Source organism: Streptomyces sp. NPDC001450, from assembly GCF_053597295.1.
In genome coordinates this window covers 1-57024 of sequence record NZ_JBSFHY010000012.1, presented here as the reverse complement: position 1 = coordinate 57024, position 57024 = coordinate 1, and the positions used below count along the sequence as shown (strand labels likewise).

At 69.4% G+C, this 57024-nt stretch carries 49 protein-coding genes and 9 pseudogenes (1 of these 58 only partly in view); 33 read left to right on the top strand and 25 right to left on the bottom strand.

Annotated features, from left to right (window positions below; translation table 11 throughout):
* Positions 1-20 carry the final stretch of an OB-fold nucleic acid binding domain-containing protein gene (locus tag ACWC5O_RS15555; protein ID WP_450587032.1) on the top strand. It extends 379 nt beyond the left edge of the window, so 20 of the gene's 399 nt are visible here — the last part of the coding sequence; the start codon falls outside the window, past its left edge; it ends in the stop codon at positions 18-20.
* Between the two features lie 3 nt (positions 21-23).
* The gene (locus tag ACWC5O_RS15550; RefSeq protein ID WP_450587034.1) at positions 24-791 is read left to right on the top strand and encodes a DUF3159 domain-containing protein; all 768 of its coding nucleotides are present in this window, start codon (positions 24-26) and stop codon (positions 789-791) included.
* 80 nt (positions 792-871) lie between these two features.
* On the opposite strand, the gene ACWC5O_RS15545 is transcribed toward ACWC5O_RS15550, so the two are convergent.
* Complete coding sequence (locus ACWC5O_RS15545; protein ID WP_389169742.1) at positions 872-1540, bottom strand: potassium channel family protein; 669 nt, start codon at positions 1538-1540, stop codon at positions 872-874.
* Positions 1540-2211, bottom strand: coding sequence for a potassium channel family protein (locus tag ACWC5O_RS15540; RefSeq protein WP_145882901.1), 672 nt, complete (start codon positions 2209-2211; stop codon positions 1540-1542). The genes ACWC5O_RS15545 and ACWC5O_RS15540 overlap by 1 nt, the downstream gene beginning before the upstream one ends.
* Before the next feature lie 436 nt (positions 2212-2647).
* Between ACWC5O_RS15540 and ACWC5O_RS15535 the strand changes: the two genes are divergently transcribed.
* Positions 2648-4696, top strand: a complete 2049-nt coding sequence (locus tag ACWC5O_RS15535) for an APC family permease (protein ID WP_450587036.1) — start codon at positions 2648-2650, stop codon at positions 4694-4696.
* Between the two features lie 133 nt (positions 4697-4829).
* Positions 4830-6158, top strand: coding sequence for a class I SAM-dependent RNA methyltransferase (locus ACWC5O_RS15530; RefSeq protein ID WP_450587038.1), 1329 nt, complete (start codon positions 4830-4832; stop codon positions 6156-6158).
* Positions 6159-7303: 1145 nt separating this feature from the next.
* On the opposite strand, the gene ACWC5O_RS15525 is transcribed toward ACWC5O_RS15530, so the two are convergent.
* The 3 genes from ACWC5O_RS15525 to ACWC5O_RS15515 form a co-directional block, all read right to left on the bottom strand.
* Entirely contained in the window at positions 7304-8173 is an 870-nt protein-coding gene (locus tag ACWC5O_RS15525; protein ID WP_450587039.1) for a DUF4436 domain-containing protein, read from the bottom strand.
* Between the two features lie 20 nt (positions 8174-8193).
* Positions 8194-9354 carry an agmatine deiminase family protein gene (locus ACWC5O_RS15520; protein ID WP_450587041.1) on the bottom strand — a complete coding sequence of 387 codons (1161 nt, stop codon included), beginning with the start codon at positions 9352-9354 and terminating at the stop codon, positions 8194-8196.
* A 250-nt stretch (positions 9355-9604) separates the two neighbouring features.
* Positions 9605-10186 carry a TetR/AcrR family transcriptional regulator gene (locus tag ACWC5O_RS15515; RefSeq protein ID WP_450587043.1) on the bottom strand — a complete coding sequence of 194 codons (582 nt, stop codon included), beginning with the start codon at positions 10184-10186 and terminating at the stop codon, positions 9605-9607.
* A gap of 293 nt (positions 10187-10479) precedes the next feature.
* Between ACWC5O_RS15515 and ACWC5O_RS15510 the strand changes: the two are divergent.
* The 8 genes and pseudogenes from ACWC5O_RS15510 to ACWC5O_RS15475 all read left to right on the top strand — a co-directional run bounded on the left by ACWC5O_RS15510 (position 10480) and on the right by ACWC5O_RS15475 (position 16063).
* A pseudogene (locus tag ACWC5O_RS15510) lies at positions 10480-11517 on the top strand (serine/threonine-protein kinase).
* Between the two features lie 2 nt (positions 11518-11519).
* Positions 11520-11858 carry a hypothetical protein gene (locus tag ACWC5O_RS15505; protein WP_450587045.1) on the top strand — a complete coding sequence of 113 codons (339 nt, stop codon included), beginning with the start codon at positions 11520-11522 and terminating at the stop codon, positions 11856-11858.
* Positions 11859-11948: 90 nt separating this feature from the next.
* Positions 11949-12254, top strand: a pseudogene (locus ACWC5O_RS15500) (agmatine deiminase family protein); the annotation flags it as partial.
* Positions 12143-13112 (top strand): annotated as a pseudogene (locus ACWC5O_RS15495) (agmatine deiminase family protein). The pseudogenes ACWC5O_RS15500 and ACWC5O_RS15495, both read left to right, overlap by 112 nt.
* An 89-nt stretch (positions 13113-13201) precedes the next feature.
* Positions 13202-13540 (top strand): hypothetical protein, encoded by a 339-nt coding sequence (locus tag ACWC5O_RS15490; RefSeq protein WP_450587047.1) that lies wholly within the window; start codon positions 13202-13204, stop codon positions 13538-13540.
* Between the two features lie 622 nt (positions 13541-14162).
* Positions 14163-14879: pseudogene (locus ACWC5O_RS15485) on the top strand (DUF6192 family protein); the annotation flags it as partial.
* A 54-nt stretch (positions 14880-14933) separates the two neighbouring features.
* Positions 14934-15176 (top strand): annotated as a pseudogene (locus ACWC5O_RS15480) (RacP protein); the annotation flags it as partial.
* 74 nt (positions 15177-15250) lie between these two features.
* Complete coding sequence (locus ACWC5O_RS15475) at positions 15251-16063, top strand: IS5 family transposase (protein ID WP_450587049.1); 813 nt, start codon at positions 15251-15253, stop codon at positions 16061-16063.
* A gap of 54 nt (positions 16064-16117) precedes the next feature.
* On the opposite strand, the pseudogene ACWC5O_RS15470 reads toward ACWC5O_RS15475, so the two are convergent.
* From ACWC5O_RS15470 to ACWC5O_RS15450, 5 genes and pseudogenes are all read right to left on the bottom strand, one after another.
* Positions 16118-16273, bottom strand: a pseudogene (locus tag ACWC5O_RS15470) (HAD-IA family hydrolase); the annotation flags it as partial.
* A gap of 38 nt (positions 16274-16311) precedes the next feature.
* Positions 16312-17337: a CAP domain-containing protein gene (locus tag ACWC5O_RS15465; RefSeq protein WP_450781002.1), complete on the bottom strand. Its 1026-nt coding sequence runs from the start codon at positions 17335-17337 to the stop codon at positions 16312-16314.
* Positions 17338-17404: 67 nt separating this feature from the next.
* Positions 17405-17806, bottom strand: a complete 402-nt coding sequence (locus ACWC5O_RS15460; RefSeq protein WP_450587053.1) for a hypothetical protein — start codon at positions 17804-17806, stop codon at positions 17405-17407.
* Positions 17803-18096 carry a 7TM domain-containing protein gene (locus ACWC5O_RS15455; RefSeq protein ID WP_450587054.1) on the bottom strand — a complete coding sequence of 98 codons (294 nt, stop codon included), beginning with the start codon at positions 18094-18096 and terminating at the stop codon, positions 17803-17805. Before ACWC5O_RS15455 ends, ACWC5O_RS15460 begins: the two co-directional genes overlap by 4 nt.
* Positions 17997-18476: an aspartyl protease family protein gene (locus tag ACWC5O_RS15450; protein ID WP_450587122.1), complete on the bottom strand. Its 480-nt coding sequence runs from the start codon at positions 18474-18476 to the stop codon at positions 17997-17999. The genes ACWC5O_RS15455 and ACWC5O_RS15450 overlap by 100 nt, the downstream gene beginning before the upstream one ends.
* A 402-nt stretch (positions 18477-18878) precedes the next feature.
* Here ACWC5O_RS15450 and ACWC5O_RS15445 point away from each other — a divergent pair, with 402 nt between their 5' ends.
* The 12 genes from ACWC5O_RS15445 (at position 18879) to ACWC5O_RS15390 (ending at position 32742) form a co-directional block, all read left to right on the top strand.
* Positions 18879-19457: a TetR/AcrR family transcriptional regulator gene (locus ACWC5O_RS15445; protein WP_450587056.1), complete on the top strand. Its 579-nt coding sequence runs from the start codon at positions 18879-18881 to the stop codon at positions 19455-19457.
* Positions 19458-19724: 267 nt separating this feature from the next.
* A complete protein-coding gene (gene ureA / locus ACWC5O_RS15440; protein WP_450587058.1) occupies positions 19725-20420 on the top strand; it encodes an urease subunit gamma in 696 nt (231 codons plus the stop codon).
* Positions 20417-22168, top strand: coding sequence for an urease subunit alpha (locus tag ACWC5O_RS15435; protein ID WP_450587059.1), 1752 nt, complete (start codon positions 20417-20419; stop codon positions 22166-22168). The genes ureA and ACWC5O_RS15435 overlap by 4 nt, the downstream gene beginning before the upstream one ends.
* 161 nt (positions 22169-22329) lie before the next feature.
* The gene (locus ACWC5O_RS15430) at positions 22330-23343 is read left to right on the top strand and encodes an agmatine deiminase family protein (protein WP_450781000.1); all 1014 of its coding nucleotides are present in this window, start codon (positions 22330-22332) and stop codon (positions 23341-23343) included.
* 78 nt (positions 23344-23421) lie between these two features.
* Complete coding sequence (locus ACWC5O_RS15425) at positions 23422-25083, top strand: ABC transporter substrate-binding protein (protein WP_450587060.1); 1662 nt, start codon at positions 23422-23424, stop codon at positions 25081-25083.
* Entirely contained in the window at positions 25080-26039 is a 960-nt protein-coding gene (locus ACWC5O_RS15420; protein ID WP_450587062.1) for an ABC transporter permease, read from the top strand. The genes ACWC5O_RS15425 and ACWC5O_RS15420 overlap by 4 nt, the downstream gene beginning before the upstream one ends.
* Positions 26036-26890 (top strand): ABC transporter permease, encoded by an 855-nt coding sequence (locus tag ACWC5O_RS15415; RefSeq protein ID WP_450587064.1) that lies wholly within the window; start codon positions 26036-26038, stop codon positions 26888-26890. The genes ACWC5O_RS15420 and ACWC5O_RS15415 overlap by 4 nt, the downstream gene beginning before the upstream one ends.
* Complete coding sequence (locus ACWC5O_RS15410; protein WP_450587066.1) at positions 26887-27876, top strand: ABC transporter ATP-binding protein; 990 nt, start codon at positions 26887-26889, stop codon at positions 27874-27876. The genes ACWC5O_RS15415 and ACWC5O_RS15410 overlap by 4 nt, the downstream gene beginning before the upstream one ends.
* Positions 27869-28666 (top strand): ABC transporter ATP-binding protein, encoded by a 798-nt coding sequence (locus ACWC5O_RS15405; RefSeq protein WP_450587068.1) that lies wholly within the window; start codon positions 27869-27871, stop codon positions 28664-28666. The genes ACWC5O_RS15410 and ACWC5O_RS15405 overlap by 8 nt, the downstream gene beginning before the upstream one ends.
* Positions 28667-28778: 112 nt before the next feature.
* A complete protein-coding gene (locus ACWC5O_RS15400) occupies positions 28779-29924 on the top strand; it encodes an agmatine deiminase family protein (protein ID WP_450587069.1) in 1146 nt (381 codons plus the stop codon).
* A gap of 149 nt (positions 29925-30073) precedes the next feature.
* Positions 30074-31525: a purine-cytosine permease family protein gene (locus ACWC5O_RS15395; RefSeq protein ID WP_450587071.1), complete on the top strand. Its 1452-nt coding sequence runs from the start codon at positions 30074-30076 to the stop codon at positions 31523-31525.
* A 47-nt stretch (positions 31526-31572) separates the two neighbouring features.
* Positions 31573-32742 carry an agmatine deiminase family protein gene (locus ACWC5O_RS15390; RefSeq protein WP_450587073.1) on the top strand — a complete coding sequence of 390 codons (1170 nt, stop codon included), beginning with the start codon at positions 31573-31575 and terminating at the stop codon, positions 32740-32742.
* Positions 32743-33018: 276 nt separating this feature from the next.
* Here the strand turns inward: ACWC5O_RS15390 and ACWC5O_RS15385 are convergent.
* Positions 33019-33234, bottom strand: a pseudogene (locus tag ACWC5O_RS15385) (DNA-binding protein); the annotation flags it as partial.
* Between the two features lie 59 nt (positions 33235-33293).
* The gene (locus tag ACWC5O_RS15380) at positions 33294-33776 is read right to left on the bottom strand and encodes a DUF7848 domain-containing protein (protein WP_450780998.1); all 483 of its coding nucleotides are present in this window, start codon (positions 33774-33776) and stop codon (positions 33294-33296) included.
* On the opposite strand from ACWC5O_RS15380, the pseudogene ACWC5O_RS15375 reads away from it, so the two are divergent.
* A pseudogene (locus tag ACWC5O_RS15375) lies at positions 33775-34709 on the top strand (TIGR02679 family protein). The gene ACWC5O_RS15380 and the pseudogene ACWC5O_RS15375 overlap by 2 nt on opposite strands.
* On the opposite strand, the gene ACWC5O_RS15370 reads toward ACWC5O_RS15375, so the two are convergent.
* The 6 genes from ACWC5O_RS15370 to ACWC5O_RS15345 form a co-directional block, all read right to left on the bottom strand.
* Complete coding sequence (locus ACWC5O_RS15370) at positions 34648-36009, bottom strand: carotenoid oxygenase family protein (RefSeq protein WP_450587075.1); 1362 nt, start codon at positions 36007-36009, stop codon at positions 34648-34650. The pseudogene ACWC5O_RS15375 and the gene ACWC5O_RS15370 sit on opposite strands and share 62 nt — an antisense overlap.
* Before the next feature lie 49 nt (positions 36010-36058).
* A complete protein-coding gene (locus ACWC5O_RS15365; RefSeq protein ID WP_450587077.1) occupies positions 36059-36250 on the bottom strand; it encodes a hypothetical protein in 192 nt (63 codons plus the stop codon).
* A gap of 57 nt (positions 36251-36307) precedes the next feature.
* Positions 36308-37768 carry an MFS transporter gene (locus tag ACWC5O_RS15360; protein ID WP_450587079.1) on the bottom strand — a complete coding sequence of 487 codons (1461 nt, stop codon included), beginning with the start codon at positions 37766-37768 and terminating at the stop codon, positions 36308-36310.
* 97 nt (positions 37769-37865) lie between these two features.
* Complete coding sequence (locus ACWC5O_RS15355) at positions 37866-38432, bottom strand: TetR/AcrR family transcriptional regulator (protein WP_450587081.1); 567 nt, start codon at positions 38430-38432, stop codon at positions 37866-37868.
* A 326-nt stretch (positions 38433-38758) separates the two neighbouring features.
* Positions 38759-39601, bottom strand: coding sequence for a hypothetical protein (locus tag ACWC5O_RS15350; protein ID WP_450587082.1), 843 nt, complete (start codon positions 39599-39601; stop codon positions 38759-38761).
* A 313-nt stretch (positions 39602-39914) separates the two neighbouring features.
* Positions 39915-41642, bottom strand: coding sequence for an MFS transporter (locus tag ACWC5O_RS15345; protein ID WP_450587084.1), 1728 nt, complete (start codon positions 41640-41642; stop codon positions 39915-39917).
* A gap of 463 nt (positions 41643-42105) precedes the next feature.
* Here ACWC5O_RS15345 and ACWC5O_RS15340 point away from each other — a divergent pair.
* Positions 42106-42351: pseudogene (locus ACWC5O_RS15340) on the top strand (LacI family transcriptional regulator); the annotation flags it as partial.
* A gap of 77 nt (positions 42352-42428) precedes the next feature.
* On the opposite strand, the gene cdgB reads toward ACWC5O_RS15340, so the two are convergent.
* The 3 genes from cdgB to ACWC5O_RS15325 form a co-directional block, all read right to left on the bottom strand.
* Positions 42429-44003: a diguanylate cyclase CdgB gene (cdgB, locus tag ACWC5O_RS15335; RefSeq protein ID WP_450587125.1), complete on the bottom strand. Its 1575-nt coding sequence runs from the start codon at positions 44001-44003 to the stop codon at positions 42429-42431.
* A 302-nt stretch (positions 44004-44305) separates the two neighbouring features.
* Positions 44306-44848 (bottom strand): RNA polymerase sigma factor, encoded by a 543-nt coding sequence (locus tag ACWC5O_RS15330; RefSeq protein ID WP_450587085.1) that lies wholly within the window; start codon positions 44846-44848, stop codon positions 44306-44308.
* Positions 44849-44919: 71 nt separating this feature from the next.
* Entirely contained in the window at positions 44920-45171 is a 252-nt protein-coding gene (locus ACWC5O_RS15325) for a hypothetical protein (protein ID WP_450587087.1), read from the bottom strand.
* 627 nt (positions 45172-45798) lie between these two features.
* Between ACWC5O_RS15325 and ACWC5O_RS15320 the strand changes: the two genes are divergently transcribed.
* Together ACWC5O_RS15320 and ACWC5O_RS15315 are read left to right on the top strand one after the other, a co-directional pair.
* The gene (locus tag ACWC5O_RS15320) at positions 45799-46320 is read left to right on the top strand and encodes a hypothetical protein (protein WP_450780996.1); all 522 of its coding nucleotides are present in this window, start codon (positions 45799-45801) and stop codon (positions 46318-46320) included.
* 93 nt (positions 46321-46413) lie between these two features.
* The gene (locus tag ACWC5O_RS15315) at positions 46414-46809 is read left to right on the top strand and encodes a hypothetical protein (protein ID WP_450587091.1); all 396 of its coding nucleotides are present in this window, start codon (positions 46414-46416) and stop codon (positions 46807-46809) included.
* 235 nt (positions 46810-47044) lie between these two features.
* Here the strand turns inward: ACWC5O_RS15315 and ACWC5O_RS15310 are convergent, their stop codons facing one another.
* Together ACWC5O_RS15310 and ACWC5O_RS15305 are read right to left on the bottom strand one after the other, a co-directional pair.
* Positions 47045-47452, bottom strand: a complete 408-nt coding sequence (locus ACWC5O_RS15310) for a (R)-mandelonitrile lyase (protein ID WP_450587093.1) — start codon at positions 47450-47452, stop codon at positions 47045-47047.
* Between the two features lie 195 nt (positions 47453-47647).
* Complete coding sequence (locus ACWC5O_RS15305; RefSeq protein ID WP_450587095.1) at positions 47648-49402, bottom strand: non-ribosomal peptide synthetase; 1755 nt, start codon at positions 49400-49402, stop codon at positions 47648-47650.
* Between the two features lie 189 nt (positions 49403-49591).
* Here ACWC5O_RS15305 and ACWC5O_RS15300 point away from each other — a divergent pair, with 189 nt between their 5' ends.
* Positions 49592-50335, top strand: coding sequence for a tryptophan 2,3-dioxygenase (locus tag ACWC5O_RS15300; protein WP_450587127.1), 744 nt, complete (start codon positions 49592-49594; stop codon positions 50333-50335).
* A gap of 79 nt (positions 50336-50414) precedes the next feature.
* Here ACWC5O_RS15300 and ACWC5O_RS15295 read toward each other — a convergent pair whose 3' ends face one another.
* Entirely contained in the window at positions 50415-51998 is a 1584-nt protein-coding gene (locus ACWC5O_RS15295) for a (2,3-dihydroxybenzoyl)adenylate synthase (RefSeq protein WP_450587097.1), read from the bottom strand.
* A gap of 13 nt (positions 51999-52011) precedes the next feature.
* Positions 52012-53217 carry a cytochrome P450 gene (locus tag ACWC5O_RS15290; RefSeq protein ID WP_450587099.1) on the bottom strand — a complete coding sequence of 402 codons (1206 nt, stop codon included), beginning with the start codon at positions 53215-53217 and terminating at the stop codon, positions 52012-52014.
* A gap of 186 nt (positions 53218-53403) precedes the next feature.
* Between ACWC5O_RS15290 and ACWC5O_RS15285 the strand changes: the two genes are divergently transcribed.
* From ACWC5O_RS15285 to ACWC5O_RS15270, 4 genes are read left to right on the top strand one after another with little or no spacing between them, the layout of a single operon-like run.
* Positions 53404-54114, top strand: a complete 711-nt coding sequence (locus ACWC5O_RS15285; RefSeq protein ID WP_450587101.1) for a thioesterase II family protein — start codon at positions 53404-53406, stop codon at positions 54112-54114.
* The gene (locus tag ACWC5O_RS15280; protein WP_450587102.1) at positions 54111-55199 is read left to right on the top strand and encodes an isocitrate/isopropylmalate dehydrogenase family protein; all 1089 of its coding nucleotides are present in this window, start codon (positions 54111-54113) and stop codon (positions 55197-55199) included. The genes ACWC5O_RS15285 and ACWC5O_RS15280 overlap by 4 nt, the downstream gene beginning before the upstream one ends.
* On the top strand, positions 55186-56565 hold the full coding sequence (locus tag ACWC5O_RS15275; RefSeq protein WP_450587104.1) for an FAD-dependent oxidoreductase: 1380 nt from the start codon (positions 55186-55188) through the stop codon (positions 56563-56565). The genes ACWC5O_RS15280 and ACWC5O_RS15275 overlap by 14 nt, the downstream gene beginning before the upstream one ends.
* On the top strand, positions 56556-56888 hold the full coding sequence (locus ACWC5O_RS15270) for an antibiotic biosynthesis monooxygenase family protein (protein ID WP_450587105.1): 333 nt from the start codon (positions 56556-56558) through the stop codon (positions 56886-56888). Before ACWC5O_RS15275 ends, ACWC5O_RS15270 begins: the two co-directional genes overlap by 10 nt.
* The last annotated feature ends 136 nt before the right edge of the window (positions 56889-57024 follow it).

Below are 57024 nucleotides of genomic sequence, written 5' to 3'. Positions count from 1 at the left end.
GACCCCTCGGACGGGAGTAGCCGGTGACGTCCCTCGACAAGCCGACCCAAGACACCGAACAGACTCAGTCGGACGACGCCCGCGCGGTCACCGAGGCCGCGCTGTTCGAGGCGTTCGGCGGTGTCCGCGGCATGGTCGAGACGGTCCTGCCCGGTCTCCTCTTCGTCGCGATCTTCACGATCAACAAGGACCTGCACATCTCGGCGATCGCCGCGCTGGCCGTGTCCCTGGTGCTGGTCGTGGTCCGGCTGGCGCGCAAGGACACCGTCAAGCACGCCTTCAGCGGTGTCTTCGGCGTGGCCTTCGGTGTGCTGTTCGCGATGTTCACGGGCAACGCCAAGGACTTCTACCTCCCCGGCATGCTCTACACGCTGGGCATGGCGCTGGCCTACATCATCACGACCCTCGCCGGTGTCCCCCTGATCGGTCTCCTCCTCGGCCCGGTCTTCAAGGAGAACCTCTCCTGGCGCACCCGCAACCCCGGCCGCAAGAGTGCCTATGCGAAGGCCAGTTGGGCCTGGGGTCTGATCCTGCTCGCCAAGTGCGCGATCCTCTTCCCGCTGTACTGGTGGGCCGACACCACCCAGCTCGGCTGGGTGCTGGTCGCCCTGAAGATCCCGCCGTTCCTGCTGGCGGTCTGGCTCACCTGGGTCTTCCTCGCGAAGGCGCCCGCGCCGATCGACGTGTTCGCGGAGATGGAGGCGGAGGAGAAGGCCGAGAAGGAGCGCAAGGCCGCGCTGGCCGCCGAGGGCGGCGAGCCCGCAGGCGGACGGCACCGCCGGGACGCGTAGCCGTCGGCCGTCGTACGAGGAGGAAGGGCGCCCTGGGTTTCCAGGGCGCCCTTCCTCCTCGGTTCGGCTCTCGCGGTGGTTCAGCTCTCGCGCCGCACCGACAGCAGCTCCTCCAGCTGCTCCTCCCGGGCCTGCGCGGCCACGAAGAGGAGTTCGTCGCCCGGCTCCAGGGAGTCCTCCTTGGACGGGGTCAGGACGCGGGTGCCGCGGATGATCGTGACCAGGGAGGTGTCCTGCGGCCACTCCACATCGCCGACCTGGGTGCCGGCCAGGGCCGACTCCTCCGGCAGGGTCAGCTCGACGAGGTTGGCGTCGCCGTGGCTGAAGCGGAGCAGACGGACCAGGTCGCCGACGCTCACCGCCTCCTCGACCAGGGCGGACATCAGACGCGGCGTGGACACGGCCACGTCGACGCCCCAGGCCTCGTTGAACAGCCACTCGTTCTTGGGGTTGTTCACCCGGGCGACGACGCGCGGAACGCCGTACTCCGTCTTCGCGAGCAGCGAGATGACCAGGTTGACCTTGTCGTCACCGGTCGCGGCGATCACCACGTTGCAGCGCTGCAGCGCCGCCTCGTCCAGGGACGTGATCTCACAGGCGTCGGCCAGCAGCCACTCCGCCTGCGGCACCCGCTCCACCGAGATGGCGGTCGGGGCCTTGTCGATGAGCAGGACCTCGTGGCCGTTCTCCAGCAGCTCGCCCGCGATCGAGCGGCCGACGGCGCCGGCTCCGGCAATGGCGACCCTCATCAGTGACCGCCCTCCTCTTCCGGGCCTGCGGCGAATGCCGCTTCGACCTTGTCGACGTCGTCCGCCCGCATCATCACGTGGACGAGGTCGCCCTCCTGCAGCACCGTCTGCGAGGTGGGCAGGATGGCCTCGCCCAGGCGGGTCAGGAACGCCACGCGGACGCCCGTCTCCTCCTGCAACTTGCTGATCTTGTGGCCGACCCACTTCGGGGAGGCGTGCACCTCGGCGAGCTGGACGCCACCGGTGGGGTCGCGCCACAGCGGCTCGGCGCCCGAGGGCAGCAGGCGGCGCAGCATCTGGTCGGCCGTCCAGCGGACCGTGGCCACGGTGGGGATGCCCAGGCGCTGGTAGACCTCGGCACGGCGCGGGTCGTAGATCCGGGCGGCCACGTTCTCCACGCCGAACATCTCGCGGGCCACGCGCGCGGAGATGATGTTGGAGTTGTCGCCGCTGGAGACGGCGGCGAAGGCGCCGGCCTCCTCGATGCCCGCCTCGCGCAGGGTGTCCTGGTCGAAGCCGACCCCGGTGACCCGGCGGCCGCCGAACCCGGGGCCCAGCCGGCGGAAGGCGGTGGGGTCCTGGTCGATCACGGCGACCGTGTGTCCCTGTTGCTCCAGGGTCTGGGCAAGAGCGGAACCCACTCTCCCGCAGCCCATGATGACGATGTGCACGACCGTCCTTCCGGTGTCCAAAAGTTACTGCTCAGCATCAGGGTCTCAGACCGACGCCCAAAGCTACACACGAGTGGTTCGGGGCGGGCACCCCTGTGCCGGGGTTTCCCGCGATCACCGGCTGTGATCACCCGACCACGTTCACCCGGCGCCGCTCACCTGCGGGTGACCGACGCAGCCGACCGGCGAGTGATGCTGCGCACGCTGAACAGGGTCAGGATTCCGAGGCCGACCAGGGCGACCGTGGCCCCGATCAGCTCTGCGGCCGCGGGCATGGGACCTCCGAAATGCGATGACAGGCGGGGTCTGCCATCTAGACACGGAGGGCGCACGAACCACGGAATCCGCAGTTCCGTGCGCCCGTGATTTCACTCATGAGGCAGAACCGGGATGCCGGGTGGGCGGCTGCCTGTTCGAAGGCTTACGATCCTCTGTCGTGTCCAAACTGACCGACGTGCCCAAACGGATTCTGATCGGGCGCGCACTGCGCAGTGACCGGCTGGGCGAAACGCTCCTGCCGAAGCGCATCGCACTCCCCGTCTTCGCCTCCGACCCGCTGTCCTCCGTCGCCTACGCGCCGGGGGAGGTCCTGCTGGTCCTGTCCATCGCGGGAGTGTCGGCCTACCACTTCAGCCCCTGGATCGCGGTCGCGGTCGTCGTGCTGATGTTCACGGTCGTCGCCTCGTACCGGCAGAACGTCCACGCCTACCCGAGCGGTGGTGGCGACTACGAGGTCGCCACCACCAACCTCGGCCCCAGGGCCGGCCTCACCGTCGCCAGCGCGCTCCTGGTCGACTACGTCCTGACCGTCGCCGTATCCATCGCCTCCGGCATCGAGAACCTCGGCTCCGCGATCCCCTTCGTGGTGCAGCACAAGGTGCTCTGCGCCGTCGCCGTGATCATCCTGCTGACGCTGATGAACCTGCGCGGCGTGAAGGAGTCGGGCAAGCTCTTCGCGATCCCGACGTACGTCTTCGTCGGCGGCGTCTTCATCATGATCGCGTGGGGCGCGTTCCGGGGCCTGGTCCTCGGCGACACCATGCTGGCGCCCACCGCCGACTACCACATCAAGGCCGAACACCAGGGCCTCGCGGGCTTCGCCCTGGTCTTCCTGCTGCTGCGCGCCTTCTCCTCCGGCTGTGCCGCGCTCACCGGTGTGGAGGCGATCTCCAACGGCGTCCCGGCCTTCCGCAAGCCCAAGTCGAAGAACGCGGCGACCACGCTGGCGATGATGGGCCTGCTGGCCGTGACCATGTTCTGCGGCATCATCGCCCTCGCCATGGTGACCAAGGTCCGCATGGCCGAGAACCCGGCCACCGACCTGATCCACAACGGCGTCGCGCTCGGCTCGGGCTATGTCCAGAACCCGGTGATCTCCCAGGTCGCCGAGGCGGTGTTCGGCAAGGGCAGCCTCCTGTTCATCGTGCTCGCGGCGGCCACCGCGCTGGTCCTCTTCCTGGCGGCCAACACGGCGTACAACGGCTTCCCGCTGCTCGGCTCGATCCTCGCCCAGGACCGCTACCTGCCGCGCCAGCTGCACACCCGCGGCGACCGCCTCGCCTTCTCCAACGGCATCGTGCTGCTCGCCGGCGCGGCGGCTCTGCTGACGGTCATCTACGGCGCCGACTCCACGCGCCTGATCCAGCTGTACATCGTCGGCGTGTTCGTGTCCTTCACGCTCAGCCAGACGGGCATGGTCAGGCACTGGAACCGCCACCTGGCGACGGAGCGGGACCCGGCCAAGCGCCGCCACATGGTCCGCTCCCGCGCGATCAACGCCTTCGGCGCCTTCTTCACCGGCCTGGTGCTGGTCGTCGTCCTCGTCACGAAGTTCACGCACGGCGCCTGGGTGGCCCTGCTCGGCATGTGCATCTTCTACGCGACGATGACCGTGATCCGGAAGCACTACGACCGGGTCGCCGACGAGATCGCGGCCCCCGAGGGCCCGACCGACGACAGTGTCCGCCCCTCCCGCGTCCACTCGGTCGTGCTCATCTCCAAGATCCACCGCCCCACCCTGCGCGCCCTGGCCTACGCCAAGCTGATGCGCTCGGACACCCTGGAGGCGCTCACGGTCAACGTCGACCCGCCGGAGACCAAGGCACTGCAGGAGGAGTGGGAGCGGCGCGGCATCGACGTACCGCTGAAGGTCCTCGACTCGCCGTACCGTGAGATCACGCGGCCGATCATCGAGTACGTCAAGGGCCTGCGCAAGGAGTCCCCGCGCGACGCGGTCTCCGTGATCATCCCCGAGTACGTGGTCGGCCACTGGTACGAGCACCTGCTGCACAACCAGAGCGCCCTGCGTCTGAAGGGCCGCCTGCTGTTCACGCCCGGCGTGATGGTGACCTCCGTCCCCTACCAGCTGGCGTCCTCCGAGGCGGCCAAGCTGCGCGCCCGCAAGCGGCAGGAGTGGAACGCGCCGGGCGCGGTCCGGCGTGGTCCGGCCGCGGAGCGGCCGAAGGAGTCGGCGGCCAAGGACTGAGGCGTGCGGGGAAGGCCGTAGACTGGTGGGCTGTTGTCAGGCCCACCGGCTGCGGCCGCTTCCTTTTCCTTCCCGAAGCATCGCTGCCGACTTCCCTTCCCGATTTCCCTCCCCCATCTGGAGTCACCCCACCATGCAGGCAGAACCGACCAAGTCTCTGGTGGGCGAGGAGTACGAGGTCCAGATCGGCCCCGTCGCCCACGGCGGCCACTGCATCGCCCGTACCTCCGAGGGCCAGGTGCTGTTCGTCCGGCACGCGCTGCCCGGCGAGCGGGTGGTGGCCCGGGTGACCGAGGGCGAGGAGGGCGCACGCTTCCTGCGGGCGGACGCCGTCGAGATCCTGGAGGCCTCCAAGGACCGCGTCGAGGCCCCCTGCCCCTTCGCCGGCCCCGGCCGCTGCGGCGGCTGCGACTGGCAGCACGCCAAGCCGGGCGCCCAGCGCCGGCTGAAGGGCGAGGTGATCGCCGAGCAGCTCCAGCGACTCGCGGGCCTCACGCCCGAGGAGGCGGGCTGGGACGGCACCGTGATGCCGGCCGAGGGCGACAAGCTCCCGGCGGGTCAGGTCCCGCAGTGGCGGACGCGCGTGCAGTACGCCGTCGACGCGGAGGGCCACGCCGGCCTGCGCCGCCACCGCTCGCACGAGATCGAGCGCGTCGACCACTGCATGATCGCCGCGTCGGGCGTGACCGAGCTGGGTATCGAGAAGCGCGACTGGACCGGCATGGAGTCGGTGGAGGCGATCGCGGCGACGGGTTCGCAGGACCGCCAGGTGATCCTGACCCCGCGCCCGGGCGCCCGCCTGCCGCTGGTGGAACTCGACAAGCCGGTCTCGGTGTTGCGCGTCGACGAGAAGTCCGGCGGCGTGCACCGCGTCCACGGCCGCCCCTTCGTGCGCGAGCGCGCGGACGGCCGCACGTACCGGGTCGGCAACGGCGGCTTCTGGCAGGTCCACCCGAAGGCGGCGGACACCCTGGTGACGGCGGTCATGCAGGGCCTGCTGCCCCGCAAGGGCGAGATGGCCCTGGACCTCTACTGCGGCGTGGGCCTCTTCGCCGGCGCCCTCGCCGACCGCCTCGGCGAGAAGGGCGCGGTCCTCGGCATCGAGTCGGGCAAGCGCGCGGTCGAGGACGCGCGCCACAACCTCGCCGACTTCCCCAGGGTCCGCATCGAACAGGGCAAGGTCGAGTCGGTCCTCCCGCGCACCGGCATCACCGAGGTCGACCTCATCGTCCTCGACCCGCCCCGCGCCGGCGCCGGCCGCAGGACGGTCGAACACCTCTCCTCCCTCGGCGCCCGCCGCATCGCCTACGTCGCCTGCGATCCCGCTGCGCTGGCCCGGGACCTGGCGTACTTCCGCGAGGGCGGGTACCGGGTGCGGACGCTTCGGGCGTTCGATCTGTTTCCTATGACGCATCATGTGGAGTGCGTCGCGATCCTTGAGCCTGCCGAGAAGGGCCGCTGACCTGCCGTTTCTCCGAGTGTGCGTTATGGGCGGTTTCTGACGGGTTGTCATGCACGGTTTGGGGCCGCCGGGCGGAGTCGTCACCCGTGTGGAGGCGGGCCCCGCGAAGGGGCGGGGAGGCCGGCTGTCGAGTCGTTTGCCGACCCCGGCCGTTCGCTTCTCGGTAGTGACGTTCCGTGACGGTCGGTGAGGCGTCAGGCGGGTGTCGTGTCAGGGGCCATGGAAGCTCCAGTGCCCGAGGAAGGGCCTGAGGTCGTCGGCTCGTGGTTCGGGGATGTCCGGCAGCCGGGGTGGTGTGCTCAAGGGGGGCGAGGCTCTCCACGGTGGCTGCTGCCCAGCTGGTCCATGTTTCGGCTTCGGTCTTGGTCTGCCCGGCGGCGTGGTCTCGACTCGCGTGCGTACGGCGCTCACGTATTCGGTCAGTCGGGTGGCGCGGTGCCACGCCGCTTCCTGCGCTTCGAAGTGCCTGACACGGCACGCCTCGGCGCACTGGACGCGAGCCTCTTCCATGGCGGCTTCCCAGCGGATGCGTTCGGCCTCGGCGGCGGCGATCAGCGCCTGGATGCGCCGGGGCCACGTCCTTGGACGGGCTTGGTCAGGCTCAGCGGTTGGGATTCGTTCTGCATGGCCCGGACCACGGCGTGGGCGCGGGTGAGCCGGGAGGGCGCGGGGACGGGTTCGAGGACGGCGAGGCGCCAGGCACCAACCCCGGATACTGTCAGCATTGGTGATGAACGGTGGGTGCTTTGCGAAGGTTTCGCTCGAAGGGGCGGTTGATGTCGGCTTCCCCTTGAGCATGCCGGATCAGATGCCGGCACGACGGATCGGCCTGCCTGCGGGCGCCAATGACTGTCACGGGCAGGATGAGGCTTGCCCTTGGTGTACGTGTCGGTCCGCCGCATCAAGGCGGGTGAGCTATGCGAGCGCGTCAACACCCTCCGCGACTTCGTATATGCGACCTCCGTACGGTCGGCCTGCCAACCTACCGGAGCGAGGGGCAGGCCCTGCTGCAGCGACGGCCGGTCGACGGGCAGGTGTCTTACACCCAGGTCAGCGCCTTGGTTCCCGGGAAGGTCGCACCGCCGACTGCGTGAGAGCGCGTGACGTGTGGAAGCCTGCCGGTCCCGGCGGGCTTCCACGTCGGACTATTCGGGGCTCGTCGGCCGGCGTTCGGCGCTGAAGCCCGTGACGACCACGGTGACGAGGCAGAAGGCGATGACCGCCTCGGCCCAGAGGAAGGCCATGTAGTCCATGAGGCTGCCGATCGGTGGCGTGCCCGGGGCCGTGTTGCGGAAGGCGGCCAGGGCGAAGAGCGTGGCGGCCATCCAGCCGAGGGCCGGCCAGGTCAGGCCGTTCCGGCGGGTGACGAGGAACCACGCTCCGATGAGTACCGCAACGGCGAGGGCCCACATGGCGACCATCATGAAGACGGCGAAGACGAGCACACTTTTGGAGCGCCCCAGAGCAACGTCGAAGATCGCGGTCTCGTTGTCCTCCGTGGCGTCCACTCCTGCCGAGAACAGTACGTCGCTGTTGGTCAGCGTCATGTGGATGGGGACCTCCTCGCCGCCTTGGGTGGCGCTGAACTCGATGGCCGCGTCATAGGCGTCGAAGGGGTAGTCCGTGATCGAGCCGCCCGTCAGTGTCACGGGCAGGTCCATGGTCGCGATACGGCTGTGCGCTTTGAAGGACAGGTCGCCCCGGGTGGAGGTCGATGTCTGGAGCGTCAGGTCTTCGGTGGGCGAGATGCCGCCGGCCTCGGCCAGTTCTCCTCGCGGGGTCGCCAGGACACGCAGGCCCAGCTCCCGGCCGGCGGCGTCGACACGTTGGATCGAGGCCTCGACATCCACGCGGTCGGGGGCCGAACTGCCCGCGCTGTACTCCCTGTCCAGGGCTTGGCGTTCGCCGAACTGGAGCCACGTGCCCAGGGTGATGGCTGCCGCGATCAGGAAGCACGCGAGCGCGGCGGGGAAGAGCCCGCCCCGGCTCGGTCCGTGGCGTCGGAGGGTGGACACGAAGCCTCCTTGGATCGCGGTCAGTCGACCGGCTTTCCGGGCTGGTCGTGGGTGGCGCAGTGGATCCCGCCGCCTCCGGTGGCGATGGTGTCGATGTTCACCTGCACGATGTCCCGCTTGGGGAAGTGTTCCTGCAGGATTCCCCGTGCGCGGTCGTCGGCCTTCTTGTCGCCGAACTTGGGCATGTGCACCGCGTCGTTGCCGATGTAGAAGTTCGCGTAGGTCGACAGGAAGTCGTCGCTGTAGCCGGTGATCCGGTCGGGGTCGGGCTGTGGGAGGTCTATGACCTCGAAGCTGCGGCCCTTCGCGTCGGTCGCCTCGCTCAGCACGGACATGGCCTGGTCCGAGGAGCGGGACCAGGAGTCGGCGGGCGTTCCCGGGAAGGCCCGGTCCAGGAGGATCACCCCGGGTGCGGTGAACCGTACGAGGCTGTCGACGTGTGCGTCGGTGATGTCCTCGCCGCGTACGCCCTTCAGCCAGATGACCTTCTCCACGCCCAGGAGCTCCTTGAGCTCGGCCTCGATCTGGGCGCGGGACTTGCCGCGGTTGCGGTTGTCGTTGACGATCGAGCTCTCGGTGATCAGGAGAGTTCCCTCGCCGTCCGTCTCGAAGGAGCCGCCCTCGGCGACGAGAGGCGCCTGGATGCGGGGGATCTTGTACTTCGACAGCAGCTTCCGGCCGACCTGGGCGTCGTTGTCGTGCGTCTGCTTGTTGCCCCAGCCGTTGAAGTTGAAGTCGACCCCGAGGACCTTCCCGTCCTCCTCGACGAACACGGGGACGATGTCGCGGGCCCACAGGTCGTCGACGGGGAGGGGGATGACCTCGACTCCCTTACCGCAGGCCTTCTGGGCAGCGGCCAGCTGGTCGGGCCGGGCCATCATCACGACGTACTCGTACTCCGAGACAGCCCGGGCCACTCGCGCGATGTCCTGCCGTACGTAGGGAAGGTCCTCGCCCCAGACGGATTCCAGCGCGGGCCACGACATGAAGGTGCGGGCGTGGCTCTCCCATTCGGCGCCCAGGCGTCGTTCCTCGTCCGTTCCCGCGGCCGGGCCGGTGGTGCCTGCGGCACCCGACGGGCCGGGGTCGCTGGGTCCGCATGCCGAGGCGCCGAGGGTGAGCGCGCCGATTCCGGCGAGCACGCGCAGAGCTGAGCGGCGCGAGGGGCGGAGGTCGGACATCGGGGTCTCCGATCGTGAGGGTGGGGGACCAGGGATCCGGCGGCGACGGGCATCATGGGAGGTGAGGGGCGTGGATCGCAGCTCTGTGCCCGTCGACAGGGTGCGTGCACGTTCCCTGAATCGTCGGCAGTGCCGGGCCGGATGTGGCCGTCATGTCGCCACTGTAGTATTGGCTGAAAATTCAGTCAAATAAGTCGGTGTTTCGCGTGGCGGAGTCGGCCCGTCCGCCGACCGTGCTGACCGTCCGCTGTCAGCGACTCAGTCGCTCGATCTCCAGGGAGACCGCCTCCTTCGCCAGTTCGCGGGCGTGGGCCAGGGGAAGGGCGCCGCTGAGCCAGCGCGTGCTGAGTCCCTCAAGGAGGCCGGTGAGCCTCTCCGCGGACGCCGTGAGGGCCGGCGCGGGAGACGTCGGCCGGATGCGGCCCAGGAGGTCCGCGACATCGTGGATCCAGGCCAGCGTGGCCCTGGCCAGGTCTCCGCGCAGCTCGGGCTCGAAGATCGCGCTGGCGCGCAGCTCGCCCCACGCCGTGCTGTTCTCGCGGACCTCGGGGAGGTCCTGGAATTCCAGCAGCAAGGACTGCTCCAGCTCCTGCCGGGCGTCGTGCGGTCCGTCGGAGCCATCCTTGTGGGACGTGTACCGGTCGGCCCGGTCGCTGATGAACTCCAGGGTGTGGCGAAGGATGCCGGCCCGGTCCTTGAAGTGGTAGTAGATCAGCGCGGTGGACACCCCGGCTTCGGTCGCCAGCTCCTCCATTCGCAGCCCGCGTACTCCTCGTCGGGCTATGACTCGGGCGGCGCCTTCCAGGATGGCCTTTCGGCGATCCTTCGCCACGTGATCCCCCTCCTGAGTGGTCTGAACCAACAGTGTCGCATATTGACTGAATATTTAGTTAGAGCGCTATGCGTCAGTCGCGTCAGTCGACACGCGTCATTCGCTCCCCACATCGTCGAAAGAGCCACCGCATGTCCGCGAAGCTTCCTGGTGCACAGCCTGCTCACGCGGCGCTGACGGCCGGCGACCCTCGAGAGATCGGTGGCTATCGCCTTCAGGCCCGGCTGGGCGCGGGCGGCATGGGTGTGGTGTACCTGGCTCACCCCCCCGGAGGCCGCCCGATCGCGTAGAAGGTGGTGCGACAGGAGTTCGCGCGAGATCCCGAGTTCCGCCTGCGCTTCGCTCAGGAAGTGGCCAGTGTCGAACGCATCCATGGCCTGTTCACCGTACAGGTGGTCGCCTCGGGTGTGGACGCTCCGACGCCGTGGCTCGCCACCGCCTACGTCCCTGGACCGTCGCTGCACCAGGTGGTCCAGCGGCACGGCCCACTCCCGGTACGAACGGTGCTGCTGCTCCTGGCCGGCATCGCCGAGGCCCTTCAGGCGATCCACCGCGCGGGCGTCGTCCATCGCGACCTCAAGCCCGCCAATGTGCTGATCGCCGAGGACGGTCCCCGCGTCATCGACTTCGGTATCGCGCGTGCGGCCGACGCTGCCGCGTTGACCGGGACGGGTCTGAGCATCGGCACCGCGGCGTAAATGGCCCCCGAGCAGGCGCTGGGCCGGCCCGTGTCCCCGGCCACCGACGTCTTCGCTCTCGGCGCGCTCATCGCGTACGTGGCGAGTGGCGAGGCCCCCTTCGGGGCGGGGCCGGAGTCGACCGCCCTGTATCGGGTGGTCCACGAGCAGCCCGATCTCACCCATGTGCCGCACGACCTGCGGGATCTGCTGGCCTGGTGCCTGGCCAAGCGACCGGAGGAGCGCCCCACGACGGTGGATCTGATCGCGGCCGTCCAGGGCCATCCGCTGGTGGGACCCCGCCCGGAGTTCGCCGAGGGCTGGCTGCCCCAGTCGATCAGCGACCAGGTGGCGGGACGGATCGTACGTCCGGCGCCGGTTCACGCGCAGCCCACTTTCGCAGCCCCGGCGGCTCCGCCTCCCCCGCCCGGGACCGACATCCCGGTCGAGCCGTCCTCGCGCCGGGCACGGCGGGGCCGGCGACGCCCGGTCGTCGTGACGGCTCTCGCCGCGCTTGCGATCCTCATGGCGGCCGGTGGCGCCGTGTATCTCCTTGGCTCCCCGGAGTGGGCGTGGGGCTCGGCGGGGGATTCCGCCGCCGACTCCGGCCCGTCGTCCCCCTCCTACGTGCCTGGCGGCAGGAGGTCGAGCTGACCTTGCCTGATGCCACGTACGAATTCGACCTGAAGTCCGGGAAGGTCGTTCCCGTGGACACCGCCGCCTGGTATCTGGCGCGCAACGAGTCGGAGTTCGTCCTCCCCGAAGACAGCGACGCCTTCGTCGCCCCAGGGGACGAGCTCAGCCCCGCCGACTGCGTGCGGGGCATCGACACGGAGCCGGTCGTCCAGATCGCCTTCGCGGACCCGGCCGACGAGCGTGCCTTCTGCGTCCGCAGCCCTGAAGGGCAGGACATCGTCATCGTGCGGCTGACAGAGGCCCGGGCCGGCGGCGGGCCGGTCACCGCGGTGATCGAGCACTACCGCTGGGATCAGTAGGAGGCATGGTTCTGAAGCAATCATTGACTGAATTTTCAGTCTGCGCGACCCTGCCTGAACACCCGCCCCCTCTCCTCAGGTAGGAACCCCATGGACACACCCACGACGTCCCGACGTCGACTGCTCCAGCTCGGTGCCGCAGCTCTGCCGCTCGCCGTCCTCGGGTCGGCACTGCCCACGGTCGCCCGCGCTGCCACCAGCCCTTCGGGCGCCACGCTGCGCATACCCGCCGAGACCGACCGCCACGTGCGCACCTTCATGGCCTGGCCCGCGCTGTCGTCGGTCTGGTCCACGCAGCTGGGTGCCGTCCGCCGCGACATCGCGAGGGTGGCCGACACGATTTCCCGTTACGAGCCGGTCGCGGTGCTCGCCCGACCCGAGCAGGCGGCGGATGCCCGGTACGCCTGCGGTGCGGAGCAGGGGCGTACTACGGCATCGAGGTCGTCGAGATCGCCAACGACGACCTGTGGATACGGGACTTCGGCCCCACCTTCGTGGTCGCCCCCGGCACTGTCGCCGGTGTGGACACCAACTTCAACGGCTGGGGCAAGACCGGCACACCGTACGCGCAGCCCTACGCGAACGAAGCGGCCGCGGCCGCGACGCTGCTCGGCCAGTACGGCGTCCGGCGTGTGCGGGCCGGGTTCGTCGGGGAGGGGGCTCGCTGGAGACCGACGGTCAGGGCACCCTGCTCGCCACGGTCAGCTCGCTGGTCAACAGCAACCGCAACCCGGGCATGACCCAGAGCCAGGTCGAGCAGGAGATGAAGTCCGCGCTCGGCATCGACAAGGTGATCTGGGTGCCAGGACTCGCCGGCCAGGACATCACCGATTGCCACATCGACTGCCTGGCCCGTTTCGTCGCACCGGGACAGGTCATCCTCGACCAGCCCGGCCCCGGCACCGACCCCAAGTGGGTCGCCGTCTGCAACGAGACCAAGCAGGCTCTGCTGAGCGCCACCGACGCGTAGGGCCGCCGCCTGACCATCACCGAACTCCCCGGCCCGGACCGCCGCCTCATCCGCGGCAGGGGCACCGCCTTCCTGTCCAGCTACACCAACTACTACACCGCCAACGGCGCCGTCCTCGTCCCCCAGTTCGGCGACAGCTACGCCGACGGCGTGGCCTCGACATCCTGACGGCCGCGTACCCCGGTCGGAACATCGTCCAGCTGAACATCGACAACATCGCGAGCGGCGGTGGCGGCATCCACTGCGCCACCCAGTCGCAGCCGGTCGTCCCCCCGGCTGTCTGACTGGCCGATACCGGATGAACACGCCGGTCGCCGCGCATCGGCGGCGACCGGCCCTCTTGGAGAGTGGTATGCGGCACCGGGTGTTTCCGTTGATCGCCGATCTCGGGCTGATCGCCCTGATCGCGGCGACGGTCGCGACCCTGCTGGACTGGGACAGCTGGAGATCCGAGCAGAGCGCACTGCTCGGCCGCCGGCGATGGACCGCGACGGCGCTGGTCGCCACCGCCGTGCTTGTCGCCTTTGAGTCGCTGACCGGCGGATCCCTGACCGCCGTGGCCTACACGGCAGGGCTGCGCTGGGCGCGACTCCACCGCCGCGTCCTCCTCCTGACCCTGTCCGCGACGGGCCGGTGGCGGTCACCGCGGCCGACTCGGCCGTGCAGCCGACGCCGGCCGAAGTGCGTGTTTCTGATCCCCGGATCTGAGTAGCCTTGAGTTCTACGCTGGCGCGGTGTCCAGGGGTACTGGGCAGGGCGGAGAGAGGATCTGTCGGGCTTGCGGTGACCGGCTGAGGCTGGGTGCGCGGCCCGACGCCTTGTTCTGTTCTGCAGCGTGTCGTGCCAGGCAGTGGCGTGCGGACCGGCGGTTGCGCAAGCGTACGGCTGCCGCGCTGAGCGGTGCGGGCGAGGTGGAGTGTCCCGAGTGCGGGGCTCGGTGGGTGGCCGGCGTTGACCGGAGGTCGAACGCCGTCTTCTGCTCGCGCCGGTGTGTGGTGAGAGCTTGGAGGCGCCGGAAGGGAACGTTCGGCGAACCGCATCCCGAACGCATCCTGCGTCCAACTCCGTTCAGATCATGGTCACTTGCGGTCGTTCGTTGTGATCTGTGCATTTACGGTCTGACTCTCGGTGATGAGCGGGCCGTGTCCACGTCACGGACATCAGCTCCGTGCTGCGGCCCGCATGGGTGGTGAAACCCATGCCGGAGGAGATCGACAAGGTCGGAAACGTCAGCCAGTCCCGTTACGAGCAGATCGTGACCGAGTTGCGGGACGTGGTGGAACAGCAGACGCGGGCAATTCACGATCGGAGACCGCGCCTTGGAGATCGAGCCGATGAGGGAGCCGGGCGGCTACCATGCGGTGGACCCCGAGTGGTCGGTGACCACGACGTTGACACAGCTGGCCGAGGACATTGGTCTGAAGTTCAGCACGGTGAAGTCGGCGAGGTGGACGTCCTCGCGCTGGCCGGCCGACCGCCGGCAGAAGGGCGTCTCCTACACCGTTCACCGGATCCTGGCCTACATCGAGAACGACCAGGAACGATTCGATGCGATCCTCACACCGCCTGGGGGCAAGTTGCGGTGGACGCCGGACGACGCCAGTCGACGGGTCGGCAACCGGGTCGAGACACCGGTGACGCCGAAGGAGAAGATCACCGCGATTCACACGCTCGCCCAAGACGCTCAGGTCGCCGCGGCGGTGACAAGCGACTTCCTGAAGCGGCCTGAAGTGACGGCCAAGGTGACCACGGTGGACAAGGCCCGGGTGGTGGAGGAGTTCACCCGTGACGAGCACGTGGCCACCACGGCGGCCACGAACCTGCTCCGCAGGCCGGACGTCGCGTTCAAAGCGATGAGCGACGACACCGCCCGCTTCCAGGTCAACCATGCCCAAGCCGAGCGGTCCCGGCAAGCCCGCGACCACTTCGAGGACACCAGTCCCGTCGCACCAGCGGTGAAGAAGATCGACCGGACGGTGGAGTTCCTCGACCTGGTCACCGCCTGCCACTCGTTCGTCGCCGCGGCCGGCCGGACCGTCCCGGGCCTGCGCGACCGCACCCTGAGCGAGGACGAGGCCACGATCGTGCACCAGAACGTCGCCAAGGTAAACGGCTGGCCACCGCTGATCTGGACCAGGGCCGACGGCTACCAGCTCGGCGCGGAACGCGCCGCGCTGGAGGCTTACGAACGGGCCGTTCTCACCGAGAAGCTGACCGAGTTCCGCCGCTTCATCACCGGCACGGTCGCCCCGCATGCAGCCACCCACCCGGGCGACAAGTGGGTCAAGCACATCATCGCCCAGCTCAACTCCATCGAATCCACCCTCGACCTCGTCGTCTCTTCCTGACCACCACCGAGGGGGCCGCCCGGCCTCCGGCCAGCCGCCCCCTCCCCGCCTGACTTGGAGGGAAGCCCGCCGCCATGCGTCAGCGTCGCTATCCCTCTGACACCACGAACGCGGAATGGGCCCTGCTCGAACCGCTGTTGCCGCAGCCTGCCTGCGAGACCAGCCGCGGCGGCCGTCCGGAGAAACATCCCCGGCGGGAGATCGTCGACGCGATCCGCTACGTCGTCGACACCGGCTGCAAGTGGCGGGCATTGCCTGCGGATTACCCGCCCTGGCGCACAGTCTGGGGGTTCATGGCCCGCTGGGCGGCAGCCGGGATCGTCGGCCAGATCCGCGACCATCTCGCCGGCCGGATACGCCGCGACATGGGCAAAGGCCCCCGAGCGGTGGCCACCGTGATCGACTCCCAGAGCGTGAAAGCCGCCGAGACCGTCTCCAAGGCCACCCGCGGCTACGATGCGGGCAAGAAAATCAACGGTCGCAAGCGCCACCTGGTCGTGGACACCCGCGGCCTGCCCCTCATGGTCATGGTCACCCCCGCCGACCTCCACGACGCCGCAGCCGCTAAAGAAGTCCTCTTCCGCCTCCGCCTGATGCACCCCGAGATCACCATCGTCTGGGCCGACTCCGCCTACGCCGGCAAACTCGTCGACTGGGCAAAACAGCACCTCAACCTCACCATCAAACCGGTCAGCCGCCCCAACTGGGTCGTCGAGAGGTCACTCGCGTGGATGATGCACGCCCGCCGGCATGCCCGCGACTACGAACGGCTCATCCAGCACTCCGAGACCCTGATCACCTGGGCCGCCATCACCCTCATGACCCGCCGTCTCGCACGGAAAGGCGCCACCCCCAGCTGGCCCAGGAGGCCCCGGCTCTCCTCCTGACTCTGTGATTTCCCAGACGGCAGGGCCCTGATCAGCGAGCCAAAGACCAGTCAAGGGCCCAGCGTCCAGATGAGCGGCGATGCGCGTGATCGTCCCGATGTTGTCCTCGAACAGATGCGCCTGCATGCCCGCCGCTTGGGCGGCCTCAACATTGGCTGCGACATCGTCCACGAAGAGACAGCTCTCCGGCCCCACCTCCAAGCTGGCGCAAGCAGGCACCAAGGCGCAGCTCCGGGTGAGGGTTCCAATCAGCCCGCGAAATCTTGCGTGAAGTAAACAGTGCCATTGGCATCCGCAGCTTGGACAATACCCACCCCGATCCACCTGTAAGAAGCGGTAGGCGGAGGACAGAGACCCTTAACCGAACACCAGGTGTTGTTCGTATCATTGGGGTCACAGCCGATGATGTTGTACTTATGGCCCCAAGGGGGGTCCGCGTTCTCGTCGTGGTTCATCCAAGAATCCATTGCGGCCTCGGGCGAGCCTTGGTAAACACCGTTGACGGTACCCCAGCCGGAATAGATGTTCTCACCCGTCGTACCGAACCCCAGTGGCCTAATCCGCTGGTCAGGCGTGACATTTCCTGGCTGCTCATCATGGACGAGTGCGTTGTGGTCGGCCATGTATCGGCTGTGGGCCTCCGCCACAGCCATAAGCCGTGGATCGACTTGCAGGGGAGGACATCCAGCCTGTTGCCGCGCAGCATTGACCAAATCGACGAGTCGCTGCTCCTCCGGAGTTAGCACTGGAATGAGCTCCCAGTGCGTGCCGGTATAAATACCATCGAAACTCGGCGCAAGGCCCACGGATCCCTCCTGCGTACGGCCGTCGAGGTACTGGTGCTGAGGGTTGACGATGGTGCCCTTGCACTTGAGTACGAAGCCGGGATTGGAGGCGGTCAGCTCCCAGTGCGTGCCGGTATAAATACCATCGAAACTCGGCGCAAGGCCCACGGATCCGTCCTGCGTACGGCCGTCGAGGTACTGGTGCTGAGGGTTGACGATGGTGCCCTTGCACTTGAGTACGAAGCCGGGATTGGAGGCGGTCAGCTCCCAGTGCGTGCCGGTATAAATACCATCGAAACTCGGCGCAAGGCCCACGGATCCGTCCTGCGTACGGCCGTCGAGGTACTGGTGCTGAGGGTTGACGATGGTGCCCTTGCACTTGAGTACGACGTTTACCATAACGCCCTCCAGCTGTGTGCTGATGATGTTGCCATTGAAAGAAATAGCGTGATGCCCATGGAGACAGCGGAACAGCCCTCTGCGAAGCATGTCGCAGCAATTGAGGCCAGTGCCCAAGCTGCAGCCCGGTATTCGGCATGCGGCTTCCGCCTTCTCGCTAACGGACTCGAGTCCAGTCCCACACGGCCCCGTGGCTACTGCAAGCGGTGTGCAGCCATAGGGTGATGGCTGCACGGAACCCACAGCGTGCAGCTCGGACGCTCGGCCTAGGTTCAGAAACAGGTACGAAGGCCAGCAGGATGCCGTTGCCGCCCAGGCTCTGGTTCGGCTTGAGTGCCCAGCAGTCGGGCAGGGCGTCCCAGTCCAGGGAGGCGATTTCCCGGCGCGAGCGCAGCAGGGCCAGGGTGGGGGAGGTCGGGGCTCCGACCGAGGTCAGCGCCTCCTTGGTGGCGCACTTGTCGTTGACGAGCCGGATGGCGGCCGACGAGTTGCGCCGGGCGATCCGGGCGTTGCGCAGGTTCATGCCCATGAGCGGGTCCCAGCTGCGAAGCCGTATCACGCCTTGGCCTCCTGCCCCTTGGCCGCGGGTGCGAACCCGAACAGTTCACCGAGTCGCAGCCCTCGATACGTTCCGGCGATCGACGTCCACACCGCGCACACGATCGCTAGCTGCAAGGGCACCGCCTCCGCGACCTCGCGCACGTACGGCGTCAGGAGGAGCAGCGCCACCAGGATCGCCGTGCCCATGGTCAGAGCGGCTCCCACGGCCGCGGCCCTGACGCCGTCGAGGTCCCACGCCTCCCACAGACGCTCGGTGACGATCGCCGTGACGACGACCGGCAGCGACATCCCCCCACGAGTCGGAGAGCCCGAAACTGCCCAGGCCGAGCTGGGCGGCGATCAAGGTGACCACCGCGATCAGTACGCCGAGCCGACGGCGCGGCGGTCGAGTCGGGCTGCGTGAGCAGCCGCTTGCCCACAGCCACGTGAAGTCCCTGGACCTCCTGCCGGCCGAGCAGGACGGGGGTTTCGCGCTTGGAGCGGTTGTTGACGCTGAGCTTGGCGACGAACGACCGGCTGGCCAGCCGCACCGTGCTGTCCACCACCGGGCGCTTCTCACGGCCGAGCGCCGAACCCACAGTGATCCTGGGCGCGTCGTCGAGGTCGAACCCGAGATCCTTCGCCAGAGCCGTGTCCAGTGACGACGCCGACGCACCGGTGTCGATCAGGGCGAGGACTTCGGAAGTCTGTCCGGTCGGCCCAGGTGATGCGCACCATCTCCCGTTCGCCGACGACCTCGGGCGACTGGCTCAGGGGCCGGTTCGGGGAGCCGAGCACACCCAGCAGCAGGAGGCCCAGACAGGCCACGGCCGCCAGCACCTTCATGAACACGGGCACCTTCTTGCGCCCATCGCGGTGGGCGCCGGCCGCCCGGTCTCCGTCGGCCGCACTCTCTTCGTACTTCGGGAGGTCATGCATGGGGACAGCCTTGAACAGAGGGCCCGGCGCCCAGTAGTACCGATCGGCCAGAGACGGGCAACGAAAGTCACGCGCGCACCGGCCCGGCCCCCTGGCCAGTGATGTCAGTGCCGTGATTCCGGGCGTGGGAGGCGCCCGGTAAGGTTCGGGCCATGGCGTCTCGCAGTACTCAGATCCTTGAAGCCGCCGCCCGGGTGATCGCCCGGCGCGGGGTCCGCGGCCTGCGCGTGGAGGAGCTCGCCGCCGAGGCGGGCGTGTCCACCGCGCTGATCTACTACCACTTCAAGGACCGCGCCGGGGTCCTGAGCAAGACGCTGGAGTTCATCAACGACCGGGCCGAGCGCTACACGACCCACCGTGATCCGGACGCCGAACCGCTCAGCCCGCGCGAGGAACTGAACCAGACGCTCCTGCTCGAACTCCAGGACAAGACCGAGGTCAGGGAGAACAGCAGCGCCTGGGGCGAGTTGCGGGCCAGCGCCGTCTTCGACGACCTCCTGCGTACAGACCTGGCGAGAGCGACCTTGGTCTGGGTCCAGGAGGTGGCGGCCTTGTTGGGGCAGGTCCAGCCGATGGCCTCGGCCGTCGCCCTCACGGCTGCCGCCGAGCGGCTCACCGCCCTCCTGGAGGGCCTGAGCATGCGCTGGCTCAGTGGCACGCTCCAGATCTCCCACGCCCGGACCCTGATGAGCGAGGCCATCGACATCGAGGTCGAACGGCTCGGCCGTTAGCCGCTCGCGCCGGCGCCGACACCGGGGCCTTTGGCCCAGGGTCCGTCCATTCCGCGTCCCCTGATTTCGGTCTCGGCGGCCGCCTGCGCCTACCCAGCCCTGCGCCTCAACCCGGCAGATCACCCGACTCGTTCCGCTGAAGGGCCACGGCCGCGTGAAACATTGACTGATATTTCAGTCAGTGCGACAGTGGCGGTACATCCCACCCCTCAAACGGAAAGGAAGGGACGCCATGCGTGTGACCAGGTCCGTCAGCCAGGGGGCGACATGCCTCTGACCCCCACGGAGCGGGACCGGCTCCTTCTTTTCACAGCCGCCGAGCTCGCGCGGACGCGGCTGGGGCGCGGGTTGCGCCTCAACGTGCCGGAAGCGACCGCCCTGATCGCCGACACCGTGTGCGAGGCCGCGCGTGACGGCCTCTACCTGGCCGAGGCGCTCGACCGCGGCCGCAGCGTGCTCGGCCCGGACGACGTGCTCCCCGGCGTCACCGACATCGTCACGGAGATCCAGGTCGAGGCGGTGTTCGACGACGGTACCCGGCTGGCTGTCATCAGCGCCCCGTTCGGCGACATGGAGCACGAGGACGGCGGCCCGGGGGCCGTCCTGCCCCACACGGACACCCTGCCGGAACCGGAACCGCTGATCACCCTGGCCGTCCGCAACACGGCCTCCGTCCCGGTGAGCGTGACCTCGCACTTCCACTTCTTCGAGGCGAACCCCCGCCTCGACTTCGACCGGGCCGCCGCCTACGGCATGCGGCTCGCGGCCCCGGCCGGCTCGTCCACACGGTTCGATCCCGGCGCCGCCGCCGAGGTCGGACTCGTACCGATGGGCGGCGAACGGATCGCGATCGGATTCGCGGGCCTGGTCGACGGGCCGCTGGACGCGCCCGGCGCGAAGGCCGAAGCCCTTCGGCGCGCCGCCGCCTGCGGCTACCTGGGAACGGAAGGTGCAGAGCGATGAGCAGGCCCACCCGGCACAGTGACCACTGCGCGCCGGGCGGCAGCCGCCACATCGACCCGCACGAGTACGCCACCGTGCACGGCCCCCGTGCGGGGGACCGGGTCCGGCTGGGGGACTCGGGGCTCGTCGTACGGGTGGAGTCGGACTCGCAGAAGCCCGGCGACGAGTTCCTGGCCGGCTTCGGCAAGACCGCCCGCGACGGCATGCATATGAAGGCCGCAGCCGTCCGGGACACATGTGACGTCGTGATCACCAATGTCCTGGTGATCGACGCCGTCCTCGGCATCCGGAAGGTGTCCATCGGTATCCGCGAGGGCCGGATCCACGCGATCGGCCGGGCCGGGAATCCTGACACCGTCGACGGGGTCGACGTCGTCGTCGGAACGGGGACGACGATGATCCCGGGCGAGGGGCTGATCGCCACCGCCGGTGCGATCGACACCCATGTCCACCTGCTCTCCCCGCGGATCATGGAAGCGTCACTGGCCTCCGGCGTCACCACGGTCATCGGCCAGGAGATCGGGCCCAGCTGGGGCGTCGGCGTGAACTCCCCGTGGGCGCTGAACCTCGGGTTCAGCGCCTTCGACGCCTGGCCCGTCAACATCGGCTTCCTGGCCCGGGGATCCGCCTCCGACGAGGCGCCCCTGGTCGAGGCGCTAGCCGAGGGCGGTGCCTGCGGTTTCAAGGTCCACGAGGACATGGGCGCCCACACCCGCGCCCTCGACACCGCCCTGCGGGTCGCCGAGGAGCACGACGTCCAGGTCGCCCTGCACTCGGACGGCCTGAACGAGTGCCTGTCGGTCGAGGACACCCTGAAGGTCCTGGAAGGCCGGACGATCCACGCCTTCCACATCGAGGGCTGCGGCGGCGGACACGTCCCCAACGTCCTGAAGATGGCGGGCGTGCCGAACGTCATCGGCTCCTCCACCAACCCCACCCTGCCCTTCGGCCGCGACGCGGTCGCCGAGCACTACGGGATGATCGTCTCCGTCCACGACCTGAAGACCGACCTCCCGGGCGACGCCGCCATGGCGCGCGACCGGATCCGGGCCGGGACGATGGGCGCGGAGGACGTCCTGCACGACCTCGGCGCGATCGGGATCACCTCCTCCGACGCGCAGGGCATGGGCCGGGCGGGAGAGACCGTCCGGCGCACGTTCGCCATGGCCGGGAAGATGAAGGCCGAGCTCGGCCCGCTGGACGGCGACGGCCCGCACGACGACAACGCCCGCGTCCTGCGCTACATCGCCAAGCTCACCATCAACCCCGCCATCGCCCACGGCCTCGCCCACGAGATCGGTTCCATCGAGATCGGCAAGATGGCCGACATCGTGCTCTGGCGCGCTCCGTTCTTCGGGGCCAAACCGCAGATGGTCATCAAGAACGGCTTCCCCGCCTACGGAGTGACCGGCGACCCCAACGCGGCCACCGACACCTGCGAGCCGCTCGTCCTGGGCCCGCTGTTCGGCGCCCACGGAGCCGCTCCGGCCGAGTTGTCCGTCGCCTTCGTCAGTCGCGCCGCCGTCGAGTCGGGCTCGTTCGGCTCGCCGTACGACACGCTGGGCACTCGGCGCAGGCGGGTGGCCGTACGGGGGACCCGAGGTATCGGCCCGGCCGACATGGTGCACAATGCCCGCCTCGGGCAGGTGGACGTCGATCCGCGTAGTGGCCTTGTGACCCTCGACGGCGATCCGCTGCGCTCCGAGCCGGCGCAACAGGTCTCTCTGAGCCGTCTGTACTTCTTGTGACCCGTACGTCCTGACTGGACTTCCAAAACGACACCGCAGCTCTTGACTGAATTTTCAGTCGAGAGGATGCTGTTCACACCGCGTACCCGTTCCCGCGCTTCCGCCAGGCTGAGCCGGCCGCCGCCGACGGGTACCTCTGGCGAAACGAAGAGAGACCCGTGATGACTGCATTCCGTATGCCTGCCGAATGGTCCGAGCACGAGGGGTGCCTTATGGCCTGGCCCGTCCGGGAGGACCTGTGGGGCAGCGTGCTGGACGATGTCAAGGAGGAGTACGCGAACGTCGCCCGCGCCATTGCCGAGTTCGAGCCGGTCACCATGGTCGCGCCGCCGGGCCACGGAGAGGCGGCCGCGACGAGGTGCGGCGACGGCGTCACCGTGGTGGAGATGGCGCAGGACGACTCGTGGTTCCGTGACTCCGCCCCGCTCTTCGTGCTCGACGGCGAAGGCAACCGCGCCGGGGTCGACTTCCGCTTCAACGCCTGGGGCCGCAAGCACAGCCCGTACGACTCCGACGACCGGATCAGCGCCCTTATCCTGGAGCACCTCGGCATCGAGCGCATCGCCTCCGACATGATCCTGGAGGGTGGGGCGATCACGGTCGACGGAGGGGGCACGCTCATCACCACCGAGCAGTGCCTCCTCCACCCCAACCGGAACCCCGGCATGACCCGGGACCAGATCGAGACCGAGCTGAAATCCCGGCTCGGCGTGGACAAGGTGGTATGGCTGCCGTACGGCGGTCTGCTCGACACGGAGACCGACGGGCACGTCGACGGGGTCTGCGCCTTCGCGGCTCCCGGCAAGGTCGTCGTCTCCCTGCCCGACGACCCTGACCACCCCGACTACGCCCGGATGCGCGCCAACCGCGCCGTCCTCGAGAACAACACCGACGCCCAAGGCCGGCCGTTCGAGATCATCGACGTCCCGCAGACCGCGTTCGTCGACATGGTCGACGGCGAGGTCGAGGTGTCCTACCTGAACTACTACGTGGCCAACGGCGGCGTAGTCGTCCCGGTGGCCGGCCTGCCCCAGGACGAGGCCGCCCTCGCGGTGATCGCCGCGGCGTACCCGGGCCGCAAGGTTGTCGGGGTGCAGGCGGCCGCGATCGCGTTCGGCGGTGGCGGAGTCCACTGCATCACCCAGCAGATCCCCGCGGCCTCCGCCACCGCCTGAACCGAGAACGGACCGCTCCCGGAGGGCCGCTCCAGCGGCCCTCCGGCCCCGCACCCCTCACGGAAAGAGAGCGCGACGATGACCACATCCCTGCCTCCCGGCAGCACAAGCCCCGGCGGCAGGCGCGGACGGCTCGCAGTGACGACGGCCGCCCTGACCTCCCTCGCGGCCCTCGCGGCCTGCTCCGGTCCTCCCCAGGGCGCCGGGGCCGGCGGCACCGAGGTCAAGCTCTCCGCGTCCACGCCACCGGCCCGCGGCGAGATCGACTCCTTCACCTGGGCCGTCTACGCCGAGCCGCCCACCCTCGACTACACGGTGGCCTTCGACTACCCGCAGAACACGATCCTCTCCAACGTGTGCGAGAGCCTGATGCGCTGGACACCGGGGCTCACCCTGGAGCCGGGCCTGGCGCGGAAGGCGTCGAACCCGGACCCCACCACCTGGGTCTACGACCTGCGCCCCGGCGTCCGCTTCCACGACGGCAAGGTGATGACCGCCGACGACGTGGTCTACAGCCTGGGCCGGCAGCGGGACCCGGACAACGCCGCCGCCTGGGCGCAGAACTTCCAGAACGTCGCCTCCTTGCGGAAGACCGGCCCGCTCCAGGTCACCGTCAAGCTCAAGAAGCCCGACTCCCAGTTCCCCCAGTACATGGCGACCGCCGCCGGTGTCGTCGCCTCCAAGGCCGGCGTCGAGGCGGCGGGCAAGAACTACGGCACCACCGGCGACCTCGCCTGCACAGGCCCGTTCAAGCTCGGCACGTGGAGCAAGGGCCAGTCGATCGAGCTGGAGCGCTTCGACGGCTACTGGGGCAAGAAGGCCAAGGCGAAGAAGGTCGTCTTCCAGATCCTCACCGACCCCTCGGCCCGCACCAACGCTATGCTCAGCGGTGAGATCGACGGCGGCTACCTGATCCCCACCGAGAGCTACGGCCGCCTGCGCGACAGCGGCATGGGCACCCTGTACTTCGGCGAGGGCCTGAGCACGGTCAACGTCAACGTCACCGACATGAAGGGCCCGCTCGGCGACGTCCGGGTACGCAGGGCGCTGTCCCTGGCCCTTGACCGGTCCGGGTTCGTCAAGGCCGGCCTCGGCGGCGCCGGAACCGTCACCAACTCGCTCACCAGCCGTGCCGCCTGGGCCGGAGCATCGGAGGAGACCCGCAAGGCCGCGTTCGCCGCGCTGCCGCCCACCGCCCAGGACATCGAGAAGGCCAAGGCGCTGATCAAGGAGGCCGGTGCCACCGGAAGGAGCCTGACCGTCGCCACCAGCTCCATCGGCCAGGACGTCTCCCTTCTCGCCACAGCGATCCAGGCCGCCGGCACGCAGATCGGGCTGAAGATCAACCTCAAGACGATCGCCCCCAACGCCTTCACGGCGCTGTTCACCGACCCGAAGGCGCGCGAGGGCATCGACATGTTCCCGCTCACCTACTACGACTCGATCACCGACCCGCTGGACCTGCTCACGAACTTCAAGACCGGCGCCTACATGAACTTCGCCGGCTACACCGACAAGGGCTACGACGCGCTCGTCGACCAGGCGACCGCCGCGTACGAGCCGGAGCGGCGGATGAAGATCGAGGTGGAGCTGCAGAAGCGGGTCGCCGAGCAGTTGCCGTGGATCCCGGTCGCCGAGTGGCCCACCGCGGTCTTCCTCAACAAGAGGATCACCGGCGCCCCCACCACCATCGCGTACATGTACTACCCGTGGGCAGCCGATGTGGGGGCTGCACAGTGAGCTTCCTGAGATTCGTCGTACGCCGGGTGGTGGAGATGGCCGCCACCCTGCTCGGAGCGTCGTTCGTCGTCTTCGGCGCCATGTACCTGGCACCGGGCAACCCGGCCAGCTTCCTGCTCTCCGGCCGCTCGGCCTCCCCGGAGGCCCTCGCCGCGATCAACGCCCAGTACCACCTGGACGACCCCTTCTTCGTCCGGTACCTCCGCTGGCTCGGCGACATCGTCCAAAGGGACTTCGGCCGGTCCATCACCTACCGCACCGACGTCTCCCGGCTCCTGGCCGACCGCCTCCCCACCACGCTGCTGCTCGTCGTGATGGCACTGGTGGTGGTGGCGGTGGTCGGCCTGGCGCTGGGACGGGTCGCCGCCGTACGCGGCGGTGGCACCGACTCGGCCATCCTGGTCGGGACCACGTTCGCCGTCGGCACCCCGTCCTTCGTCGCGGCCGTCCTGCTCCAGGGACTCTTCGCCGTCAAGCTCGGATGGTTCCCCAGCAGCGGTTCCGGCGACGGCTTCCTCGACGCGGTCTGGCACCTCACTCTGCCCGCGGTCGCCCTCGCGCTCTACCTGATCGGCATGCTCGCCCGGGTCACCCGGTCCGCCATGCTCGAAGCCCTCGACAGCGAGCACGTCACGGTCGCCCGCAGCCGGGGAGTCCCCGAGAGCCAGGTCATCCGCCGCCATGTGTTCCGCAACTCGCTGGGCACCGTCCTCACCACCGGCGGACTGATCGTCTCCACCCTGCTGGTCTGCACGATCCTCGTGGAGACCGCCTTCAGCATCGGCGGCGTCGGCCAGCTCCTTGAGCTGTCCACCACGACCAAGGACTTCCCGACCGTCCAGGCCATCTCCTTGATCATCGTCGCTCTCTTCATGACCGTGAACCTGGTCGTCGATCTGCTGCTGCCCCTGGTCGACCCGCGGATCACGCTCGGATCGAGGAGCTCCTCCGCATGACCGCCGTCCTGACCCGCCGGCCCGGCCTCTCCAAGATCCGCACCGCCCGGTCCCCGCTGTACATCGTCTGCCTCGCCCTCGTCGCCCTCGTCACCGCCGCCGCGCTCCTCGCGCCGTGGATCGTGCCGTACGACCCCAACACGGTCGACCTCGGCAACGCACTGGCCGCTCCCTCCCCGGAACACCTGCTCGGCGTCGACGCCGCCGGGCGCGACACCCTCTCCCGACTGCTCCTTGGCGCCCGCACCTCGCTCCTGGGGCCCCTCGGGGTCGTGGTCTTCTCCACCCTCGCCGGTGTCGCGATCGGTATGGCCGCGGGCTGGCGGGGCGGCTGGCTCGACTCCGTCCTGTCGCGCAGCACCGAGCTGGTCTTCGCATTCCCCGGCATGCTCCTCGCCATCCTGAACATCTCGGTCTACGGCGAAGGACTGCTCGCCCCCGTCGTCGCCCTCTCCATCGCCTATCTGCCCTACGTCAGCCGGCTCACCCGCTCCCTCGTCCTGGCCGAACGCAAACGCCCCTACATCAGCGCCTACCAGGTCCAAGGGCACTCGGCCCTCCAGATCTGCCTGCGCCACGTCCTGCCCAACATCACCCCCGTCGTCCTCGCCCAGTCCACCATCAACTTCGGCTACGCACTCATGGACCTCGCCGGCCTGTCCTTCCTCGGCCTCGGTGTACCCGCGCTCACCCCCGACTGGGGCCGCATGGTCTTCGACGGACAGACCGCCATCCAGCACGGCTACCCGCTCTCCGCGATCCTGCCCTGCGTCTTCATCGTGCTGACCATCGTCGCCTTCAACGTGGTCGGAGAACGCTGGGCCGACTGTGTCGCCAGGAGAGACCGATGACCCCACCGACACCCGCACTCGACATCCAAGGGCTGCGGATCAACCTGCCCGGCACGGCCCGCCCCGTCCTCGACCGCGTCGACCTCCACGTCAACGCCGGTGAGACCGTCGCCCTCGTCGGCGAGTCCGGGTCCGGGAAGACCCTGACCTCGCGCAGTGCACTCGGGCTGCTGCCGCCCGGCGCCACGGTCGAGGGCGCCGTCCGAGTGAGCGGTCAGGACGTGCTCACCATGAACACCGACCAGCTGCGCGTCCTGCGCACCGGCACGGTGTCCATGATCTTCCAGGACCCGCGGGCCGCCCTCAACCCGCTGCGCCGCATTGGTGACTTCCTCACTGAGAGCGTGACCCTGACCAGGAGCATGAGCCGTTCGGACGCCACCGCGCGGGCCATCGAGCTCCTCCATGCGGTCGGTCTCGACGACTCCGCCCTGCGCACATACCCGGGCCAGGTCTCCGGCGGCATGCTGCAGCGCGTCATGATCGCCGCCGCGCTGATGGGGGACCCCGCCCTCGTCCTCGCCGACGAACCGACCACCGCTCTCGACGTCACCACCCAGGCAGAGGTCATCGCCCTCCTGGCGCGGCTCCGCGAACGCTTCGGCACCGGCCTGCTCTTCGTCACCCACGATCTCGACCTCGCCGCCGCCATCAGCGACCGCGTCTACGTCATGTACGCCGGCCGGATCGCGGAGAGTGGTCCCGCCGAAGCCCTCTTCGCGCGACCCCGGCACCCCTACACCTCGGCACTGCTCGCCTCCACCCCCCGGCTGGAAGCCCCTCTGGGAAGGCTTGCGGCCATCGACGGCCAGCCCCCCGATCTACGGCAGGAGCTGGCTGGCTGTCCATTCGCCGCCCGCTGCCACCTGGCCACGGAGATCTGCGACCGCCAGGCTCCCGAACCGCTGCCCGCGCCCGGGCGGCCGCACCATCAGGCCGCCTGCCACCACAGCGACCGTCTCGAAGGGAGCTCCGTCGATGCCTGAGAACGTACTGGAGGCCGTCGGCCTCCGACGCGCCTTCGGAACCGTCCGCGCCGTCGACGACGTCTCGTTCACCCTGCCCGAGGGCGGTTCCTTGGGCATCGTCGGTGGATCCGGTTCAGGCAAGACGACCACCGCCCGTATCGTCGTCGGCCTGGAGCGCGCCGACGAGGGGGAGGTACGGGTACGGGGCCGGGTCCGGCCCGCCCGCGCTCGCGGCAGGGCCCAGCGCCTCGCCCGGGCCCGCGAGGTGCAGATGGTCTTCCAGGACCCCTATCTGTCCCTCGACCCCAGGACCAGCGTCGAACACGTGTTGCGTGAAACCCTGCGTCTCCACTTCCCTGACACGGACCACGACCGGCGGATCCACGAACTCCTCGACCAGGTCGGCCTGGGAACCCGGGCCGCGGACGCACGGCCGCGGCAGCTCTCGGGTGGCCAGCGCCAGCGCGTCGCCATCGCCCGCGCCCTCGCCGTGGAGCCTGCCGTCCTGGTCCTGGACGAGGCGGTCGCCGCGCTCGACGTCTCCGTGCAGGCCCAGATCCTCAATCTGCTCGCCGATATTCGCGAGGAGACCCGGATCGGTTTCCTCTTCATCACCCACGACCTCGGCGTGGTCCGTTGCGTCACCGATGACGTCATCGTCATGCACCAGGGCCGTGTCGTCGAAGCGGGCCCCACGGCCGCGGTGCTCGCGGCACCGCGACACCCATACACGCGGCTCCTGCTGGAATCCGTGCCCCGCCCCGGCTGGGACCCGGAGGCCATTGCCGCCGCCCGCCGGGTGCTCTGAGCGCGCCGGACCCGGCACCGGGGGACCGAGCGGCGGCCGACGCGCTCAGCCCTGCCCATCCGGACCGGCCAACCACCCGAGTACGCAAGAAAGTCGACACAGGAGGTCAACCATGAACGATCACGCTGTCGCCCGTCACGCGGGCCCCGGCCTCCACAGACGCCGGTTCCTCGCGGCGGCCGGCCTGACCGCCGCCGGCGCCGCCCTCGCGACGGCCGTCCAGAGCCGCGCCGGGGCCGCACCGGCCGCCGGTGCCTTCAGGGTCCCGGTCGAGGACGTCCGCCACACCCGTACGTGGATGGCGTGGCCTGACAGCACCTCCATCTGGGGTGGCAGACTGAGCGGCGTCCAGGCGGACATCGCCCTGATCGCCCGTACGATCACGCAGTACGAACAGGTGGTGATGTGCGCCAACCCCGCCAGCGCCGCCAAGGCTCGCTCGATGTGTGGACCCACCGTCACCGTCATCGGCTCCATCCCGGTCGACGACTGCTGGATGCGCGACACCGGGCCCGTCTTCCGTACCGACGGCTACGGTGGTCTCGACGCCGTCGGTCTCAACTTCAACGGCTGGGGCGGCAAGCAGACCCACGCCAGGGACGCCCTCGTCGCCGAGCGGATCGCCGCCCATGTGGGCGTGCCGTTCACCTTTGCCGGCCTGGTCGGCGAGGGCGGCGCCATCGAACAGGACGGCGCCGGCACCCTGATGGCCACCCGCAGCAGCCTCCTGAACCGCAACCGCAACCCCGGGATGTCGGAACGTCAGCTGGAGCGGGCGATGTGTGAGGCGTACGGCGCCTCCAAGGTCATCTGGTTCGACGGCGTGTACGGCCAGGACATCACCGACGACCACGTCGACGCGACCTCCCGCTTCCTCGCTCCCGGCGAGGCCCTCGTGCAGATGCCCCTCGTCTCCGACAAGGACGCGTACGCCCGCGACGCGCGCCGGCAGTACAGCACGCTGTCCGCCGCGACGACCGCCACCGGTCGTCCGATGGACACGATGCGGCTCCAGGGCCCGGATTACGACAAGATCCGCTCCACCAACCGGGACTTCCTCGCTTCCTATGCCAACTTCTATCTCTGCAACGACGCCGTCATCTCCGCCCGGTTCGGCGACAGGAGGGCGGACGAGGCCGCGCGGGCGACCCTGGCCCGCCTCTACCCCGACCGTTACATCGAGCAGCTCGACATCGACCGCCTCGGCACGGGCGGCGGCGGTATCCACTGCGTCACCCAGCAGCAGCCCGCTGCCTGAGCACCTGCGACGGAAATTCACGTCGGAGAGTCCCGTCCCGGCCATTGACTGAAATTTAAGTCAATCTCTAGTGTGAGCGCACCAAAGGGCGCCGGCGGGTCACGCGGCGCTGTACCGATTCATGGACGCACCCCTGAACAGGAGCCCACATGGGGCCAGTTGCCTCGCAGACGCATGACTCCGCATCGCGTGCGGGCATCGAACAGCACTCGATCGACTGGGTGCCCCTCTCGGAACGGCACGGCAAACCGTCGAACGTCGGGGCCATCTGGTTCGTGGGCAGCCTCAACCTCACCGGCCTGGCGACCGGCGTCGTGACGCTGTCCATGGGGGCCTCGCTCGTCTGGACGGTGATCGCCACCGTCCTCGGGTCCTTCTTCGGCACCTTCTTCATGGCCTTCCACTCGGCCCAGGGGCCCCAGTTGGGGCTGCCCCAACTGGTCCAGTCCCGACCGCAGTTCGGCTACCTGGGCGCCGCGCTCACCGTGTGGGTCTTCGCCCTGGTCAACTACGTGGCCTTCAACACCTCCGACGCCCTGCTGTCCGGCCAGGCCATGAACCTGCTCACCGGGATCCCCAACGAGCTCGGCTATCTGCTGGCCGCTGCGGTCGCGACCGTGATCGCCCTGTTCGGGTACGAGTGGATCCACCGGCTGAACCGGTGGCTCACCTGGCCCTTCGTCGTGATCACCGCGGCGATCACCGCGGCCGCCCTCCTCGGAGGAGGTCTGCCGGAGGGCGCCTGGGAGGCGGGCCCGCTCGAACTCGCCCCCTTTATGCTGGTGTTCGTCTTCGCCGCCGGCTTCCAGCTGGGCTGGGCGCCGTACGTCTCGGACTACTCGCGCTACCTCAGGCCCGACGTCCCGGTGCGCAGCACCTTCTGGTGGACGTACCTGCCCAGCGCGATCTCCGGGATCTGGGTCTTCGTCCTCGGTGCCGTGGTCTCGGCCGGCGCCCCCGAGGGCGCCGACCCCGTGACCGCCCTGAAGCTGGCGGCGGACCGGCTGTTCAGCGGGTTCGGCACGGTCGCCGTCGTCGTCCTGCTCGTCGGACTGCTCTCCATCATGGCGATCAACCAGTACGGCGGCAGCCTCACCATGATCTCGATCGTGGACTCGTTCCGGCCGGTCAAGCCGACGAGGGCCATTCGCATCGTGTCGATCGGGATCATGCTGGTGGCCGTCGGGACGGTCTCCACCCTCGTCGGCATCGATCAGTTCAACTGGTTCTTCGCCAACGTGGTCGTGGTCCTGACGTACCTGTTCATCCCGTGGACGGCCATCAACCTGGTCGACTTCTTCTTCGTTCGGCGTGGCCAGTACGTCGTCAAGGAGATCTTCAACCCGCAAGGGATCTACGGCCGTTGGGGATGGCGCGGGAACCTCGCCTACGTGATCGGTCTGGCCTGCATGGCTCCGTTCATGGTCATCACCGGCCTCTTCGTCGGGCCCGTCGCCAAGCTCCTCGGCGGCGTCGACTGCTCGATCTTCATCGGCCTGCCGGTGGCGGGCGTCCTCTACTGGGCCTTCGCCCGAAGCCTCGATCTGGACACCGAACGCCGGATGGTCCGGGAGGAGGGGCTGCTGGAACGAGTCCACTGAGCCACCCGCGCCCGCACGTACAGAACCTTTGAGAGAAGGAGCACCGCGTGAAGACAGAGCACGACGGCGAACGACCCGGCATCAGCCGCAGAACCCTCCTGGCCCGAACCGGGGCGGCCGCGGCCGCCCTGGCGGCGGGACCTGTGCTCGGCGGCATCCAGCCGGCCATGGCGGCGTCCTGGCGAGTGCCGGGGGAGGACGAGTCGCACAAGCGGACCTGGATGGCCTGGCCGTCCAGCTACACGATCTGGGGCAACCTGCTGTCCAAGATCCAGGCGGACATAGCCAAGCTCGCCAAGGAGATCGCCAAGTACGAGCCGGTCGTCATGTGCGCGGACGGCTCGTCGGCCGCCTCGCAGGCCAGGACCGCGTGCGGGTCCACCGTCACGGTCATCAGCTCCATCCCCGTCTCGGACTGCTGGATGCGGGACACCGGCCCGCTGTTCCGCGTCGACGACGCAGGCGGTATGGACGCCTTCGGCCTCAACTTCAACGCCTGGGGCGAGAACGCCACAAGCTTCTACGGCATCCCCGCCTCCGCCTACGACAAGGACCGCGTGGTCGCGCAGAAAGTCGCCGCCTACACGGGCGTCCCGTTCGCGAAGGCGTCCGTGGTCGGCGAAGGCGGCGGCGTGGAATACGACGGCGACGGCACCCTGATGGCCACCGAGAGCTGCTGGGTCAACAGCAACCGCAACCCGGGCAAGACGCGAAGTCAGATCGAGGCGGAGCTGCTGTCCCGCTTCGGCGCCTCGAAGATGATCTGGCTGCCCGGCGTCACCGGACAGGACGTCACCGACGGCCACATCGACGGCACCGCACGGTACATCAGGCCCGGCGTGGTCATGGTCCAGCTGGCCGGTGCCGTACGGCCGGACGTCTGGTCCGAGAACGCACAGGCCATGCACGACGTTCTGGTGAACGCGACTGACGCCAGGGGGCGCCGACTGCAGGTCCTCACCATCGAGGGGCCGGATGTCCTGCCTCGGATCACTCCCGGCAAGCAGGCCCAGTTCCTCAGCTCCTACATGAACTGGACGGTGACCAACCAGGCGGTGATCACTGCACAGTTCGGAGACACCGCCAAGGACGCGGCGGCCAAGGCGGCGATCGCGGCCGCCTACGGAAGGCCCGTCGTCCAGCTCAACCTCGACAACCTCTACGGCAACGGCGGCGGTGGCGCGCACTGCGTCACGATGCAGGAACCCAACTGCTGAGCGACCGGCCCGGGTCTCGCTCCCGAGACCCGGGCTGTTCCGCCCCCGCCCGTGAGAACCGCTGGTGAGGCACGCACCACCCCGTCCAAGCCAGGGCGCGAGGACGGGGTGTGCGGGAAGTCCTCGCGCTCCACCGGCACGGCCGATGAGCAGGTGTCACCGGCGCACCCGCTGACGTTGCTCTCCTCGGGTCACGAGGTCCCTGACAGGCGCTGGACGGAGTGGTTCTGCCGGCCCTGGACGGTCAGGTGGGAAGTCCCGCGTGGGGGCCGGGGTTCAGATCTTCTCGGTGGTCATGTGGGGGTGGTCGGCGGTGAGCATGCTGATGTCCTCGACATCGGGCGTCAGGATGGTGACGCGGCCGGGCTGGGCGAGAGCGGTGGCGCAGAGCATGGCGTCGATGGCGGACTTGTGGCCGTGCAGCCCGGACTGGGCGAGGGCGTGGGTGACGGGCTCGGCCCGGAGCCGGAAGAGCGTCCATTTCAGCGGGGCTCCGGGATGTGCGTCGAAAGCGCGCACGAAGCGCCCGTAGTGCTCGCAATGCACATTGATTATGAGCCCGATTTCTGCAACGCGAGCCGCTGACCTGCGGTTTTCCTTAACGTGTTTTCCTTGACATGTTTGCGATGACGCATCACGTGGAGTGCGTGGCGATTCTTGAACCTGCTGAAAAGGGTGCCTGAGCTGCGGTCTTGTCCCAGGCTGCATGAGACTCGACGTGTTTCCGCGTGAACGTCGGGCGGACTGGTCCGGACGCTCTGGACAGGCGGTCTGACCTGGAGCTGCGTTGACCATGCGCGTTGAACGGCCGGTGCGCCTCCTCTGCTCGGCCGGGTGACTGGCAGACGGTCTTGACGCTCGTCAGGGTTCTGGCCGCATTGCCGCAGCAGCCAGTTCTGCGGCTCGGCGAAGTCCTCGCTTGTCGGCGAGGTCTCTCCGTCCACGGCGCACTGCACGCGTACAGGACGCAGGGGCCTCACAATCGGGCGGAACCGTACGGGCCCAGCCGGCGCTCTCCGGCTGGGCCGCCTCATGCCGGGCGACCGGAGCCTGGTCGGCGGCTCACCGGAACGCACTCGATCCCTGCTCACCGACGCGCTCATGGTGCTCACGGAGCTGCCCGCCCAAGCCGATCCACTGCCCGTCTTCGCCGCCCGGGTCCTGAACGGTCACTCGCACGCACTCGACGACGGCACCCCCCTGTCCGCCCTCGTCCTGCGTGCCCTGGCGGTTCTGCACGACACCGCCCCGCCGCAGCCCGCGGCGGACCGGCGCGCCCTGTGGACCCGCGCGGGTGTCGCGGACGACGACCTCTCCGCCACCGTCCTCGTCGGCGGACTGCGACCCGCCGGGGACGGCCCGGTCGCCCGCGTGGCCCGCGTCTGCGCCGAGGGCGGTCAGGCCGCCGCCCTGACCCTCGCCCAACGGCGGGCCCCGGGCGGGTTCACTCTCGCCGCCGGCCCCGCACCGGTTGTTCACGCCGCGGAGAACCCCAGCGTCCTGGCTCTCGCCGTGCGGCGCTTCGGCCCGGACGGTCCACCGCTCGTGTGCACGTCCGGCTGGCCCGACAGCGCGGCCGTCAGCCTCTCCGCCTCCGCGCTGACCAGGGAGCCCGCCTCCGCTACCACGGCGACTTCGACGGTGAAGGTATCCGCATCGCCGCGTATCTCATGGCCAGGACGTCGGCCCGTCCCTGGCGCATGACGGCTGCCGACTACCGTGCCGCGGTCGCCCGCACAGCGCACGGTCCTGAGCCCGGCCGCCTCACCGAGGCGCCCTGGGACCCCGCCGTGGTCGAGGAACTGGTGGCCGACGTCCTGTCCTGTTGGCAGACCTGGCCGAAGTGGTTCGGTGAGGGTGCCGATGACGCGTCATCGGGAAGGTGTCGCACGACGGGAGGCGCGTTCAGCTCTCGTCGCCGTCGAGGGCCGTGTCGGCGATCCAGGAGCCGTGGATGCCGCCGGTGACACGGCGGGGCAGGTGGACAGTGGCGATTCGGTCGAGGCCCGAAGCGTTGAGGACGAGGAGTTGGGAGGCGTCCTGCTTGAGGTCGGAGATGACGCTGAGCAGGTAGCCGTCGTCCTCGTTGGTGGCTCCGGCGGCCGGGACGAAGACGGCCTCGCTGGGCAGCCTGGCGTCTCCGACCTCGTGGATACGGCGGGCGCCCGTCGCGCGGTCGTACTTGACGATGCCGTAACCGCCGAGGCCGTTCTCGTCGGGGAAGGACACGGCGTACCCGTAGCGGTTCTCGGTCCCGATGAACGCGTCGTTGAGCGTGGGGAACTCGACCGCGAGGTCGTCGATGATCTGTTCGTCGACGGTTCCGGCGGCCACGTCGATCACCCAGCGGCGGGTGTAGGAGCGGGTATTGGGCTCGGTGCCGCGGCCGGGGGCGCCGACCCACCAGTTCCACGAGAGGTGGAAGCCCTCGCGGTCGACGGTCGGGCCTTCCAGGACGATGCGTCCCTGGGCGTCCTCGTAGGCGTTGGCGGCGTGCAGCATGTTGCCGGGGTCGATGGGGAACCAGCGCATGTGCGCGGTGCCGTCGAGGCCACGGGGCATCACACCGATGCGGGCGGGGTGGCTGTCGTTCCAGGCGTACGGTATGCCGGAGCGCTCGGTGGGGTCGAAGGTGACGGTGCCCTCGACGAACACGATGTGGTGCGCGGTGATGGCGAAGTCGTGTTTGAGGGAGGCGGTGGCGCCGGGGACCTCGGTGCTGTGGACGATCTCGCCCTCGGTGTCGGCGACGTAGTACATCAGGTAGGGCGGGACCGGCGAGGAGCCGAAGAAGTGCAGCTCGCCGGTGACCGGGTCGGTCTTCGGGTGCGCGGTCATCGCGCTGCGCAGCTTGCCGTCGAAGTCGTAGGCGCCGACGGTGTCCAGGTCCCGGGTGAGCTCGAACGGGAAGTTGGCCTCGCACAGCGCGAGGAGGCGGCCGGCGTGCTCGATGACATGGGTACCGGCGACGCTGGCCGTGAGGTCGGGGCCCTTCTCGGTCAGGTAAGGGGCGCCGTCCAGCGCGGGAGTGCGGACCCAGCGGTTGCGGTACCACTCGGCGCGTCCGTCGCGCAGGCGGATGCCGTGCACCATCCCGCTGCCCTTGAACCAGTGGGTCGGGGTGACGCCGGGCTTGGGGTTGTGGCTGTTGCGGATCAGCCGACCGGTCAGCTCAGGGGGCAGGGTGCCCTCAACGGTGAGCTCGGTGGCGGTGATCTCGTCGACGACGGGCTCGTAGTGGCCGGTCAGGTAGGGCTTGGTGGTCATGGCGGAGACCTCGATTCTCGGTGCGTGTGGTGATGGGAGCGATGAGGGATCAGTGGTCTGAGATGGCTGAGGCGGTGTCAGTCGTGCGGTTCGGCACGGTGACCCGGTCGTCGGTCTGTTCTGGGGTCCACACGTGGATGCCGGTGACGCCGGTGATGCCGTTGGACGGGCCGTCCCACGCGATCCTCTCGGTGTGGGACAGGCGGCCGACGACGGGAGCGGTTTCGTCGATGGTGAGCATGGCGACTCGCCTCTCGATCGATCTGGTGGCAGGTGGTGACGAAGTGCAGAAGGCGGATCAGGGGGTGCGGGAGGCGGTCTGGCCCGGTCCCACGGGAGCCGGCGCCTGTGGGTTGGCGGGAGCGCTGCGACGGGTGCCGATGACGGCCAGGAGAGCGGTCGTGGCCAGTACGGCGGCCGCGATACCGAACGCGGTGCGGTAGCCGGCGGTCAGTGCCTCCGGGAGCGGTTGGTGGGCCGCGGCGTGTGCGGTGACGGAGCCGGCGAGGGTGGCCAAGGCCGCGAGGCCGATCGCGCCGCCGACCTGGCGGGTGGTGTTCACCAGCCCGCCGGCCAGTCCGGCGTCGTCCTTGGCGACGCCTTCGACGGAGAGGGCGGTGAGCTGGACGAAGGCGATGCCGAGACCGAGTCCGATCAGGATGCTCGGGCCGAGGATGTCGGCGAGATAACTGCCATGTGCGCTGATCCGCGACAGCCACAGCAGTCCGCCGGCTTCGGTGAGCAGGGCCGCGGTCACCGTGACCGTGGCGCCGATCCGACGCGAGATCCGCGGCGCCAGGGTGGAACCGAGCATGTTCGCCGTGGCCAGCGGAAGTTGGCCGAGTCCGGTCACCAGCGGGCTGGAGCCGAGGACGCGCTGCTGGTACAGCGGGAGGAAGAAGAACAGGGCGATCCACACCGAGCCGAGCAGGGCCATGAGTATGTTCCCGGCCCGGACCCGGCCGCTGGCGAACAGCCTCGGGGGAAGCAGCGGATCGGGGTGCCTGCGCTCGACCAGGACGAAGGCCGCGAGCAGGACGGCGGCGAGAGCGAACGCGCCCAGCACGTGGGCGTCCGTCCAGCCGGAGCGGCGTGCGGTGGTCAGGCCCCACACCAGGGCGGTGAGGGAAAGGGTGACGCAAGCCGTGCCGGACAGGTCGAACCGGCTGCTCTCCGCAGGCGGCGCCTGTGGCACGTGGACGGCAGCGGTGACCAGGACCAGGAACGCTCCCGTCGCCACGGCGTAGAAGATCCACGACCAGCCCCATGCCTGCGTGAGCACCCCGCCGAGAAGGACTCCGGCAGCACCTCCAGCGCCGGAGACCGCGCCCCACACTCCCAGTGCTCGGCCCCGGCCGGGTCCGGGAGGGAACAAGCCCATCACCAAGGCCAGCGCGGCGGGGGCGATGGCGGCGGCCCCCAGCCCCTGCACCGCACGGGCAGCGATCAGGACGCCGGGCGAGGTGGCCGAACCCGCCGCCAGTGAGGAGATCCCGAACACGGTGAGGCCCCCCAGCAGCACCCGGCGACGACCCAGCAGGTCCGCCGCGCGCCCGCCGGCCAGCAACAGCGCTCCGAAGGCCAGGCCATAGGCGTTGACCACCCAGGTGGTCCCGCTGTCCGTCAGCCCCACCCCGGCACGGATCTGCGGCAGGGCCACGTTCACGATCGAGGTGGCGAGCATGACGGTGAACTGCGCCCCGGCCAGGGCGGCGAGCGCGGCCCCGGGGCCCCTGGCGGTTCCGGATGACTTTCGCACAGCACGCTCCATTGTGTGGTTAACCACTCACTTCGAGGGGCGGAAAGTGGGCGGCGCTGTGCGGTGCGCGCCGCCGGGTCTGAGGTCGGGGTGGTCTCTAGTAGTGCCTGATGCCTGCCGCAAGGGTCCGCGCCCAAGGGGCGTCCACCGCATCGGCCCCCATGGAAACGATCAGGTGACACAGCATGCCTCGGGAGAAGAACTCCTGGACCTGCTGTTCGCTGCCGCCGGAGGCGCCGCGTACGTACTCGACCAGACGGGCGTAGCCCTGCTGTACGGCCTCGCGTACTGCCGGTTCGGAGACGGCCGCCGCCTGGGCGTGCAGCTGGATCAGCATCAGGTCGTTGTTGCTGATGAGCTTGGCGTAGGCGTTGCCCATGGCCGAGAGGACGGCCTCGGGGCTGCTGCCGCCCGCATCCGCCGCGCCGCACTCCAGACTGGCTCGGACCTCGACGAAGCAGTGCTCGACGACCGCGACGAACAGCAGTTCCTTGTTGGGGAAGAGCCGATAGACGTAGGCCTGGGAGATGCCGGCCGCCTTGGCGACCTCGGTCGTGGTCGTGCCCCAGTAGCCGCGGGCCGCGAAGGCGCCCAGGGCGGTGCGCAGCACTGTCTGGCGGCGCTCCTGCGCGGTGGAGAGCCGGCGGGGCCGGTCCGTCGTCATGTGAGTACTCAACCACTCACACTTTCCGGCGTCAACCCGGTCACACGCGTTCGAAGAGCAGGCGCGCGCAGGGTCGATGACTCATGCACGGGAATGAAGGGCCCTGCGGCGTCCGGGCGCAGCGGGGCCGCAGGCGGAGCGAGTGGATCAGGTGTGTACGGCCCGTACGTCCGCCTCGATGGGTGGGGCTGGTCCGGCCTGTGTCCGGTTCACCGCCGTGTGGGGGCCGCTACGGTCGATCCCCGAGCCGGCTGGGCGTGGGCCTCCTCGATGCCGAGCCCGGACGCCGGCCTGCCGGTGTCCCGCCGAGGTCGACGCACCGGTCGTCAGGGTGTCTCGGGGCGGGACTCGTAGTGCAGGCTGTGAAAACGGCCGCTCTCCTCGCGCCCTGTGGGGTCGCCACCCAGCGCCCGTACCGCCGCGATCGCATAGCGCTGTTCCCGTTCGTCGGTGAAGAGGCGCTGCGGGTAGGTGCGGGAGGCGTCGACGGTGGTGTTCAGGCCGTGTACGGCCAATGCCCGGGCGATCGGCTGGTACGACACCGTCCGCAGCACGAACGCGCTGACCCACACCGGTCTGCGGGCGCCGTCCAGCACTGCGTTGAACGTTCGGGCGGTGATGTAGCTGCCGCCGCCTGTCAGCGTGATGAGGCCGACCTCGGCGAGCGCGCGGCTCAGACCGGGGCCGGGTGGGCCATGTTCCAGATCGTCGGTGAAGGCGGCGTCCAGCAGACCCACCTCGAGCGCGTAGTGCACGGCGGGGGCCGAGACGTCCAGGCCGAACACCGGCACTGCGTCCGGCCGGCGCCGCGCGGCATAGAACGCCTTGTCCGATGCCGTCAGTTCCGCCGTCGACATCGTCTGGCTACCGGGGGAGGTGTACCGCTCGTACATCTCGGCCAGTGTCACGTCGTGGTTGAGCAGCGCGGCGTTGATCCCGTACGAGCAGCACACGTCCAGCACCGCCGACCCGTGCGTGCGGGCGTCGTCGAGCTCGGCCCGTTCGGCGGCAACCCGCCGGAAGACAGGCTGGGCATGGTGCGGGATCTCGTACTCGAGCGGCGCCAGCCGCCTGAAGTACGCGCGGGGGTCCGGCCGGGTGTAGATGTCGTCGAAGCGTGACTTGCCGTCCGCCACGTCCTCGGTACCGTCAGAGCCGGAACCAGCCATGCCGTACTCCTCCTCGCGTGTCCGTACCTCCATCATGTCTCGTCTTCTATGCCCCGAAATGTCCGTCACGCCGGGGGCCGGGTGTACTCGGTCGCTCTGACACGCCGGCTGCTGCTATGACGCCTCTCGCGGTACCGGCGTCGGCCTTGTCGATGCCCCGGCGTGTCGCCGAGCCCCGGCGACACCCTCTGGATTCCCGGTGTCCCTGAACGGTCGGCTTTCGGGGGTGCCGAGTGCGTCCGGGCTCCTGCGCGGGGTGGCGCTCGCCACCGGCCCTGGCGCCGGTCAACCGGCGGAACGGTGCGGTCGAGTCCTACTGGCCTTGTGAAGGCGCTTCACGTCCCGGGCCTGCGGCTGTCGTGGTCCCGGCGGCGACGGGAAGACGCAGTGCCATCAGCCAGCCGACGACAGCCAGTGCGGCCATGCCGGTGGCCGACACGGTCAGCGCCTGCTCCCTGGCACGTGCGTTGATCCGTACCAGTTCGTCGGCCGCGGCCCCCGTGATGCCCCGTGACATCGCCTTCGCCCGCAGGTCGTCGTCGGACGCGGCGGTGATCTGGACCTGCTGCTCCGCCGTCTGCGTCACCAGTTCCTTCCGGGCGGCGGACAGGACGCTGCTGTCCTTCACCCCGGCCTCGAACGCGTACAGCAGCGCTGTGGCCATCAAGGCGCCGGCGAGCGCGACTCCGAACGAACTTCCCAGATAGCCGGCCGTGTAGGAGAGCCCTGTCACGTCGCTGACCTCATCGGGCTCAGGCGCCGACTGGACGAGGTCGGTGAGCGTCGTGGCCATGCCCCGGCCGAGCCCGATGAGGAGAACGCCCGGCGCGAGTGCCAGGCCCACCGCGGCCACTCCCTGTGCATGCGGACTGAACAGGGCGGCGACAGCGCCGCAGCCGACGCCCATGCAGACGAACGCCCCCATCGAGGCGGCGCGGTGGGTCATCCTCCCTTGCCCGATGCGCCGGGCGGTCGGCGGAGCGGCCATCATCAGCCCCAGCGCGATCGGGAGCAGCACCACTCCGCAGTGCAGCGCGCCGAATCCAAAGGTCGTCTGCAGGAAGACCGGCACCAGGAAGAGCACGCCGTTGGGCACCAGGATCTGCATCAACTGGGTCGAGATCCCGGTCCGGACGGTGCGGTTCCGCAGCACCGTCACGCGGACCAGCGGATCCCTTCCGCTCTTGATGAGGTGCCACTCCCGTCCGGCGAAAGCGGCCAGGACCACCAGCCCCATGCCCGCCAGGACGGGAACGGGTGACAGACCGCCACGCTCCAGCAGTGTGTGGCCGAGCACCACGAAGTCCTGCCGCGCCTTCAGCAGGCCGTACCGTCCCGCGAACAGGGCCGAGACGACGAGCAGAACCAGTCCTGTCGTGGACAGCAGCACCCCGCGGGCATCGAAGCGCTGTCCGGGGCGTCCCGGGAACGGCCCGGCATCGACCGTATACCGTATGAGCCATGTCACGGACAGGGTGATCACGGCTCCCAGGAGGAACGACACGCGCCAGGTCAGGTAGTTGGTGACCAGGCCACCCAGAACGGGACCGGCCGCCGCACCGATTCCGGACGTCATGGCCAGCGTGGACAGCACCCTGGTGCGTACGGCCCCGGCGAAGGTCCCGGTGAGCATCGCCATCAGCGCCGGAAGCATCAGCGCGACGCCGAGCCCCTGGAGCACGGACCAGCCGAGCAGCATGAACGGCAGGCTCGGGGCGGAGGCGGTGATCAGCGCCCCCAGGACGAAGATTCCGCCGCCGAGGGCGAAGGTCCGCCGGTACCCGTGGCGTCTGCCAAGCTTGCTGCCACTGATCATGAACGCGGCGACCACCAGGGCGTACAGCGAAATCGCCGACTGCACGCCGGTCAGTGTGGTGTGCAGGTCCCCGACGAGCGCCGACAGGGCCACGTTCATGGCGGTGGCGGTGTAGTTGATCAGAAGGTTCTCGGCGGCGAGGAGGAAGAACAGCGTCCTGGCGGCCGATGACGGCCCTCCTTCGATCGGTCCCCGGATCCGCATCGCCCCGTTTCGCCATCGCACGAATGCGTCCCGCCGTTCGATCGCTGCGCCCCAGGCAGGCCTGCTGCTGCCAGGACCGGCCCGCGTCTCCGACTTCCCGGTTCAGAGTGCACGGCGTGCACACCACAGGCTTGCGGGACGCGCCAACATCGACCCGAGCGGGCGACACGGCCCGCCGTCCAGCCCTCGCCGGGCTGCCGAGACGCGTCCGTCGACGTGGTCGCGGATCGCTGCCAGGACGGCTGCGAGCAGGGCGAGGTTCAGGCGCTGCTGATCCACATGCCGGCACGACGCAAGGGTGGTCTCTGCCGCTGTGAAGCCGGAGAGGAAGCCCGTCGGATACGTCGAGGACCGCGTCGTCACCCCCGCGGCCGGAGCGTGACCGTTCCCGCCGACGGTCGCGGGCGTGCGCGTGGTGTCCGCGCCCCTTCCCGGCACCGTCCCGGGCTGTGACGGCTCAGCATTGCCCGTTTGGGCCTGTGGGGAACTCACCATCGCCGAGCTGAACTTCGCACGCGGTGGCGTACGGACGGAGAACGCGGCCCACTGGCGCCGCAATGGCTTCGCCACGCGGCCGTGCACGCCGGCCACCTCCGGCTGGTACCCGAAGAAGGCACCCGGGAGGCAGAAGGTCCTCATGGACGACCCCATGGGCCACATCGACGGCTCGGTCCCGGCGCGCTATGCGCACGTGACCCCCGGCATGCGCAAGCGCCTCACGGCTGGCCTGCTCCTCGTCCTCGCCGCACGCGGCAGCCGCCCTCCGCGGCCACGTGGAAGGCGGTTGACGCCGGGGGCCCGCCCGGCTCAGCCGGCCCTCCGGTGCTGTTTCGGGCGAGAACGCTTCTCGATGCGCATCCGCTCGTCGGCTGACTTCAACACTTCGTCCGCAGTCATGCCGCAGTGTGCCCAGCCGATGCCGAAGCTGGCGCCCACCCGGACGGCCCGTCCCTCGGCGCGGATGGGCTGGATGATCTCGTTGCGCAGGCGTACGGCGAGGTCCTGGGCGTCAGCGCGGCTGAGTCCGTCGGCGAGGATCACGAACTCGTCGCCGCCGAGCCGGGCGACCGTGGTGCCGTCCGGCACGCCCCTGCTGAGGCGGCGGGCGACCTCGATCAGCACCCCGTCGCCCGTGTTGTGGCCGAAGCGGTCGTTGATCGACTTGAAGCCGTCGAGGTCGCAGAAGAGCACCGCGAGGCCCTTCGTGTCGTCGTCGCCGTCGGGCCCGTACACATGCAGATGGGTGTCGCCGCCGGCATCAGCCGCTTCCGTGACTGTGGTCTTCTGCCCCCCGGGACGCGGGCACAGCCGGGCATTGAGGCGGGAGCGCAGCTCGGCGGAGTGTGGCAGGCCGGTGAGGGAGTCGTGGGAGGCACGGTGGGCGAGCTGCAGCTCGCGGCGCTTGCGCTCCTCGATGTCCTCGACGTGGGTGAGCAGGAAGCGGGGTCCGTCGGCGGCGTCGGCGATCACGGAGTTGCGCAGGGACACCCAGACGTAGGTGCCGTCGCGGCGGCCGAGGCGGAGTTCCGCGCGGCCGCCCTCGGCGGAGGTGCTCAGCAGGGTCGCGCTGTCCTCGGGGTGGACGAGGTCGGAGAAGGAGTAGCGGCGCATCGCGGAGGCGGGGCGGCCCAGCAGGCGGCACAGGGCGTCGTTGGTGCGCAGGATCCGGCCGTGCTGGTCGCCGCCCATCTCGGCGATCGCCATGCCGGACGGGGCGTACTCGAACGCCTGCCTGAAGCTCTCCTCACTGGCTCGCAGCGCCTGCTGCTCCCGCTCCAGGCGGACCAGGGCGCGCTGCGCGTCGGCCCGCAGACGCGCGTTGCTGATCGCGATCGCGGCCTGGAAGGCGTACATCTGGAGCGCCTCGCGCTCCTGCACCGCCGGTCGCCGGCCGTTGCGGGGCTGGTCCACGGACAGGACGCCGATCAGCTCTCCGCGGCTGTCGGCGCAGGGCCCGGGGGCGTACATGGGCGCGAACAGCCGGTCGAAGGGGTGCCACCCGTCCTCGAAGCGGGGCACGGAACCGCCCGTGTTCCATTCCGGTACGTCGTCCTCGTCGAGCACCCGGCTCTCGGTGTGCGGGATGAAACGCAAGTCGCCCCACGCCTCACCCATGTTCAGGCGTCGCTCCCAGGACTGGCGCGAGCCGACGCGGCCGGTGATCAGGCCCTCGGCGGCGGGGTTGCCGGAGAGGGCGGTCACCACCAGGTCGCCGTCTGAGCGCACGAGGTGGAGGTACGCCATCCCGTACCCGAGGGTGTTGACCGCGCCGTCCGCGACGACCTGCAGTGTGTCCGCCAGGCTGCGTGTGGAGTTCATGTCCGCCATGGCCTGGTGCAGTCGGTGCAGCGACGCGGCACGATCGGTGACGCCGATGTCCATCTGCGAGCGAGCCGCCTCCGCTTCTTCGAGCAGCTCCTCGTAGTGCCCGATCCGTTCGAGTAGACGCCGAGCTCCTGGCACCGCGCCTTGGGCAGCCTTCTGCAGCAGCGGCAGCGCCTCGTACAGATGCTCCAGTCCCTCGGCGTAGTCGGTGTGGCTTTCGACGGCGTCCTCTGCCTCGCGCCGCAGGGCTGTGGTGCCTTCAGGCGTCAATTCCCTCAGCCGGGCCATGACCGACTCGAAGCCGGGGTTGGGGTCTGCTTCGGCGGCGTCGAGCTGCGTGGATTGACGGTTGTCCTGCGTCACTCGCCCACATCCTCGGGTCGCGGCCGGGCCCGGTAGCCGTCAAGCTGGTCCGACTTCCTCAGCTTGTCACAGGCCACCGTGCGAAACTTCTTCACCGTGTTCTCGCTGATACCCATCAGCGGCGCGACCTCGCTCACGGTCAACCCGTCCACATACAGCAGATGAAGCGTATCGAGCTGACGTTCGGTCAGGCATGCCAAGGCCCGCTCCATGTCGACACGGCGGACGACCGGTTCGAAGACCGCCTCGCCCTCCACGCTCCGCAGCGCGTCGGCCAGCGCTCCGAGGTTCGTGGCCTCGACCGGGGTCTCGTGCGTTCTGCCATGTTTCCTCCAGTACTCCGCGATCCTGCACCGGGCGATGGGGAAGAGCACCTTCGCCAGGTTGTCGTACTTCGCCACGTGAGCGTCGTACTTCGCGAAGAACACCATCCAGATCTCCTGGCAGACGTCCTCCGCGTCCCTTCTCCCGTCATGGCCCGTCCTGTGTCTCACGAACCTCCGTAGACGCTCGTGATGTGCGGCGTAGAACTGCCGCATGTTCTCCTGCCGCGCCGCCTCCCGGGAGTCGTGGTGAGGCAGGTCGCCATCGTGCGAAGGGATCACCGAGCTCAGCCACCGTCCCGAGGGGCGGCGAGGCCCTGGCGGTCGGCGGTCTCCTCGCCACGGTCAGACGCGCCCACGGTGAGAGACCACTGGTCGCCCCCGCGTGTCCGGTGCCAGGCTCGTGCCGATCGCGCCTCGGCGGCGAGGGCGGTGGCCACCGCGGTCATCGTGCGCCGCTGCTCTCGGGCCAGGGCCACTCGTCCCCCGATTCGAACGGCCAGCGTGCAGAACGAGAGCAACCCCGTGATCACGGACACGACCTCTCCGGGACTTACCGACTCAAGCACTTTGGGCTCCACCTTCGTCAACCGACAGGATCGCCTGTCACATCGACGACACGGTGGGAATCGGGTACCTCTCGCCTGCAATATTCCTCACTGCGACCGGAAGTGACGTCAGATGAGCGAATCCCGGCAACCTCCTTTCTCTTCGGGGCACCCTCTGTCCTGGACGTCCTGGACGTCCTGGACGGCATCGGCGCTGACGAGTTCCCGCGGATGGTGCGGATCGCGTGGGCACATAGCCGGGCATGTTGAGCCGGCTGACCAGGCGGCGCGTCTGCCGGGCGCGGGCGGTCACACGAACGGGTGGGGGCGACCGGGAGCTGTTCGCCGTAGACCTGCCCGTCGACACCGGCTCCGCCACGGAGTCCGCAGCGCCGGCAGTCTGCGCGGGCAGGCCGGAACTTCAGATGTTCCCTCATTTGCCGCGCGCCGCAACCCTCGCTTTCGACTTGCGCGAGTTTTCCGTGATCCTGAAGCCATGCGGCCCATCATGAAATGCGGTCAGCGCCGCACGCCTCGACGATGGCACTGAAGGGCGGAGCGCGACGCTTGTGACAGCCGAGCACTCCGCTGAGTCATGCGTCAAAGAAAGAGGGAACCATGACGGCAACGACGGAGACTCCCACTCGAGAAAAGGCCGGGGTGGGCCAGGAAGAGTTCGGGGAGGAATCCGCCTTCGGTCCGCTCCTGCTGGCAGCGATGCTGGCCCGCCGTGAGGAGCGCGGTGAGGAGCCGATCATCGAGCACCCGCTTCTCCTCGCCGCGCTCGCGCGCCGGCGTGAAGAGGGCGGTGAGGAGTCGATCATCCAGCACCCGCTTCTCCTCGCCGCGCTCATGCAGCGCCGCAGGGAGCGTGGCGGTGAGGAGTCGATCATCGAGCACCCGCTGCTTCTCGCCGCGCTCATGCAGCGCCGCAGGGAGCGTGGCGGTGAGGAGTCGATCATCCAGCACCCGCTTCTCCTCGCCGCGCTCATGCGCCGCCGTGAGGACCGTGGCGGTGAGGAGTCGATCATCGAGCACCCGCTGCTTCTCGCCGCGCTCATGCAGCGCCGCAAGGAGCGTGGCGGTGAGGAGTCGATCATCCAGCACCCTCTCCTCCTCGCCGCGCTCATGCGCCGCTAACAGGAGAAGGCGACACCCCTGCCCCCCGATCCCTGCAGTCGTCAGCATCGGGGGGCAGGTCCCGTAGGGCAATCGAAGACTTGAGGAACCACAATGGCAGCTGAGTCCGGCGGACAATCGGAAAAGGATCCCTTGGAGACCTTCATCGACGAGATCTTCGAGGAAATGGTGCGCGATGCCGGAATCCCGCATACCGGCACCGGCGCCAGGCACGGAAAGGACCCGCTGGCTGGAGCCCTGATGGAAGCAGCCGTGGCGTTCATGTCTCGGCCGCCCTCCCGTTCCTCGGAACTGGAAAGGGTGCTGTTCGCGCAGACTCTCGCGACCGCACTGGCAGAGTCTCTCGCGCCCGCTCTGGCGGATGTGCTGGCCTCGGAGGTCATGAAGGTGCTGACCCACCACGCGGACGCTCAAGCAGGCGGTACCCACGAAACCGTCGGCGGGGCCGGCCGTGGCCACAGCTCTTCCGGGGGCGGCGACCGTCCCTAGGGGACCGTCTTCCCCCGGTGCCCGCTCCGCTCCGCTCCCCGCCCACGCCACCGCATTGGAGGCGTGGGCGCGCGGTTCGGATTCATGGGTGCCGCCTGTTGGGGCCGGTGGAGTCTCAGGGGAGTTGCGGGGACGACGTTCGTAACGCCTTCGCCGGCGTTGCTGCGGCTCTCATCTGCTGCCGCCGTCTGGCTGGACGTGGCGTGCATGGCGCTCTCGTGGATCGGGGGGTTGCTCAGGGGCGGGTGCGCGTGCTGGCACGCGGGCCCGTGTACTCGGCGTCGCAGACGTGCTCCAGCCAGTCGATGTCGTCCGTCTCCCACAGCGCGAGGTGGACCATGAAGCTGTCCGGGGCCGCGCCGTGCCAGTGCTCCTCGCCCGGCGGGGTCCAGATCACGTCGCCCGGGTGGGCTTCGAGGATCTCGCCGCCGCGCGACTGGACGAGGGCGGTGCCCTCGACGATGCAGAGGGTCTGACCCAGGCCGTGGGAGTGCCAGGCGGTGCGGGCGCCGGGCGTGAAGCGGACCATGTTGGCCCGTGCCCGGCTGGGCTCCTCGCCGCGGTAGATGACGTCGGCGTAGGCGTCGCCGGTGCACCAGTCGGCGGGGAGCTTCATGGTCGGGGGGTGCTTCAGAAGTTGCATGGTGTTTCTCTTCCTGACTACCGCTGCCGGGCCTGCTGCGCCTCGGTGACGGCCTTGAGCTGGTTCATCGCGGTCTCGCGTTGGGCCAGCCGGCGTTACTCCTGGGAGAATTCCCTCCTGGGAGGGATTCATCCTGGGAGGGATTCATCCGGGGAGAGAACTCTCCCCCCTTCGTGTCACGCGACAGGTGTCGGACTACCCGTTGGCCGCCTTCACCAGTTCCGCCAGTTCCTCCAGCGTGGCGGCCTGGAAGATCGTCCGCATCGGGATCACGACGTCGAACTCCTTGCGGATTCTCCGGGCCAGCAGGGTGGCCAGGACCGAATGGCCGCCGAGCTGGAAGAAGTTGTCCTCGGGCCGTGCCTCCGGGACGCCGAGGATCTGCCTGACGAGGTCGTACAGGTCCGTGCCGGCGGAGGCGGCCGTTTCCGCCGCAGGAGCGTCGGCGCCGGTCTCGCGGAGGGCCGCGCGGTCGACCTTGCCGTTGGGGGTGGTGGGGAAGCGGTCGAGGACGATGACGGTGTACGGCACCATGTGCTCCGGCAGCGACCTGGCCACGTGCTCCCGCAACTCCGTGCCGCTGGTCTCCGCACCCGCCGACGTGGTCACGTAGCCCACGATCCGGGCGGTCGCGAGGTCACCCTCCACCACGACGCAGGCGAGGTCGACGGCGGGATGCGCGGCCAGCCGGGTCTCGATCTCTCCCAGCTCGATGCGGAAGCCGCGGAGTTTCACCTGGTCGTCCGCCCGGCCCGCGAAGAACAGCTCTCCGTCCGCGCGGCGCCAACCCCGGTCGCCCGAGCGGTACATCCGGCTGCCCGGCGGCCCGGCGGGGTCGGCCACGAACCGCGCGGCGGTCAGCCCGGCCTGGTTCAGATACCCGCGGGCCAGGCCCGGCCCGGCCAGGTACAGCTCGCCTTCGTCGCCCGGACCGGCCTCGGCCAGCCGCTCGTCGAGGATGTGCACGGTGCTGCCGGGGAAGGTCCGGCCGATGCTGATGTCGTCGGGTCCGGTGATCCGCCCGATGGAGATGCCGACGGTCACCTCGGTGGGGCCGTAGCCGTTGAGCAGGGACCTGCCCTCGGCCCAGGTCCGCACGAGGGACGGGGAGAGGGCGTCACCGGTGGAGACGAGCGTCCCGCCGGGCAGTACGCCGTCCGCTTCGGTGACGCTGAGCGCCACCGGGGGCAGCGTGGCGTGCGTGACCTTGTTCTCGGTCATCGTGTCCCGCAGCGGCTGGCCGGGCAGCAGGTCGTCGGCCGGCGCCATCACGAGTGCCGCACCGGACAGCAGGGCCAGCGAGATGTCCCAGAAGGCGGCGTCGAAGCTGATCGACGCCCACTGCAGAACGCGGTCGCCCGGGCCCGCACCGATCTGCTCGGCCTGGCTCGCCACCAGGCCGGTGACGCCACGGTGCGTCACCGCGACGCCCTTGGGCCGGCCCGTCGACCCCGAGGTGTAGACGACGTACATCAGATGCTCGGCGCGCAGCTCGGCGAGGCGCTCCCGATCGGACACGTCGTGGTCGGCGTGCGCCTCGCACTCCGCGCGGAACGCGGGGTCGTCGAGGACGACCTCCGGCACGCTCTCGTCCGGCAGCGCGAGTCGCGTGTGCTCCGCCGCGCGGATCAGCAGCACCGGCCGCGCGTCGGCCACCATGTGCGCCAGCCGTTCCACCGGATACGCCGGATCGAGTGCGAGGTAGGCGCCGCCCGCCTTGAGTACCGCGAGGAGCACCGTGACCAGTTCGGCGGATCGGGGCACGGAGACGGCGACGACCGAGTCCGGTCCCACGCCACGGGCGATCAGGTACCTTGCGAGCCGGTTGGCCGCGGAGTTGAGAGCCGTGTAGCTGACGGCCTTGCCCTCGAACAGGATGGCGGTGTCGTCCCCGGCCTTGGCGGCGACGGCCTCGAAAAGCCGGGGGACGGTGTGCTTTGCATCGCCCATTTCGCGTCCATTCAGTGATGCATTGGAACGACGAGGATTTCTCCTGGCACTCATGGTTCCCCATCATGATGGCCCGCCAGGGCGGTGAGCCGCCCCGTTGAATGAGAGGTGACAGATTCTGACCTGGGGTCGGTTTCGCTGTGTTACCAAGGGGAGTCAACGCCCGGCGAGCGGAGGCTCCTACCCGTGATGAGTAATTCCCATTCCGCCTACTGCGGCTATCGTGATTACTTGGTTCTCGAAACGTTGCTCGACATTCAGAAGCCGATCACGGAACAGCATGACGAGTTGCTCTTCGTCGTCGTCCATCAGTCGCACGAGCTGTGGTTCAAGGAGCTGCTCCACGAACTGGACGCCCTCCAGGTGACGTTGTGCAAGGCGGACAGCGGCCCCGCCCTGCGGACGCTGCGCCGGGCTCGGGCGATCTTCCGGGCGCTGACGGCGCAGATCGACGTGCTGGAGACGATGACCTCCGACCAGTTCGACACGTTCCGCGACCAGTTGGTGGGCAGCGGCTTCTACTCGGCGCAGTTCCGTGAGATCGAGGTGGTGCTCGGACGGCGTGACGGGACGGCGGCCGAGCACTTTCCCGAGGGCAGCCGGGAACGGGCGCGTATCAAGGCGAGGGCCGACGAGCCCACCCTCTTCGACGCCTTCCTCCGCTATCTCGACGCCAAGGGGTACTCGCCGCACGACCTGCCCTCCGCATTGCACGGACTCCACAGCGACGACGGTGTGGTGGAACAGATCTGCCAGGGCCTGGTGGATCTCGACCAGGCCTTTCAGGAATGGCAGTACCGGCATGTCGTTCTCGTCCAGCGAATGATCGGAAACAAGATCGGTACGGGGGGCACGGCCGGCGCGGAGTTCCTTCGTAAAGCGATTTTCACGCCTTCCTTTCCCGCCTTGTGGCACACCCGGCAAGGCGAGTAGGAGAACACGCGGCAGGTCCGTCGCCGCTCGGCGACCGGCCCTGCCGCGCCTTCAAGGCATCCGCACCATCACGGCATCCTCACCTCGCCGACGACACCGCGAGCGCCCGCAGGGCCTTCTTGTCCACCTTGCCCATCGGCGTGCGCGGCAACTGGTCGAGGGGCACCAGCCGGTCGGGGATCTTGTACGTGGCCAGACCGCAGCCCCGGAGGAACTCCTTCATCGCCGACGTCCGGACCTGCGACCCGGTCAGCACGAGGAAGGCGTACGTCCGCTCGCCGAGCACGGTGTCCGGCACGCCGACGACGGCCGCGTCCTGGACGGACGGGTGGGTGCGCAGCTGACGCTCCACCTCCTCCGCCGACACCTTCTCGCCGGCGCGGTTGATGACGTCCTTGATCCGTCCGACGATCGTGATGTTGCCCTCCGGGCTGCGCCGGACGAGGTCGCCCGTGCGGAAGAACCCGTCCGGCGTGAACGAGCGGGTGTTCTCCTCGGGGGCCCGGTAGTACCCGCGGATCGTGTACGGGCCGCGCGCGATCATCTCGCCGGCCTCCCCCTCGGGCACGGGGTTCAGGGACTCGTCGACGATCCGGACCTCGTCGTCCCGCGACATGGGCCGGCCGTCCGTGCCCATGATCACGTCCTCCGGGTCGTCGAACCTGGTGTGGGTCAGCAGGCCTTCGCTGATGCCGTACCACCGCATGATCCGGCACCCGAGGACCTGTCCCGCCCTACGGGCGAGCGCCGGGTCGAGGGGGGCGCTGCCGACCTGGACGAGCAGGTGGGACAGGTCGGGCTGCTGTCCGGAGTCGGCCCACAACCGCAGTACGGAGGGCACGACCGTGGTCACGGTGACGTGCTCGCGACGGATCAGCGGGAAGACCTCGGCGGGCCGCACGCTCGACGTCAGGACCGCCTTGCCGCCCAGCAGAAGGCTCCCGAACACTCCCGGACAGGCGAGCGCCGCCTGGTGCGCGACCGGATTGACGGCGAGGTAGGCCACCTCCCGGCCCACGTGCATCGCCTCCGCCGTGGCCCGCATGACGTAGGCGTAGTCGTCATGGGCCCGGGGGATCAGCTTCGGCAGCCCGGTGGTGCCTCCGGAGAGGAGGAAGAGCGCCGGATCGGACGGGTCGACGCGGGGCAGGGGGACGCCCTCGCTGCCCAGTGACTCCAGGGCGGTGAACTCCTGGGCGTCGCCGCTGACGAGGACGTGCCGGACCGAGGGGATCTCCCGGGCGAGTTCGCGGTAGTCGAATCCGCCGAACTCGTCCTTCACGGCGTAGGCCACCGCACCGGAGTGGGCGCACAGATGGGATATCTCTGACTTGCGGTGCCCGGGCAGTGCCAGGACCGGTATGGCTCCGGCCCGCAGCAGAGCGAAGACCAGGACGACGAACTCGGGGATGTTGGGCAGGTGGACGACCACCCGGTCGAGCGGCCTGATGCCCAGTTCGATCAGGCCGCCCGCCAGCCGGTCGGCCCGCTGGGACAGCTCCGTGTAGGTCATCCTGCGCCCGTCGCGGACCACGGCCACGCGGTCGGCATGGCGCCGGCACGAGTCGTGCAGCAGGTCACCGAGCGGCCGGCCGAGCCAGATGCCCCTGCGGCGGTACTCCTCGGCGAGGTGGCCGGGCCAGGGGACGAAACCGTCGAGCATGGGGCGTTCCCTTTCAGGAGGCGGACCGCGGCCGGAAGGCGACGGGGAGACTGCCGTAGCCGTACAGGAAGTTGGAGTAGATGCGCTGTGGCTCCCCGTCGAGCTCGATGTCCCGTACGGACGTGACGAGCGCCTGCAACAGCGCGCGCAGTTCGGCCCGGCCCAGTGCCGCGCCGACGCAGAAGTGCGGACCGTGGCCGAAGGTGAGGTGCTTGTTGGGGCGGCGGGACAGGTCCAGGGTCCGAGGCTGGGAGAAGACCGTCTCGTCGTTGTTGGCCGAGGTGTTCCAGAACGTGACGATGTCACCGGCGCGCACCTGCTGCCCGCCGAGGGAGAAGTCGCCGAGCGCCGTGCGCGCGAAGTGCATGCCCGGCGTCGCCCACCGCAGCAGCTCCTCCACCGCGGTGTCGATGTCGACCGTCCCCTCGCGCAGCCCGCGCCACTGCTCGGGGTACCGGGTGAAGGCGAGGACCGAGCTGATCGCGGTCATCCGCGAGGACTCGTCCCCGCCCAGGAGGAGGCTGTAGCAGTTGAGCGCGATCTCCTCCGGGGTGAGCGGGCGGCCGTCGACCTCGGCGGTGGCGATCATGCTGATCACGTCGTCGCCCGGTTTCGCCCGCCGCTCGAACCCCAGCTCCATCAGATAGAGCACGATCTCGTTGCGTGCCTCCAGGGCGTCCAGCCGGGCACCCTCCTGATGCTCGGAGGCCAGAGCCTCCTTGCTCCACAGGAGCAGCTGTTTGCGGTCCTGCGCGGGGATGGACAGCAGGTCGCAGATCGTGTTCATCGGGATGTGCTCGGCGACCTCGGCGGCGAAGTCGAAGCTGCCCAGCTCCGTGACGGTGCTGATCAGCTCCTGCGCGCGCTCCTCGACCCTGCGCACCACGTCGCCCAGCACCCGGGGGGAGAAGGCGCGGAGCATCAGGTTGCGCAGCTGCCGGTGCCAGGGCCGGTCGGAGACGGCGAGCATCTTCCCGCCCGCCGAGTCGCCCCCGCGCAGCAGGACGTCGAGGACGTTGCCGCGGGCCGAGCTCAGCCGCTTCCAGTCGCCGTAGCAGGACAGGACGTCGTCGTACCCGGCCACGACCCAGAAGCCGGGGCGCTCCGCGGCGGACGGGTGCCAGTACACGGGACCCTCCCCGCGTACCCGGCGCCAGAACTCGTAGGGGTCGTTCCTGACGAAGGTGGCCGGGTCGGTGAGATCGAGCGACGGGCTCATCCGGGATCCTCCTTTTCCCCGCATCGTCATGCCCCGGCCCCACGGCGCCCGTGATGTCTTGCCGACATCTGTCGCGGATCCCGCGATTTCGTGCGCGGTGGAAAACATGGGACGGGACGGGTTAGCCGATGGCCGAGAAAGGCGGAGATGATGAGCCGGATACGGGAACGGGGCTGGGTGCGGTCTTTGGCCACCGTCGAACGTCCCGAGCTTCGTGTGGTGTGCTTCCCGCATTCCGGGGGTTCGGCGACGGCCTTCGGCGAGTGGTCCACCGCGATGCCGCCCGGCGTGGAGCTCATGGCCGTCCAGTACCCCGGCCGCGGTGACCGGTTCGGGGAGCCGTTGGTGGACGACGTGGCCGCGATGGCCGGGCACGCGGCGGCGGATCTGCTGCGGCTTCCCCCGCGCGACTACGTGCTCTTCGGGCACAGCCTGGGCGCGGTGGTGGCCTACGAGACCGCCCTGGTCCTGCGGGACGCGGGCGAGGAGCCGCGGAGCCTGTGCGTCTCGGCCTGCCAGCCGCCCGGAGTCGTGGAGGGCGGAGACCTCCACCTGGCACCCGACGACGAGTTCTGGTCGACGCTGGTGGGGCTGGGCGGTATCGAACCCGGGATCGCCGAACACGCCGAGTTGCGCGAGCTGCTGCTGCCGACGCTGCGTTCGGACCTGCGGGCCCATGCGGAGTACCGGCCGCGTCCCGGCGCCAAGCCGCTGTCGTGCACCGTGCGTTGCTTTCACGGTGTGGGCGACCCGCTGGTGGACGAGGCGCGGCTGGAGGAGTGGGCGGAGGTCACCTCCGGTGAGTTCACGGTGCGCGCGCGGCCGGGCGGGCACTTCCATGTGACGACCGACGTGGCGGAACTGGTGGCGGACATCGTGCGCCAAGGCCGGGCATGAGCGGCGCTGCGAAAAGGATCACCGTCATTCCCGGTGACGGCATCGGGCCGGAGGTGATCGAACCCGCGCTGGCGGTTCTCGACGTGCTCCCACTCGGTGTGCGGCTGGACGTCCTCGACCACGTGAACGCTCAGACGTACCTGAGCACCGGAAGTGCCTTGTCCCAGGCCGATCTCGACCGGATCCGCAGCAGTGAGGCGACGCTGCTCGGTGCGGTCGGCGATCCCCGGCTGGGCGACACCGCCTACGTGCGGAGCGTGCTGACCACACTGCGCTCCGAGCTGGACCTGTACGCCAACTACCGGCCCGTGCGGCTGTGGCACGACCGGCTCAGCCCGCTGCGCGACGGCACACGACGCGGCATCGACTGCGCGATCGTCCGGGAGAACACCGAAGGGCTGTACAGCGGTGTCGGCGGCAGCACGCGCACGGGGTCCGCGCAGGAGATCGCCATCGACGTGGACCTCAGCACCCACCACGGTGTGTCGCGCATCCTGGACTTCGCCTTCTCCGTGGCCCGACGCTCGGTGTGCGTGGTGGACAAGGCCAACGCCGTCCGCAACGGCGGGCAGTTGTGGCAGCGCTGCTGGCAGGAGGCGATCGCACGCAATCCGCGGTTCGACACCTCGCACCTCTATGTTGACGCCGCCGCGATGAAGTTGGTGACCGACCCGACCGCGTTCGACGTCATCGTCACGAACAACTCGTACGGCGACATCCTGAGCGATCTCACCGCCGCCCTCGCCGGCGGGCTCGGCGTGGCGGCGTCCGCCAACCTCAACCCCACGACCGGCCAGGGGGTCTTCGAGCCGGTGCACGGCAGTGCGCCCGACATCGCGGGAACCGGGGTCGCCAATCCGTTCGCCGCCATTCTCTCCGCGGCGCTGCTGATCGAACACCTGGGCCATGCCGAGGAGGCCGACGCCGTGCGCCGGGCGGTCGCGGCCGCCATCGAGGCCGGAAGAGTCACCCCCGACCTCGGCGGGTCCCTGAGAACGAAGGAGGTGGGCGCTGTGGTTCTGGCGGAACTGCGGCAGCCGAACGCAGGCCGGGCGACGGGACGGCGATGCCATGCGGGGGCCTAGCCGAGGTCGCGCCGAGGGGAGCCCGGAGATCGTCATCGTCGGGGGCGGCCTGGTCGGCGTGGTCACGGCCATGTACCTCGCCCCCCGCTTCGGCCCGGTCACAGTCCTGGAGAAGCGGGCGGACCCGCGCCGCGCCGGCGGCGGACAGGGACGGTCCCTCACGGTGATGCTGTCCGCGCGCGGCTGGCGCGTACTGTCCGACCTGGGTCTCGACAAGACGGTGCGGGAGATATGCGTCCCCCTGCACGGACGCTGCGCGCACCTGCCCGACGGCAGTTCCCACGTCACCCCGTACAGCAGGGACGGGCAGCCGATCTGGTCGGTGGAGCGCGAGCGGCTGCACCACATCCTGCTGGACGCCGCCGAGGCGACTCCCGGCGTCAGCATCCGCTTCGAGCAGCGGGTGCGCTCCGTGGACCTGGACGAACCGGCCGTGGCCGTGGAAGACGTCGACGGTGAGCAGCGGTTGACGTGCCACCGCGTACTCGGCTGCGACGGCGCGCACTCCACGGCCCGTGCCGCCCTGGCCGCCCGCACCGCACCGGCAGAGGTACGCAATCTCGAACTGGCCTATCAGGAGATCGACGTGCCGGGCGGCTGGCTCGACAGCCGGACCATGCACTACTGGCCGACCGGTGACGCGCTGTTCGCCGCGTTCCCCATGCCGTCGGGGGAGTACTCCGGCTCCCTGTTCATGCGTCTCGAAGGGCCTGCGCCCTCCTACGCCACGGTCGGCGGCGGCAAGGAGCTGTTCGAGGTGTTCGCCGACCGCTTCCCCGAACCGACGGCCGCCATCGGGGACATCGCCGAACAGCTCGCCGCCAAGTCCGTCTCCACACTCACGGTCGTACGCTGCGACCGATGGGTCTGGCGGGACACGCTGGCGCTGCTCGGGGACGCCTGTCACGCGATGGCCCCCTTCATGGGGCACGGCATGAACTGCGGCTTCGAGGACGCCCGTACGCTCGTCGACTGCCTCGACTCCACCGAGGACTGGACGGCGGCCCTGGCGGCCTACGAGAAGTCGCGGATCGAGGACGCCAACGCGATCTCCCACCTCTCGTACCAGCACTACCACATCATGGCCAACCCGCCGCAGGAGGAGACCGCACACGACAGGGGAATCCTGCGGAAGCGTCTCGTCGACCTCTTCCCGGACCGCTTCGTGCCCCTGTACGAGCAGTGCGCCTTCACGGAGGAGAGCTACGCCTCGGTGCTGCGGAACGACCAGCGCCTGGACCGGCTCGTGGAGAGCCTGCTCAGCCGGCACGGCGCGGAGCTGGTCACGGCGTCCGACAGCCGGCTGCGCGCCTGCCTGCCCCTCGACCCGAACACAGTCACCCTGGAGGACTCCGGATGTTCGTGATCCTGTTCAAGTCGCGCCTCACCGATCAGGCGGGCGAGGACTACTACGCCACCGAGGACGAGATGCGCCGGCGGGTCCGTGCCATCGCCGGGCCCGACCTGGTGGACGTCCAGCACTACACGGGCGAGGACGGTGAGCGCCTCGCGGTCGTGCTGTGGCGCAACGCGGAGACCCTGGAGCAGTGGCGATCCGACCCCGAGCACCAGGTGGCGCAGCGGCTGGGCCGGGAAAAGTGGTACTCCTCCTACGAGTTGACCGTGGCCGAGGTGCTCCGGAGCAGCTCCCACACGGCCACGGAGAAGCCGTCGGACGAGTCGCAGTAGGGCGGCAGGTCACGGTACGTCGTCGTGCGGTCGGTCCCTGGACCGACCACAGGGGGCCTGGAACTCACCGCACCGCATGGGCTCGAGGCGATCTCACGCGCAGGGACGGTCGTCGTGCCGGCCTGGCGCTCGATCA

Excerpts from the sequence above, each read along its gene's own strand:
- ACWC5O_RS15280 (WP_450587102.1), top strand. The coding sequence starts at position 54,111 with ATGAGCGGCGCTGCGAAAAGGATCACCGTCATTCCCGGTGACGGCATC.
- ACWC5O_RS15330 (WP_450587085.1), bottom strand. The coding sequence starts at position 44,848 with ATGCGGCAGTTCTACGCCGCACATCACGAGCGTCTACGGAGGTTCGTG.
- ACWC5O_RS15395 (WP_450587071.1), top strand. The coding sequence starts at position 30,074 with ATGGGGCCAGTTGCCTCGCAGACGCATGACTCCGCATCGCGTGCGGGC.
- ACWC5O_RS15400 (WP_450587069.1), top strand. The coding sequence starts at position 28,779 with ATGAACGATCACGCTGTCGCCCGTCACGCGGGCCCCGGCCTCCACAGA.
- cdgB (WP_450587125.1), bottom strand. The coding sequence starts at position 44,003 with ATGGACATCGGCGTCACCGATCGTGCCGCGTCGCTGCACCGACTGCAC.
- ACWC5O_RS15405 (WP_450587068.1), top strand. The coding sequence starts at position 27,869 with ATGCCTGAGAACGTACTGGAGGCCGTCGGCCTCCGACGCGCCTTCGGA.
- ACWC5O_RS15295 (WP_450587097.1), bottom strand. The coding sequence starts at position 51,998 with ATGCTCGACGGTTTCGTCCCCTGGCCCGGCCACCTCGCCGAGGAGTAC.
- ACWC5O_RS15350 (WP_450587082.1), bottom strand. The coding sequence starts at position 39,601 with ATGGCTGGTTCCGGCTCTGACGGTACCGAGGACGTGGCGGACGGCAAG.
- ACWC5O_RS15415 (WP_450587064.1), top strand. The coding sequence starts at position 26,036 with ATGACCGCCGTCCTGACCCGCCGGCCCGGCCTCTCCAAGATCCGCACC.
- ACWC5O_RS15545 (WP_389169742.1), bottom strand. The coding sequence starts at position 1,540 with ATGAGGGTCGCCATTGCCGGAGCCGGCGCCGTCGGCCGCTCGATCGCG.
- ACWC5O_RS15475 (WP_450587049.1), top strand. The coding sequence starts at position 15,251 with ATGCGTCAGCGTCGCTATCCCTCTGACACCACGAACGCGGAATGGGCC.
- ACWC5O_RS15430 (WP_450781000.1), top strand. The coding sequence starts at position 22,330 with ATGACTGCATTCCGTATGCCTGCCGAATGGTCCGAGCACGAGGGGTGC.
- ACWC5O_RS15365 (WP_450587077.1), bottom strand. The coding sequence starts at position 36,250 with ATGCTCACCATCGACGAAACCGCTCCCGTCGTCGGCCGCCTGTCCCAC.
- ACWC5O_RS15380 (WP_450780998.1), bottom strand. The coding sequence starts at position 33,776 with ATGAGGCGGCCCAGCCGGAGAGCGCCGGCTGGGCCCGTACGGTTCCGC.
- ACWC5O_RS15310 (WP_450587093.1), bottom strand. The coding sequence starts at position 47,452 with ATGCAACTTCTGAAGCACCCCCCGACCATGAAGCTCCCCGCCGACTGG.
- ACWC5O_RS15355 (WP_450587081.1), bottom strand. The coding sequence starts at position 38,432 with ATGACGACGGACCGGCCCCGCCGGCTCTCCACCGCGCAGGAGCGCCGC.
- ACWC5O_RS15410 (WP_450587066.1), top strand. The coding sequence starts at position 26,887 with ATGACCCCACCGACACCCGCACTCGACATCCAAGGGCTGCGGATCAAC.
- ACWC5O_RS15465 (WP_450781002.1), bottom strand. The coding sequence starts at position 17,337 with ATGCTTCGCAGAGGGCTGTTCCGCTGTCTCCATGGGCATCACGCTATT.
- ACWC5O_RS15305 (WP_450587095.1), bottom strand. The coding sequence starts at position 49,402 with ATGGGCGATGCAAAGCACACCGTCCCCCGGCTTTTCGAGGCCGTCGCC.
- ACWC5O_RS15270 (WP_450587105.1), top strand. The coding sequence starts at position 56,556 with ATGTTCGTGATCCTGTTCAAGTCGCGCCTCACCGATCAGGCGGGCGAG.
- ACWC5O_RS15455 (WP_450587054.1), bottom strand. The coding sequence starts at position 18,096 with ATGTCGCTGCCGGTCGTCGTCACGGCGATCGTCACCGAGCGTCTGTGG.
- ACWC5O_RS15320 (WP_450780996.1), top strand. The coding sequence starts at position 45,799 with ATGACGGCAACGACGGAGACTCCCACTCGAGAAAAGGCCGGGGTGGGC.
- ureA (WP_450587058.1), top strand. The coding sequence starts at position 19,725 with ATGCCTCTGACCCCCACGGAGCGGGACCGGCTCCTTCTTTTCACAGCC.
- ACWC5O_RS15315 (WP_450587091.1), top strand. The coding sequence starts at position 46,414 with ATGGCAGCTGAGTCCGGCGGACAATCGGAAAAGGATCCCTTGGAGACC.
- ACWC5O_RS15520 (WP_450587041.1), bottom strand. The coding sequence starts at position 9,354 with ATGTCCGACCTCCGCCCCTCGCGCCGCTCAGCTCTGCGCGTGCTCGCC.
- ACWC5O_RS15290 (WP_450587099.1), bottom strand. The coding sequence starts at position 53,217 with ATGAGCCCGTCGCTCGATCTCACCGACCCGGCCACCTTCGTCAGGAAC.
- ACWC5O_RS15445 (WP_450587056.1), top strand. The coding sequence starts at position 18,879 with ATGGCGTCTCGCAGTACTCAGATCCTTGAAGCCGCCGCCCGGGTGATC.
- ACWC5O_RS15300 (WP_450587127.1), top strand. The coding sequence starts at position 49,592 with ATGAGTAATTCCCATTCCGCCTACTGCGGCTATCGTGATTACTTGGTT.
- ACWC5O_RS15530 (WP_450587038.1), top strand. The coding sequence starts at position 4,830 with ATGCAGGCAGAACCGACCAAGTCTCTGGTGGGCGAGGAGTACGAGGTC.
- ACWC5O_RS15435 (WP_450587059.1), top strand. The coding sequence starts at position 20,417 with ATGAGCAGGCCCACCCGGCACAGTGACCACTGCGCGCCGGGCGGCAGC.
- ACWC5O_RS15425 (WP_450587060.1), top strand. The coding sequence starts at position 23,422 with ATGACCACATCCCTGCCTCCCGGCAGCACAAGCCCCGGCGGCAGGCGC.
- ACWC5O_RS15275 (WP_450587104.1), top strand. The coding sequence starts at position 55,186 with ATGCGGGGGCCTAGCCGAGGTCGCGCCGAGGGGAGCCCGGAGATCGTC.
- ACWC5O_RS15370 (WP_450587075.1), bottom strand. The coding sequence starts at position 36,009 with ATGACCACCAAGCCCTACCTGACCGGCCACTACGAGCCCGTCGTCGAC.